57 protein-coding genes (2 of these 57 only partly in view) are annotated in these 57,671 nt (G+C 41.5%); 34 read left to right on the top strand and 23 right to left on the bottom strand.

Going from position 1 to position 57,671, the window contains the following annotated elements; translation table 11 throughout:
- The 7 genes from AOC35_RS07785 to AOC35_RS07755 all read right to left on the bottom strand — a co-directional run.
- Positions 1-907: the 5' portion of a bifunctional UDP-4-keto-pentose/UDP-xylose synthase gene (locus tag AOC35_RS07785; protein WP_170107035.1), read on the bottom strand. The gene continues 140 nt to the left of window position 1, outside the view; the window shows 907 of its 1,047 coding nt (coding positions 1-907); it begins with the start codon at positions 905-907; its stop codon lies beyond the left edge, outside the window.
- A gap of 58 nt (positions 908-965) precedes the next feature.
- Positions 966-1,898 carry a formyltransferase gene (locus AOC35_RS07780; protein ID WP_245898456.1) on the bottom strand — a complete coding sequence of 311 codons (933 nt, stop codon included), beginning with the start codon at positions 1,896-1,898 and terminating at the stop codon, positions 966-968.
- The gene (locus AOC35_RS07775) at positions 1,882-2,889 is read right to left on the bottom strand and encodes a glycosyltransferase (RefSeq protein ID WP_108648762.1); all 1,008 of its coding nucleotides are present in this window, start codon (positions 2,887-2,889) and stop codon (positions 1,882-1,884) included. Before AOC35_RS07775 ends, AOC35_RS07780 begins: the two co-directional genes overlap by 17 nt.
- 106 nt (positions 2,890-2,995) lie before the next feature.
- Complete coding sequence (locus AOC35_RS07770; protein ID WP_108646547.1) at positions 2,996-4,168, bottom strand: DegT/DnrJ/EryC1/StrS family aminotransferase; 1,173 nt, start codon at positions 4,166-4,168, stop codon at positions 2,996-2,998.
- A gap of 23 nt (positions 4,169-4,191) precedes the next feature.
- Positions 4,192-4,563, bottom strand: a complete 372-nt coding sequence (locus AOC35_RS07765) for an EamA family transporter (protein ID WP_108646546.1) — start codon at positions 4,561-4,563, stop codon at positions 4,192-4,194.
- Positions 4,564-4,604: 41 nt separating this feature from the next.
- Positions 4,605-6,317 carry a glycosyltransferase family 39 protein gene (locus tag AOC35_RS07760; RefSeq protein WP_108646545.1) on the bottom strand — a complete coding sequence of 571 codons (1,713 nt, stop codon included), beginning with the start codon at positions 6,315-6,317 and terminating at the stop codon, positions 4,605-4,607.
- A gap of 9 nt (positions 6,318-6,326) precedes the next feature.
- Positions 6,327-6,737, bottom strand: a complete 411-nt coding sequence (locus AOC35_RS07755; RefSeq protein ID WP_108646544.1) for an Mth938-like domain-containing protein — start codon at positions 6,735-6,737, stop codon at positions 6,327-6,329.
- Positions 6,738-6,810: 73 nt separating this feature from the next.
- Between AOC35_RS07755 and AOC35_RS07750 the strand changes: the two genes are divergently transcribed.
- The 6 genes from AOC35_RS07750 to moaE all read left to right on the top strand — a co-directional run bounded on the left by AOC35_RS07750 (position 6,811) and on the right by moaE (position 12,906).
- On the top strand, positions 6,811-8,049 hold the full coding sequence (locus AOC35_RS07750) for a pyridoxal phosphate-dependent aminotransferase (protein WP_108646543.1): 1,239 nt from the start codon (positions 6,811-6,813) through the stop codon (positions 8,047-8,049).
- Positions 8,050-8,125: 76 nt separating this feature from the next.
- A complete protein-coding gene (locus AOC35_RS07745) occupies positions 8,126-9,436 on the top strand; it encodes a homoserine dehydrogenase (RefSeq protein WP_108646542.1) in 1,311 nt (436 codons plus the stop codon).
- A 14-nt stretch (positions 9,437-9,450) separates the two neighbouring features.
- On the top strand, positions 9,451-10,905 hold the full coding sequence (gene thrC / locus AOC35_RS07740; protein WP_108646541.1) for a threonine synthase: 1,455 nt from the start codon (positions 9,451-9,453) through the stop codon (positions 10,903-10,905).
- Positions 10,902-12,158 (top strand): molybdopterin molybdotransferase MoeA, encoded by a 1,257-nt coding sequence (locus AOC35_RS07735; protein WP_108646540.1) that lies wholly within the window; start codon positions 10,902-10,904, stop codon positions 12,156-12,158. The genes thrC and AOC35_RS07735 overlap by 4 nt, the downstream gene beginning before the upstream one ends.
- Positions 12,159-12,165: 7 nt before the next feature.
- The gene (gene moaD / locus AOC35_RS07730; protein ID WP_108646539.1) at positions 12,166-12,423 is read left to right on the top strand and encodes a molybdopterin converting factor subunit 1; all 258 of its coding nucleotides are present in this window, start codon (positions 12,166-12,168) and stop codon (positions 12,421-12,423) included.
- Positions 12,424-12,447: 24 nt separating this feature from the next.
- Positions 12,448-12,906, top strand: coding sequence for a molybdopterin synthase catalytic subunit MoaE (gene moaE / locus AOC35_RS07725; RefSeq protein WP_108646538.1), 459 nt, complete (start codon positions 12,448-12,450; stop codon positions 12,904-12,906).
- 152 nt (positions 12,907-13,058) lie between these two features.
- Here moaE and AOC35_RS07720 read toward each other — a convergent pair whose 3' ends face one another.
- The 3 genes from AOC35_RS07720 to AOC35_RS07710 form a co-directional block, all read right to left on the bottom strand.
- Positions 13,059-13,829, bottom strand: a complete 771-nt coding sequence (locus AOC35_RS07720; protein WP_108646537.1) for a Fic/DOC family protein — start codon at positions 13,827-13,829, stop codon at positions 13,059-13,061.
- A complete protein-coding gene (locus tag AOC35_RS07715) occupies positions 13,810-14,487 on the bottom strand; it encodes a hypothetical protein (RefSeq protein WP_108646536.1) in 678 nt (225 codons plus the stop codon). The genes AOC35_RS07720 and AOC35_RS07715 overlap by 20 nt, the downstream gene beginning before the upstream one ends.
- Before the next feature lie 258 nt (positions 14,488-14,745).
- Complete coding sequence (locus AOC35_RS07710; RefSeq protein ID WP_108646535.1) at positions 14,746-15,027, bottom strand: GIY-YIG nuclease family protein; 282 nt, start codon at positions 15,025-15,027, stop codon at positions 14,746-14,748.
- Between the two features lie 90 nt (positions 15,028-15,117).
- Between AOC35_RS07710 and clpB the strand changes: the two genes are divergently transcribed.
- The 6 genes from clpB (at position 15,118) to AOC35_RS07680 (ending at position 22,259) form a co-directional block, all read left to right on the top strand.
- Positions 15,118-17,706: an ATP-dependent chaperone ClpB gene (gene clpB / locus AOC35_RS07705; RefSeq protein WP_108646534.1), complete on the top strand. Its 2,589-nt coding sequence runs from the start codon at positions 15,118-15,120 to the stop codon at positions 17,704-17,706.
- Between the two features lie 17 nt (positions 17,707-17,723).
- Positions 17,724-18,947 carry an MFS transporter gene (locus tag AOC35_RS07700; RefSeq protein ID WP_108646533.1) on the top strand — a complete coding sequence of 408 codons (1,224 nt, stop codon included), beginning with the start codon at positions 17,724-17,726 and terminating at the stop codon, positions 18,945-18,947.
- 362 nt (positions 18,948-19,309) lie between these two features.
- The gene (aceA, locus tag AOC35_RS07695; protein WP_108646532.1) at positions 19,310-20,608 is read left to right on the top strand and encodes an isocitrate lyase; all 1,299 of its coding nucleotides are present in this window, start codon (positions 19,310-19,312) and stop codon (positions 20,606-20,608) included.
- A gap of 93 nt (positions 20,609-20,701) precedes the next feature.
- Positions 20,702-21,145, top strand: a complete 444-nt coding sequence (locus tag AOC35_RS07690; protein WP_108646531.1) for an HIT family protein — start codon at positions 20,702-20,704, stop codon at positions 21,143-21,145.
- Between the two features lie 22 nt (positions 21,146-21,167).
- Positions 21,168-21,809: an endonuclease III gene (gene nth / locus AOC35_RS07685; RefSeq protein WP_108648761.1), complete on the top strand. Its 642-nt coding sequence runs from the start codon at positions 21,168-21,170 to the stop codon at positions 21,807-21,809.
- Between the two features lie 18 nt (positions 21,810-21,827).
- Positions 21,828-22,259 carry a DUF1841 family protein gene (locus tag AOC35_RS07680; RefSeq protein ID WP_108646530.1) on the top strand — a complete coding sequence of 144 codons (432 nt, stop codon included), beginning with the start codon at positions 21,828-21,830 and terminating at the stop codon, positions 22,257-22,259.
- 8 nt (positions 22,260-22,267) lie between these two features.
- On the opposite strand, the gene rsxB is transcribed toward AOC35_RS07680, so the two are convergent.
- The 4 genes from rsxB to AOC35_RS07660 form a co-directional block, all read right to left on the bottom strand.
- Positions 22,268-22,918: an electron transport complex subunit RsxB gene (gene rsxB, locus AOC35_RS07675; RefSeq protein WP_425440640.1), complete on the bottom strand. Its 651-nt coding sequence runs from the start codon at positions 22,916-22,918 to the stop codon at positions 22,268-22,270.
- 170 nt (positions 22,919-23,088) lie between these two features.
- Positions 23,089-23,724: an NAD(P)H-dependent oxidoreductase gene (locus AOC35_RS07670; protein ID WP_108646528.1), complete on the bottom strand. Its 636-nt coding sequence runs from the start codon at positions 23,722-23,724 to the stop codon at positions 23,089-23,091.
- A gap of 121 nt (positions 23,725-23,845) precedes the next feature.
- Positions 23,846-25,375, bottom strand: a complete 1,530-nt coding sequence (locus AOC35_RS07665; protein ID WP_108646527.1) for a polyhydroxyalkanoate depolymerase — start codon at positions 25,373-25,375, stop codon at positions 23,846-23,848.
- Positions 25,376-25,625: 250 nt separating this feature from the next.
- A complete protein-coding gene (locus AOC35_RS07660; protein WP_108646526.1) occupies positions 25,626-26,822 on the bottom strand; it encodes an amino acid aminotransferase in 1,197 nt (398 codons plus the stop codon).
- 129 nt (positions 26,823-26,951) lie between these two features.
- Here AOC35_RS07660 and uvrB point away from each other — a divergent pair, with 129 nt between their 5' ends.
- The 7 genes from uvrB (at position 26,952) to AOC35_RS07625 (ending at position 33,618) form a co-directional block, all read left to right on the top strand.
- A complete protein-coding gene (gene uvrB / locus AOC35_RS07655; protein WP_108646525.1) occupies positions 26,952-29,075 on the top strand; it encodes an excinuclease ABC subunit UvrB in 2,124 nt (707 codons plus the stop codon).
- A 56-nt stretch (positions 29,076-29,131) separates the two neighbouring features.
- On the top strand, positions 29,132-29,578 hold the full coding sequence (gene soxY, locus AOC35_RS07650) for a thiosulfate oxidation carrier protein SoxY (RefSeq protein ID WP_108646524.1): 447 nt from the start codon (positions 29,132-29,134) through the stop codon (positions 29,576-29,578).
- A 30-nt stretch (positions 29,579-29,608) separates the two neighbouring features.
- Positions 29,609-29,920 carry a thiosulfate oxidation carrier complex protein SoxZ gene (soxZ, locus tag AOC35_RS07645; RefSeq protein ID WP_108646523.1) on the top strand — a complete coding sequence of 104 codons (312 nt, stop codon included), beginning with the start codon at positions 29,609-29,611 and terminating at the stop codon, positions 29,918-29,920.
- A gap of 75 nt (positions 29,921-29,995) precedes the next feature.
- A complete protein-coding gene (gene soxA / locus AOC35_RS07640) occupies positions 29,996-30,769 on the top strand; it encodes a sulfur oxidation c-type cytochrome SoxA (protein WP_245898454.1) in 774 nt (257 codons plus the stop codon).
- A gap of 14 nt (positions 30,770-30,783) precedes the next feature.
- Positions 30,784-31,413, top strand: a complete 630-nt coding sequence (gene soxX / locus AOC35_RS07635; RefSeq protein WP_108646522.1) for a sulfur oxidation c-type cytochrome SoxX — start codon at positions 30,784-30,786, stop codon at positions 31,411-31,413.
- A gap of 12 nt (positions 31,414-31,425) precedes the next feature.
- Positions 31,426-33,156, top strand: coding sequence for a thiosulfohydrolase SoxB (soxB, locus tag AOC35_RS07630; RefSeq protein WP_108646521.1), 1,731 nt, complete (start codon positions 31,426-31,428; stop codon positions 33,154-33,156).
- 36 nt (positions 33,157-33,192) lie between these two features.
- Positions 33,193-33,618 carry a DsrE family protein gene (locus AOC35_RS07625; protein ID WP_108646520.1) on the top strand — a complete coding sequence of 142 codons (426 nt, stop codon included), beginning with the start codon at positions 33,193-33,195 and terminating at the stop codon, positions 33,616-33,618.
- Between the two features lie 14 nt (positions 33,619-33,632).
- On the opposite strand, the gene AOC35_RS07620 is transcribed toward AOC35_RS07625, so the two are convergent.
- Positions 33,633-34,469 (bottom strand): sulfite exporter TauE/SafE family protein, encoded by an 837-nt coding sequence (locus AOC35_RS07620; protein ID WP_108646519.1) that lies wholly within the window; start codon positions 34,467-34,469, stop codon positions 33,633-33,635.
- 91 nt (positions 34,470-34,560) lie between these two features.
- On the opposite strand from AOC35_RS07620, the gene AOC35_RS07615 reads away from it, so the two are divergent.
- The 11 genes from AOC35_RS07615 (at position 34,561) to fdx (ending at position 42,285) form a co-directional block, all read left to right on the top strand.
- Positions 34,561-35,436 carry an MBL fold metallo-hydrolase gene (locus AOC35_RS07615; protein ID WP_108646518.1) on the top strand — a complete coding sequence of 292 codons (876 nt, stop codon included), beginning with the start codon at positions 34,561-34,563 and terminating at the stop codon, positions 35,434-35,436.
- A 17-nt stretch (positions 35,437-35,453) separates the two neighbouring features.
- A complete protein-coding gene (locus tag AOC35_RS07610) occupies positions 35,454-35,897 on the top strand; it encodes a YeeE/YedE family protein (protein WP_108646517.1) in 444 nt (147 codons plus the stop codon).
- Complete coding sequence (locus AOC35_RS07605) at positions 35,894-36,313, top strand: YeeE/YedE family protein (RefSeq protein WP_108646516.1); 420 nt, start codon at positions 35,894-35,896, stop codon at positions 36,311-36,313. The genes AOC35_RS07610 and AOC35_RS07605 overlap by 4 nt, the downstream gene beginning before the upstream one ends.
- A gap of 55 nt (positions 36,314-36,368) precedes the next feature.
- Positions 36,369-36,557 carry a YgaP family membrane protein gene (locus AOC35_RS07600; protein WP_108646515.1) on the top strand — a complete coding sequence of 63 codons (189 nt, stop codon included), beginning with the start codon at positions 36,369-36,371 and terminating at the stop codon, positions 36,555-36,557.
- Between the two features lie 254 nt (positions 36,558-36,811).
- The gene (locus AOC35_RS07595) at positions 36,812-37,393 is read left to right on the top strand and encodes an Rrf2 family transcriptional regulator (protein WP_108646514.1); all 582 of its coding nucleotides are present in this window, start codon (positions 36,812-36,814) and stop codon (positions 37,391-37,393) included.
- Positions 37,394-37,452: 59 nt separating this feature from the next.
- The gene (locus tag AOC35_RS07590) at positions 37,453-38,673 is read left to right on the top strand and encodes an IscS subfamily cysteine desulfurase (RefSeq protein ID WP_108646513.1); all 1,221 of its coding nucleotides are present in this window, start codon (positions 37,453-37,455) and stop codon (positions 38,671-38,673) included.
- Between the two features lie 26 nt (positions 38,674-38,699).
- The gene (iscU, locus tag AOC35_RS07585; protein WP_108646512.1) at positions 38,700-39,089 is read left to right on the top strand and encodes a Fe-S cluster assembly scaffold IscU; all 390 of its coding nucleotides are present in this window, start codon (positions 38,700-38,702) and stop codon (positions 39,087-39,089) included.
- 65 nt (positions 39,090-39,154) lie between these two features.
- Entirely contained in the window at positions 39,155-39,478 is a 324-nt protein-coding gene (gene iscA, locus AOC35_RS07580; protein WP_108646511.1) for an iron-sulfur cluster assembly protein IscA, read from the top strand.
- Positions 39,444-40,001 (top strand): Fe-S protein assembly co-chaperone HscB, encoded by a 558-nt coding sequence (gene hscB, locus AOC35_RS07575; RefSeq protein WP_108646510.1) that lies wholly within the window; start codon positions 39,444-39,446, stop codon positions 39,999-40,001. The genes iscA and hscB overlap by 35 nt, the downstream gene beginning before the upstream one ends.
- Before the next feature lie 14 nt (positions 40,002-40,015).
- Entirely contained in the window at positions 40,016-41,881 is a 1,866-nt protein-coding gene (gene hscA, locus AOC35_RS07570) for a Fe-S protein assembly chaperone HscA (protein ID WP_108646509.1), read from the top strand.
- 65 nt (positions 41,882-41,946) lie between these two features.
- Positions 41,947-42,285, top strand: a complete 339-nt coding sequence (gene fdx, locus AOC35_RS07565) for an ISC system 2Fe-2S type ferredoxin (protein WP_108646508.1) — start codon at positions 41,947-41,949, stop codon at positions 42,283-42,285.
- Positions 42,286-42,356: 71 nt separating this feature from the next.
- Here the strand turns inward: fdx and lysS are convergent, their stop codons facing one another.
- The 4 genes from lysS to AOC35_RS07545 form a co-directional block, all read right to left on the bottom strand.
- Entirely contained in the window at positions 42,357-43,904 is a 1,548-nt protein-coding gene (lysS, locus tag AOC35_RS07560; RefSeq protein ID WP_108646507.1) for a lysine--tRNA ligase, read from the bottom strand.
- A gap of 11 nt (positions 43,905-43,915) precedes the next feature.
- A protein-coding gene (gene prfB, locus AOC35_RS07555; protein ID WP_108646506.1) for a peptide chain release factor 2 occupies positions 43,916-45,020 on the bottom strand; the annotation gives its coding sequence in 2 pieces (ribosomal slippage) (positions 43,916-44,938 and positions 44,940-45,020; 1,104 coding nt in all).
- 31 nt (positions 45,021-45,051) lie between these two features.
- Entirely contained in the window at positions 45,052-46,806 is a 1,755-nt protein-coding gene (gene recJ / locus AOC35_RS07550) for a single-stranded-DNA-specific exonuclease RecJ (protein WP_108648759.1), read from the bottom strand.
- Between the two features lie 26 nt (positions 46,807-46,832).
- Positions 46,833-47,840: a hypothetical protein gene (locus tag AOC35_RS07545; RefSeq protein WP_108646505.1), complete on the bottom strand. Its 1,008-nt coding sequence runs from the start codon at positions 47,838-47,840 to the stop codon at positions 46,833-46,835.
- A gap of 44 nt (positions 47,841-47,884) precedes the next feature.
- On the opposite strand from AOC35_RS07545, the gene AOC35_RS07540 reads away from it, so the two are divergent.
- The 4 genes from AOC35_RS07540 to AOC35_RS07525 all read left to right on the top strand — a co-directional run bounded on the left by AOC35_RS07540 (position 47,885) and on the right by AOC35_RS07525 (position 53,290).
- Positions 47,885-49,177, top strand: a complete 1,293-nt coding sequence (locus tag AOC35_RS07540) for a lipoprotein-releasing ABC transporter permease subunit (protein ID WP_108646504.1) — start codon at positions 47,885-47,887, stop codon at positions 49,175-49,177.
- The gene (locus AOC35_RS07535; RefSeq protein ID WP_108646503.1) at positions 49,170-49,880 is read left to right on the top strand and encodes an ABC transporter ATP-binding protein; all 711 of its coding nucleotides are present in this window, start codon (positions 49,170-49,172) and stop codon (positions 49,878-49,880) included. Before AOC35_RS07540 ends, AOC35_RS07535 begins: the two co-directional genes overlap by 8 nt.
- 4 nt (positions 49,881-49,884) lie before the next feature.
- Positions 49,885-50,703, top strand: coding sequence for a TatD family hydrolase (locus AOC35_RS07530; RefSeq protein ID WP_108646502.1), 819 nt, complete (start codon positions 49,885-49,887; stop codon positions 50,701-50,703).
- A gap of 76 nt (positions 50,704-50,779) precedes the next feature.
- Positions 50,780-53,290: a DNA internalization-related competence protein ComEC/Rec2 gene (locus AOC35_RS07525; protein ID WP_159077520.1), complete on the top strand. Its 2,511-nt coding sequence runs from the start codon at positions 50,780-50,782 to the stop codon at positions 53,288-53,290.
- Between the two features lie 11 nt (positions 53,291-53,301).
- On the opposite strand, the gene AOC35_RS07520 is transcribed toward AOC35_RS07525, so the two are convergent.
- The 4 genes from AOC35_RS07520 to AOC35_RS07505 all read right to left on the bottom strand — a co-directional run.
- On the bottom strand, positions 53,302-55,575 hold the full coding sequence (locus AOC35_RS07520) for a sensor domain-containing protein (RefSeq protein ID WP_108646500.1): 2,274 nt from the start codon (positions 55,573-55,575) through the stop codon (positions 53,302-53,304).
- A complete protein-coding gene (locus tag AOC35_RS07515; protein ID WP_281259306.1) occupies positions 55,568-56,416 on the bottom strand; it encodes an FIST signal transduction protein in 849 nt (282 codons plus the stop codon). The genes AOC35_RS07520 and AOC35_RS07515 overlap by 8 nt, the downstream gene beginning before the upstream one ends.
- A gap of 47 nt (positions 56,417-56,463) precedes the next feature.
- Positions 56,464-56,691 carry an FIST N-terminal domain-containing protein gene (locus tag AOC35_RS07510; protein WP_108646498.1) on the bottom strand — a complete coding sequence of 76 codons (228 nt, stop codon included), beginning with the start codon at positions 56,689-56,691 and terminating at the stop codon, positions 56,464-56,466.
- 156 nt (positions 56,692-56,847) lie between these two features.
- On the bottom strand, positions 56,848-57,671 hold the 3' portion of the coding sequence (locus AOC35_RS07505; protein ID WP_108646497.1) for an LLM class flavin-dependent oxidoreductase. Its footprint extends 304 nt past the window's final position; the window shows 824 of its 1,128 coding nt (coding positions 305-1,128); the start codon falls outside the window, past its right edge; it ends in the stop codon at positions 56,848-56,850.

Here is a 57,671-nt window from a genome sequence, read left to right as displayed (position 1 = left end):
GTACGTCTTGATAACCTGTTCCGTAGTAGGCATTCGCCGTTGTTTCTTGTACGTTAACCAATTTAGCTGAGGCTTGATACTCGGGGATCCGATTCGCAATGGCTAACATCATATTGGCCAATTCTTTGACAGAGTGATTATTAGTTGGGTTACCGATGTTATAAATCTTGCCATTGGCAATATCATTTTTATTTTCTAATATCAACGCCAAGGCATCAATGCCATCATCAATATAGGTAAATGCTCTTTTTTGCAAACCACCATCGACCAAGTTGATCGGTTCACCACGGACAATATGACCTAAAAATTGAGTTACTACGCGCGAGGATCCTTCTTTAGCGGTATAAATGCTATCTAAACCAGGCCCAATCCAGTTAAATGGTCTGAAAAGGGTAAAGCGTAAGCCCTCCATCCCATAACCCCAGATGACGCGATCCATTAATTGTTTTGCGCAAGCATAAATCCATCTTGGTTTGTTAATTGGGCCATAAATCAGTGGGGAAGACTCTGGATCAAATTCAGCGTCGGTACTCATACCGTAAACTTCTGAGGTTGACGGAAAGACGAGATGTTTGCCATATTTGTGGGCGGAGCGAACAATCGGTAAATTCGCTTCAAAATCAAGCTCAAATACTTTGAGTGGTTGCTGGACATAGGTCGCTGGGGTTGCAATCGCGACCAAAGGTAGGATTACATCGCATTTACGCACATGATATTCAACCCACTCTTTGTTGATCGTAATATCGCCTTCGAAAAAATGCATCCTTTGATGATTCACGATGTCACCGAGTCGATCATTTTGCATATCCATACCGTAGACTTCCCAATCCGTAGTCTCTAAGATACGCTTTGATAGGTGGTGACCGATAAAACCATTGACACCTAGGATTAAGATTTTTTTAGCCATAATGAGTCGTTTACCTCGGAATTAGAAATAGAAAATACTGCATGCAATAGACAGTATTCTAAGCGTTTGTGAAAGTATTCAGTAATTTTTGTAAGTCTTGGGGGCTAATCAGGGATTCATGATGTCGAAGTTCTTCGATCCATAGCCCACCCCGATCCGGACAACAACCTACGATTTTACCGTCAAATAGACCAAGACCTAGAGCCTGATTGATGGGTAGAGAGTTAGGAAGTATTTTCTGAGCCTTTGCAACTACTAGTTGGTGTACGCCTAGCATGGTAAATGCACCAGGGTAGGGAGGAGCGACAGCTCGGTAAAGATTATATACATCATGGCAACTTGCCTGCCAGTTAATCAGCCCATCTTGCGGTTTACGCCCGCCAAAATAACTTCCCATTGAAAGATCATTTTTGGTTCTAGGGATTTGACCTTGAAGCAGTTGTGGCAATACTTTTTCTAGCGCAATCACCGCTGCTTGACTGACTTCATTAAAGACTTCATAAGCAGTTTGATCAGGACCAATTGGCACCACTTCTTGACTAACGATATCGCCCGCGTCGGGCTTTACTTCCATGATGTGCAAAGTAGCGCCAGTTTCTGCTTCGCCGTGTAAGACGGCCCAGTTGATGGGGACCCGCCCACGGTATTTAGGGAGTAAGGAACCGTGCATATTGAGCGCTGCTAATTTAGCAAGCTGCAAAATTTGCGTCGGAATCATCTGCCTAAAATAAAATGAAAACAAATAATCTGGGTGAATTTGTGCAATACGATCTTGTAACTGGGAATCATTCAAGTCAGGGTCTAAGAGGATTGGAATGTGATGGGCCTGACACAGATCTGCGACCGACTCAAACCAAATATTCTCACTAGGGTTATCCGCATGGGTAATGACGAGTGGAATCTCAAAGCCACCTTCAATTAAGGTTCGAAGACACTTTACGCCAACAGTATGATAGGCGAATACAACTGCAGTGTTATTGCGAAGCGTCAATCGCATCACCTTGAGCTACATCATCCTGTTCTAAAACACCCATCACAATATACCTAGGCCTTTTACGAACTTGTTCGTAGATGCGGCCAGTATATTCGCCTAGTAAACCTACCCCAAAAAGTAAAACACCCATCAGGAAAAAGTTAAGTGCAAATAAAGTAAAGACCCCTTCTACTTCGGCGCCAAGAATGAAGCGACGCACCAACAGTAGGATAAATAGAAAGCCTGACGCAATCGCTAGCAAGATTCCAATTAAAGAAAAAGCTTGCAGAGGCATCACGGAAAAGCCAGTAACTAAATCAAAATTTAATCGAATTAATTGGTAGAGAGAGTATTTCGACTCGCCTGCAAAACGTTCCTCATGTTTGATCTCAATTTCAATGCGTTTACTTGCGTAAGTGAAGCCCAGTGCTGGAATAAAAGTATTGAGTTCTTTACTTTTCTTCATTAAATTGACCACTCGCCGATCATAGCCACGCATCATACAGCCTTGGTCAGTCATGGTAATACGAGTGATACGATCCCTCAGCTGATTCATGGCTTTAGAGGCATAACGTCGGAAATGTGAATCTTTTCTAGCGACTCGAATCGTACCGACATAATCAAAGCCTTCAAGAAGCAACTGAGCAATCCGATGGATTTCTTCTGGTGGGTTTTGTAAATCAGCATCTAGGGTGATAATAAAGTCACCGTTCGCATAAGAAAACCCAGCCATGATGGCCATATGTTGACCAAAATTACCGTTAAATAAAACTACCCTTGTCGTGTCAGGACGTTTATCAAACTGCCTAGCTAATAGTTGTGCCGATTGATCGCGACTACCATCATTCACAAACACCACTTCATAACGAACATTTAAATTTTTTACCATCAAATCCAAAGCAGGATAAAGACGGTCAAATAATGCTTGTAGACCGTCCTCTTCGTTGTACACCGGAATCACAATCGAAATCAGCGGAAAAGCAGGCTTGACCGGAAGAAAACGTTCCATCGAAGTGCTATGAATGATATTTTTTGACATTAAGTAATTCTAAAGGTTTTTTATTTAGGAATAAAAAATGGTGTTTCCTACCATTGAAACTCTCGCAGTTGGCTTTTTATTTTAAGGCGGACAGAAGCGCATTTTCTAAACTTACCACTACACGCTCAACATCAGCATTTGTCATTTGGGCAAATAAAGGCAGCGTTAAAATGGCTTTACCAACACGCTTTGCATGTGGTGTGCTTGCTGGGTCATAACCCAGTTCGCGATACAGGGTAAATTGAGTGATGATGGGATAGTGGAGGCCACAACCAATTTGTTGGTCTTTCATCTTTTGCATGATGTCAGCACGGTTGCTACCTTTATTTTCAAGGGACTCGATGGGAAGAACAACCTGAAACATATGCCAGTTGGAGTTTGCGAAATCGGCAACAGGTAATTGAAGTCCTAACGCTACGAGCGAGGTTTTAGCAAAACTTGCAAAGTAATGTTTTGCTAATTCATGACGAATGGCTGTAACTTCTACAATTTTCGCAAATTGATGAAGACCAATTACCGCATTAACGTCAGTAAGGTTATGCTTACCGCCGAGCACATCTACCTCCATCCCATCTAGCCCTGTGCGCGTGACTCCTTGCAAGCGATACTTACTAGCAAGGATTGCTTCCTCCTCCGTATTCATGACGAGACATCCACCTTCAATACTCGTGATATTTTTATTCGCCTGAAAACTAAAACTGACCAAATCAGAGCGCAACGGACTAGCAGCGCCAATCCTATTTCCCTGCCAGGAGCTACCTAAAGCTTGGGCTGCATCCTCAATCACACGTAGGTGATACTTGTCGGCAATCCTGTATAAGTACCCCATATCAACGGGTAAGCCGGCAAGATAGACGGGCATGATAGCTTTAGTTGCCGGTGTAATTGCTTGTTCAATTAGATTCAAATCGATATTGCGAGTCACTGGATCAATATCTACAAAGACCGGTTTTGCCCCAACTGTAAGAATGACATTTGAAGTCGAAACCCATGAAATCGGACTCGTAATAACTTCATCGCCAGGACCGATACCCGCAATCCTAAGGGCAATTTCCATTGTGGCTGTACCATTGGCAAAACAACGTACAGGTCTACCACCAAAATAATCCGATAAAGTTTTCTCTAGCTGCGCATTTTTGGGGCCCGTCGTAATCCAACCAGAACGTAACACTTCACCAACGGCCGCAATGGTTGCTTCATCGATTGTGGGTTTAGTAAAGGGTAGAAAAGGAATTTGTGAATTACTCATAGCAATGCCTGATTGAAAACGGTTTAAGATCTTGCCAAAATATAGACGCCAACTAAGATAATACCAATCGCTAGCATTCGCTGTGTCGATAAAACCTCGCCAAATAAATAATAAGCGGCGATGGCATTCACCACATAACCTAATGATAAAAGCGGATAAGCAATCGATACGTCAACTCTGGATAAGCCAGCGATCCAAGTTATAACTGATAATCCATATAAAGCCAAGCCACCGAGGATGGGTAAATTGGAACCTATTTGCATTAAGGTTGGCATCAGGGTCGCTGGGGCGAGTGTGATCTCACCTAGGCGATTAGTGCCCGCTTTGAGTAAGAGTTGAGCACAGGCATTGAGTAAGATGCCCGCGAATAAATAAGAAAAACTAGATATATTCATTAAATTAAAACCTATTGGTTACTGAAATGCGCAATCAAGCTTTATGGCAATGGCTTACGCACAATTACTCTTAAGGCATCTCGTGCTACTAATTCCATTGGAAAATTCTGCTTTGTAAGTTCATCATACTTATGGTTAGTTAAAATCGCAAAAGCATCCTCTGATGGATTAGATTGCCATAACTGCATCCAATCACTCGTTTTGCTAATCCACTTATTAGGTTCTTGTTCAATCCCAAAGGCTAACTCATCTTCAAAATTAACCATAATACTTGGGTGTTCTAAATAAAAGGGGATTGTGTGCTCAAGCAACTCCACAGAATATAACTTGGTATCCGGTTTGAGTAAGGGTTTTACTTGCTCTGCTAGATCGACACCGGATAATAGCCTTCCAACGTGCTCATGTGACAAACCAGCAGTTAATGTCACGGCTAAAAAAGTTGCAGAGTAAAGACACAAACTGAGCATTCTTCGCTTGCAATAATATAAGGACGAAAGACAGCCAACAATTCCAAGAATCAGAGCAATACGAATATCTTTGGCATAAGCAAGATAGCTTTGTGCCTCATAGGTTTCACCTGTTTTTTCGATCACAGAAATTTGGGTCAAACCAATGATAAAAAGAACTAGAAAAAAACTGACTTGCCATAACCATGGAGCGGTAAAGATACTGGCTTTAGTTAAAGATAAATTAAGACCATGATCAATCGAAATCGCAATGATGATAGCCAAGGCGGGTATCACTGGAATGATATAACCTGGTAGTTTAGAGTGCGATGAACTGAAGAAAATCAGAATAACTAAAAACCATACAAAGCATAACCAAAGCGATTTAAATTGTGGAGACTGAAGCGGTAGTTTGAGCCGTAATTTAAAAACTTGTACATTCGCCCTGACTAATTGCACTAACCAAGGAATGAGTCCAACGCAGAGTAGTGTAATAAAAAAGTGCCAGGGAGCTACACGGGCATGTTCATTCGTCGTGAAGCGCTCAAAGTGTTCACGAATAAAAAAGAAATGTAAAAAAGAGGGATGTTCAATTGATATCAGAATAAACCAAGGGGCACAAATCAGAAAGAAGAGACTTAACCCTTTTACCCAAAGCATTTGAGTCCAGCATTTCCAGTCGCCACTGGTAAAGGTATACAACACGATGACCATACCAGGTAACACCACCCCAATTAATCCTTTACTGAGTACTGCCAATGCCATTGAGGCCCAGCACATTAGCATCCAATTTTGTTGAGTTTTAGAGCCCAGAGTTGAACTCCAAGATAAGATCAAACAACAAAGAGTAGCGCCCATAAAAAATGCCATCCCCATATCGAGCGAATTAAAATGGCCCCCTAAAATCCATAATGGACTAGATGCCAAAATCATCGCGACTAGATGACCAACCCTTGGACCCCAAATCTCATTCGCCGTGTAAGCGAAGAAGAAAATTCCCCCTAAGCTCGATAGTCCACTCCAAAGTCTAGCTTGCCACTCACCCAAGCCAAACAATTTAAAAGCGAGAGCGGTCATCCATAGATGTAAGGGGGGTTTTTCGAAATATAAATAATCGTTATATTTTGGGACCAACCAATTACCACTCACCAACATCTCACGGGCAATTTCAGCATAGCGCCCTTCATCTGAAGGAATTAAATGACGAAAGCCAAGCGTACTTAACCAAACAAAGGCAAGAAGAAGATAGAGCAACCAACTCGGATTATGGAGAACTTGCTGTGACAGGGAGAGGTATCTTTTCAACATTTCTTGTAGTTACTTCCCCGCTAACGCTGCGGGAGTCGTTAACGGCGTTGATTCGATTAAAAAGGCGCCAAGTACTAGTCTGCCTTCACCCATCAAGATGTTGTAAGTTCTACACGCGGCCTGAGTTGTCATGACCTCAAAGCCGATTTTCGCTTTATATAAGTCTTGAATGAGACTAGGCGTTACAAAACGATGTTTTAAGCCACTCCCCAGAATAACTAATTCGGGACGAAGTTGGGCAATGGTCTCAAAATGGGAACGTTCAAACTGACCAAAGTTTGAAATATTCCAAGGATTTATCGCGCCTTCGGGCATCACTAAAATGGAAGATTCAAATCGAATTTCGTTAATCTCGATATAAGAATCCTCGTATCTGGTGACGGTATTGAGTGCTGAATGGGGATCAGGTTGGAGTTTCAAGGCTTTCCTCTGTCATAATATGGTTATTATAACTAGCGTTTGTCCGCTAAAAGTTTGAGAGATCTATTTTATTGTGAAAACTTTTTTAAAATCCGCAAAACTAAATAATGTTTGTTACGACATTCGTGGTCCTGTCTTGGAACTTGCCACGCGAATGGAAGAAGAAGGACAAAAAATTATCAAATTAAACATTGGTAATGTAGGGGTATTTGGTTTTGATCCTCCTGAAGAAATCCAATTAGATATGATTCGTAATTTGCAACATGCCGCTGCTTATTCCGACTCGAAGGGTATTTTTACAGCCCGTAAAGCCATCATGCACTATTGCCAACAAAAGAATATTCAGGGTGTTGACATTGACGATATTTATACCGGTAATGGCGTTTCTGAACTAATCGTTTTAGCCATGAATGCGCTACTCAATGATGGTGACGAGATTTTGGTACCAACGCCTGATTATCCACTTTGGACAGCTGCTGTCAGCCTATCAAGCGGGAAGCCAGTCCATTATTTGTGTGACGAAAGTAAGGACTGGGCCCCAGATTTAGCTGATATCAAAGCAAAGATCAGTGATAAAACCAAGGGTATTGTCATCATTAATCCCAATAATCCGACTGGTGCGATTTATTCCGATGATGTCTTGAAACAAATTGTGCAACTCGCTCGTGAGCATGACTTAATTATTTTTGCCGACGAGATCTACGACAAAACTTTATACGATGGCCATACGCACACTTCGATTGCATCGCTTGCAACTGATGTCTTGATGATTACTTTTAATGGTTTGTCAAAAAATTATCGGTCATGTGGTTATCGTGCTGGCTGGATGATTGTCTCAGGCGATAAAAGTGGTGCAAAAGACTATATTGAGGGTTTAAATATGCTCTCATCTATGCGCTTATGCGCCAACGTGCCGGGTCAATGGGCGATTCAGACAGCACTAGGTGGTTATCAAAGCATTAACGAACTCGTGGGAGAGGGTGGGCGACTGCGTCGTCAACGTGATTTGGCTTATGATTTAATCACTAAAATCCCAGGTGTTAGTTGCGTAAAACCTGCTGCTGCACTTTATTTATTTCCGAAATTAGATCCAAAAATGTATCCGATTAAGGACGATCAGGAATTTATTGCTGATTTATTGCGTGAAGAAAAAGTCCTTCTAGTTCAAGGCAGTGGTTTTAATTGGCCACATCCTGATCACTTTAGGGTTGTTTTCTTACCCAATGAGGATGTCTTACGAGACGCTATCAAGCGGTTAGCCCGTTTTTTAGCAAAATACAGAAAAAGAATGGGAACTGAGTCTCTCGTTTAAGTTGCGACTAAAATAGTACTTTTAGTAGGACTTCGAATTTGCTCGAAGTCTTCCGATCATTTATGAAGATTTGAACATGAAACCAATACAAGTAGGATTATTAGGCGCTGGAACAGTGGGCGGCGGTGTATTTACTGTGCTGCAGCGTAACCATGAAGAGATTGAAAGACGGGCTGGGCGTGGGATTGAGATTGCGGTTGTTGCTGATCTTGATCAAAAGCGTGCTGAGCAGATTGTACAAAATCGAGCTAGGATTGTGAACGATGCCTATCAAGTCATTAATGACCCAGAGATTGAAGTAGTTATTGAATTAATCGGTGGCTACGGCATTGCTAAAACTTTAGTTTTGGCAGCCATTGCAGCAGGTAAGCACGTCGTTACAGCTAATAAAGCCTTAATTGCGGTGCATGGTAACGAAATTTTTGCTGCTGCTAGGGAGCGTGGCGTGATTGTTGCTTTTGAAGCGGCTGTTGCTGGCGGTATTCCTATTATTAAGGCATTAAGAGAAGGTTTAACAGCAAATCGAATCGAGTGGATTGCTGGCATTATTAACGGTACGACTAACTTTATCTTGAGCGAAATGCGTGATAAAGGCTTAGATTTTGATGTGGTGCTAAAAGAGGCGCAGCGCTTAGGCTATGCCGAAGCGGACCCTACCTTTGATATTGAAGGGATTGACGCAGCGCATAAAGCCTCAATCATGAGCGCAATCGCTTTTGGTGTGCCGGTTCAATTCGATAAAGCGCATATCGAAGGTATTACTAATTTAGCAGCAATCGATATTAAGTATGCAGAAGAGCTTGGTTATCGAATCAAACTATTAGGGATTACCAAACGTACCCCTGACGGTATAGAACTAAGAGTTCATCCGACCTTGATTCCTAATGATCGCCTGATTGCCAATGTTGAAGGTGCTATGAATGCAGTCCAAGTGTTTGGTGATGCCGTCGGCACTACTTTGTATTACGGTAAAGGCGCTGGATCAGAGCCAACCGCTTCAGCCGTGATTGCCGATTTAGTTGACGTGGTTCGCTATCAATCTGTGCCTGCAGACAAGCGCGTTCCTTACTTAGCGTTCCAAGAAGATAAAGTAATTAATACAGTGGTCATGCCAATTGGAGAGATCACTACTAGTTATTACTTACGCCTGAAAGTGGCAGATGAAACGGGTGTTCTAGCCAATATTACGAAAATCCTTGCAGATCAAGATATTTCGATAGACGCTTTATTACAAAAAGAAGCTTTGGCTGGTCAAAGTCAAACAGATTTGATTATTTTGACCCATACAACCCAAGAAAAGCGGATGTTATCGGCAATTGAACAAATGACGACATTACCTACAGTACTCGGTGGGGTTATTAAAATTCGTTTGGAAGAACTTAGTTAATTAAGGCTGTTTTTATGCGTTATATATCCACTAGAGGTAGTCAACAAAACCTCTCTTTTTTACAAATCCTGTTAGCGGGTTTAGCTCCTGATGGTGGCTTATATTTGCCAGAGACTTATCCACAGATTAGTAAGCAAACTTTAGATAGTTGGCGTGGTTTGTCTTATGCACAGTTAGCGTTTGAGATATTGAGTTTATTCGCTGACGACATCCCTGCTGCGGATTTAAAAGTAATTTGTGAAAAAACATACACCAGCAAGGTCTATTGCCACACTCGTGAGCAGGATGATGCGACTGATATTACGCCAGTTCATTGGTTGGGTGATGTGGCTGTTGGTCAGGGACAAACTTCTATTGGTTTACTGAGCTTATCCAATGGCCCGACTCTTGCATTCAAAGACATGGCGATGCAGCTCTTAGGTAATTTGTTTGAATATGTTTTGGCACGTGAAAATAAAGAACTCAATATTCTCGGGGCCACGTCAGGTGACACGGGTAGTGCCGCTGAGTACGCCATGCGTGGTAAAAAAGGGATTAAGGTATTTATGCTTTCGCCCAAAGGGAAAATGAGTCCGTTTCAGTGTGCTCAGATGTATTCCTTGAAGGATGAAAATATTTTTAATATTGCTATTGAAGGGGTATTTGATGATGCCCAAGATATCGTTAAAGCGGTCAGTAATGACCTAGCTTTCAAGGCTCAGCATCAGATTGGTACGGTAAACTCGATCAATTGGGCCCGCGTTGTCGCTCAAGTCGTTTACTATTTTGCCGGTTATTTAAGAGCAACCGACAGTAGTTCAGAAAAAGTTTCTTTTTGTGTGCCGAGTGGTAACTTTGGTAATGTCTGCGCTGGTCATATTGCGAGGATGATGGGCTTGCCAATTGAAAAATTAATTGTTGCAACCAATGAAAATGATGTCTTGGATGAGTTTTTTAAAACGGGTGTTTACCGTGCCAGAAAAGCAGCAGAAACCTTACATACTTCGAGTCCCTCCATGGATATTTCGAAGGCAAGTAACTTTGAGCGTTTTGTATTCGATTGGCTTGGACGAGACGGGGCGGAAGTAGCAAAGCTATTTAAGCAAGTGGACACCAGTGGTGGTTTTGATTTTTCTAATACAACCCAGTTTGGTCAAATTGCACAATATGGTTTTGTCTCCGGTAGAAGTACCCACGAAGACCGGATTCGGACGATTCAGCAAGTCGCCAATACTTATCATGTCGTGATTGATACCCATACTGCTGACGGTATGAAGGTGGCGCTGGAACATCTAACAGCTGGCGTGAAGATGCTTGTGTTAGAAACAGCCTTACCAATTAAATTTGCTAGTACGATTGAGGAAGCTTTAGGTCATCCGCCTGGCCGCCCAAGTGCCTTTGAAGGGATTGAGCAGTTGCCCCAGCAGGTCATCGAAATGCCGCCAAATGTACAAGCCGTTAAACAATTTATTGTTGAACATACCAAATGAGTGAACAGATTAAACAACCTTTAAAGACTGCTTCCCAAGCGTTAGAGATTCTTCTAGCCAAAGCGCAAAACGTAAAAGAGACTGAACTTGTGACCGTGCAGGATGCTTTATATCGGGTGCTCGCCGTTGATCAAGTGAGTCATGTCAGTGTTCCTCCAGCGGATAACACTCAAATGGACGGCTATGTGATGCGCGCAGCAGATGTTAAAGAAATTGGGGCTGTCTTGCCAGTTTCGCAGCGGATTCCAGCCGGTAGTGTTGGGGTGACTTTAAAGCCTGGGACGATGGCACGAATTTTTACGGGAGCCAATATTCCTGATGGTGCCGATGCTGTTGTGATGCAAGAGGATTGTGAAGTGCTTACGCAGCCAAATATGGAAGGTCTTGATTACACAGTACGTGTTAATCAAATCCCGAATAGTGGTCAATGGGTTCGACGTAGCGGTGAAGATATTCAGGCAGGACATGTTGTGCTCTCGAAGGGGACTTTTCTACGTCCACAAGAGTTAGGCGTTGCTGCCTCTGCAGGTATTACTCACCTCGAAGTATTTAGACGTGTGAAGGTCGCCTTATTTTTTACGGGAGATGAATTAACCCTGCCAGGTCAGCCTTTGAAGCCGGGTGGTATTTATAACTCTAACCGCGACACTTTACTGGCTTGTATTAAATCGCTAGGTTGTGAAGCCACAGATTTTGGGATTGTGCCCGATACATTAGAGTCTACCCGTCAAACACTGCGTCAAGCAGCGATTGGGCATGATCTGATTGTGACTTCGGGGGGCGTCTCAGTTGGTGAAGAAGATCATATCAAGCCGGCAGTCAGTGCAGAAGGCAGCTTAGATATGTGGCAAATTGCAATTAAGCCAGGTAAGCCTTTGGCTTTTGGTCAGATTCCCAAAGGAAGTTCAGATCAAACGTGGTTTATGGGATTGCCGGGTAACCCAGTATCGAGCTTTGTTACTTTTTTATTATTTGTACAGCCTTTTATTTTGGCTCTACAAGGTAGAAAAAATCGACCACTGCAGCGTTTTCCACTCAAAGCAAATTTTGTATGGACAAAACCCGATCGTCGGAACGAATTCTTAAGAGTTCGGATTAATGATGCCGGTACGGTAGACTTATTCGCAAATCAAAGTTCTGGCGTATTAACCAGTGCAGCTTGGGGTGATGGCTTGATTGACGTGCCAGCAGGAACCAAGATTGCAGAGGGTGATACGGTACACTTTATGCCTTTTTCTCAATTCTTTAATTAGGTTCGTCGTGAAAATTAAACTGCGCTTTTTTGCATCGATTCGAGAAAGTTTAGATTTAAGTGAGATGGATTTATCCGTGCCACCTGATGTGAAAACGATCGCGCAACTCCGAGCTTATTTAATTAATATTGATGCCTTATGGGCTGATACACTTGCGCTTAAAAGACCTATCCGAGTTGCGCAACATCAGACGATGGTTGAGCCTGACACCTTGATTGAAGACGGTGCAGAAGTGGCATTTTTCCCGCCCGTAACAGGCGGTTAAACTCAATTTGATATTGAACCGATCATGAAAATTTCAATTCAAACGGAAGACTTTGATGTCTCGCAAGAATTAAAAATCTTAAGCGCGAATCATTCGCAAATTGGTGGTATCAATATTTTTGTAGGAACGGTTCGTGACAATCATCAAGGTGACGCAATTTCCGCAATGAGTCTTGAGCACTATCCTGGGATGACAGAAAAATCCTTAGAGGATATTCTTGAGCAAGCCAAGAAACGCTGGGATGTTTTGAATGCTACCGTCATTCACCGCGTTGGCGACCTTAAGGTCGGCGATCAAATTGTCCTCGTTGCAATTGCTAGTACTCATCGTGGTGACGCTTTTGCTGCCTGTGAGTTTGTGATGGATTATCTAAAAACCTCGGCTCCATTTTGGAAAAAAGAACATACTGCAGATGGGGCGCGTTGGGTTGATGCTAGAACTTCAGATGATGAACGTTTGAAAAAGTGGCAAGTTAAGGATTAGTCACCTTTGGTAACTTCATCTTACTGAAGTGAATTCACCTTATGAGCTAGATTGAAAATATCTGACGAAAATGTTCATCAAAGTTAATCAAAGAACATCATTTGAAATGGTTCCTTTTGCCATTCCCAGTAAACCTCAGTTTTTTTAGGTTGCTAGCTGCTGCCAGTTGAGTTTTTATCGCTAAATTTCACCAAAGTTGATTTCAAGGTCCGCTGTAACTTGACTTCTTCATATCGAGCGATCGCATTAAGATCATCTTCTGCGTAGTCCAAATTCACTTCATCATCATCGCCGGATAAGCCAGGCATTGTTTTAAAGTATTCGACCCAATCTGCTCGAGGACGCATGTCGACAATAAAATTTCTCAAATACGCATCTAGGACACGATCTCTTGGATGCGCAAGTTCATGCGTGAGTGCATCGAGATAGTCACTCTTTTTCGAGGCAATCCAATCGATGGCGAAGCCGGCCCGGTAGCACAACTCGGTATGCACGAGAAGCATGCTACGACCGTTCCCATCCAGAAATGGATGCCCCCAAGCAAATGCTCCCATTACCTCACCAGGCCACTTTCGCATGTGCTCAGTGTTGTTACCCATGTTCAGGCCCCACTCCACTGCATGTTGGGATAATTCTGATACTTCGAACTGAACCTTCGATCCCTTGGAAACAAGTCGACCGACTCCCAGCGAAAGGCGATCTTGACCAGACCACGGATAGACGTCTTGGAATAGGGTTCCATGAACCTTAAGATAGTCACCATATGTGAGCGGACCATCGATGCGCCTCAACTGGTCAAGAGCTTCTTCGAGCCGAACTTTGAAGGAGTTGTGCTCAATCCGGCTTATCTTTAACGGGTCTTTGATAGCTTCAAAATTGCGAAGATAGCCGGCAGTTTGGAAGTCATTGAACGGATCGAACACTTTCCTCCTCTTTCATATGATTAGTTAACAAGCGCACCATCTGACGGCCGCTGATTATATTTTTTTTGGTCAAGGCAACCAACAATTCATCTGTGGGGTCTTGCTTTACGTCATCGCCAGCAAGTCGGGTAACAGCGTCTGCCCAATCATCCATTCTTGTGCGCCGTGCGATCACACCATGCTGAATCGCAAGGCGACGAACAAAATCACTTACTCCCTTTATAGGGAGCATCTCCAACTGAGTCGTCAGATCAATTTTCAGATAGTTTTTGAACCCGTTATGCTTTCGCGAATAGACCACTTGTACATTATTGAACTTGAGGTTGCGCGACATGCGTCGTTTGGAGGTATCCAGAAAATAAATGGTTTCACCTGATTCTGCATTAACCTCAACGAAATCCACTTCCACGCCGAGGCGTTCGAAAAGCTCTTTTGCTACTTGCTGGTCATTGGCGACAAGGAGCACTTCACCATCTGTAACCTTGTGGGCCTTGGCATAAATTCCAGCCCCCAGCTTGATAAGCTTCCCTTCTTGAGTCAGAGTGCGTAGCACTTCGCTCAGTTGTGTGTCACTACCGAGATTTGCGATGTCAGATCGCAAGATTACGTTTCCGCTTCGCTTAGCGATGGAAATTTGAACTCGATTTTTAAGCAACATTTTCTTAACCTTGTTTTATGGCTGAAATATTAATTTTACCATATAAAACAATAGTCTGTACATACAAAAGATAACGGCTTACCGTTATCTTTTGTAAACACCAGAACAGTTTTTACCCTTCAATGAGTGTTATATAGATAATGCTGTTTGAATTCAAATAAAAACAATTAAATTGCTAAATTAGCCTGATTAAGAGGCTATAAAGATGACTCGTACAAAGGGTTAAAAACTCAGAGCTAAAGCCCTAAGTCTACTGACTTAAATGATTGGAATGAAGAAATTCCTTTTATCTTTTTTTGCTAACTTTTTTAATTGAATTTCTGCCTTAAGCGCTGTCGAGTGATTCTCACAAATCATTGAATTCAATAATTTGACTGGCCTGCGTCCTCTCGTATATTTTGCACCTTTGCCCGCATTATGAGTGGCGATACGATCATCGAGAGAATTGGTGATGCCGGTATAAAAAGTTCCGTCACTACACTCTAAAAGGTATAGATACCATTTCTTATCCGTCGTCGGTATACTCAAGTTAACTGTCATGAACAATATTTTAGGATAGCTCTTGAAATTTTGTAAAACGTACTCATGTAAGGAATATACATATTTTCTTATTTCTTAATAGAGGACCTCATGAGAATCGAAAAACTAACTACCAAATTTCAAGAAGCGCTAGCCGAAGGCCAAAGCCTTGCGGTCACAAACGATAACCAATTTATTGAGCCAGAACACGTTTTAATCGCAATGTTACAAGACCGCGATGGAGCTGGCAAAAGCCTTCTCACTCGCTCAGGTGTGCGAGTGGATGCCTTAATCAATGACCTTCAACTGCGCTTGAAAAAGCTTCCACAAGTTCAAGGAAGTGGCGAAGTACAAGTTGGCAGAAGCTTATCTGCCTGGTTAAACCTGACTGAAAAAGAAGCCAATAAAAAAGGTGATCAATTTATTGCTGTAGAGCTCATGTTCTTGGTCTTAGCAGACGACAAGGGTGAACTAGGTAAAGCGGCACGGGCGGCTGGTTTATCGCGTCAAAGTTTGGAAGCAACGATTGAGCAAGTTCGTGGTGGTCAAACGGTGAATAGTAATGATGCAGAATCGCAGCGTGAAGCATTAAAAAAATACACGGTGGATTTAACTGAACGTGCCCGTTTAGGCAAGTTGGATCCTGTGATTGGACGGGATGATGAAATCCGTCGCGCAATCCAAATTTTACAAAGACGGACTAAAAATAATCCTGTCTTAATTGGTGAGCCTGGAGTTGGTAAAACAGCCATTGTTGAGGGACTCGCGCAGCGTATTGTGAATGGTGAAGTGCCAGAGTCTTTAAAAAATAAACGTGTCTTAGTACTAGATATGGCATTACTATTAGCCGGTGCAAAATTTCGTGGTGAATTTGAAGAGCGTCTCAAAGCAGTACTCTCTGATATTGCTAAAGATGAAGGTCAAACCATCATCTTTATTGATGAGATCCATACGATGGTGGGTGCTGGTAAAACAGAAGGTTCGATGGATGCAGGCAATATGCTCAAGCCAGCATTGGCGAGGGGTGAGTTACATTGTATTGGCGCAACCACTTTAGATGAATACCGTAAATATATAGAAAAAGACTCAGCGCTAGAGCGCCGTTTCCAAAAGGTGTTAGTCGATGAGCCGAGTGTTGAGGCAACGATTGCTATATTGCGTGGTTTGCAGGAAAAATATGAGTTACACCATGGGGTAGAAATTACTGATCCAGCAATCGTGGCGGCCGCTGAGTTATCTCACCGTTACATTACGGATCGTTTTTTACCGGATAAAGCAATTGATTTAATCGATGAAGCAGCTTCGAAAATTAAGATGGAAATCGACTCGAAACCTGAAGTCATGGACAAACTCGATCGTCGGATTATTCAGTTAAAAATTGAACGAGAAGCGGTCAAAAAAGAAAAAGATGAGTCCTCTAAAAAACGCTTTTCCTTAATCGAGGAAGAAATTACGAAGTTGAGTAAAGAATACGCTGACCTAGAGGAAATTTGGATGGCTGAGAAGGGCGCTGCGCAGGGAACTGCCCATATCAAAGAAGAAATTGATCAGGTGAAGATGGAAATTGTACGTTTTCAGCGCGAAGGTAAATTAGATAAAGTAGCTGAATTGCAATACGGTAAATTACCTGAACTGGAAGGTAAATTAAAGTCTGCAACAACTGCAGAAGCTAAAGGTGGCGCAAAGCCGAATAAGTTATTGCGAACCCATGTAGGGGCTGAAGAAATTGCTGAAGTTGTGTCCCGAGCAACTGGTATTCCTGTTTCAAAAATGATGCAAGGTGAGCGCGATAAGTTATTAAAAATGGAATCCTACTTACATCAGCGAGTCGTTGGCCAAGAAGATGCGATTGTGGCGGTTTCTAATGCCATTCGTCGCTCACGTGCTGGTTTGTCAGATGAAGGCCGCCCTTACGGGTCATTCTTGTTCCTAGGGCCTACTGGAGTTGGTAAAACAGAATTATGTAAGGCTTTGGCGAGTTTTCTATTCGATAGCGAAGACCATTTAATTCGGATTGATATGAGTGAGTTTATGGAAAAGCACAGCGTCTCTAGATTAATTGGTGCTCCTCCAGGTTATGTCGGCTATGAAGAGGGTGGCTATTTAACTGAACTGGTTCGTCGCAAACCCTATAGTGTGATTTTGTTAGATGAGGTTGAAAAAGCCCATCCTGATGTGTTTAACGTACTTCTTCAAGTTCTAGATGATGGACGGATGACCGATGGTCAGGGTAGAACGGTGGATTTTAAAAATACCGTAATTGTGATGACCAGCAATTTAGGTTCTCACCTGATTCAGTCCATGGTTGGTAAACCACAAGAAGATATCAAAGATGCTGTGTGGGAAGAAGTGAAGGATCATTTCCGGCCGGAATTCTTAAACCGGATTGATGAAGTAGTAGTGTTTCATGCTCTAGATCAGCGTCAAATTAGTTCAATTGCGAAGATTCAGTTGCAACGTTTAACAGATCGTTTAGCGAAGATGGATATGCAACTTGATGTCAGCGATGAGGCTTTGTTAAAGATTGCAGAGGCTGGTTTTGATCCGTTATTCGGCGCTAGACCACTCAAGCGGGCAATTCAACAATATATCGAGAACCCGATTGCACTGCGTATTTTGGAAGGGAAATATGGTCCAAAAGATATTATTCCGGTGAATGTGGAAAATAATGAATTTGTTTTTGAGAGGAAAGTTCATTAATTCGCTAAAATGGGAGAATGAGACAAAATAATAATGATGTTGAGTTAATTACTTTAATTGGAATTGCTCACAGCATCTCCCACTTTTTTCATTTACTGATTGCCCCTTTATTCCCATGGATTAAAGAGGAGTTTGGCTTGAGTTATTCTGAACTCGGCTTGCTCATGACCGTGTTTTATGTCTCTTCCTTTATCACCCAATCGATTAGTGGTATTTGGGTTGACCGGCATGGTGCTCGCCCCATTCTTTACATCGGTATCTCTTTGCTAATTGCCGGTGCAATGTTAGTTGGAGTTTCCCAATATTATTGGATGCTACTCCTCGGAATGGCTATCACGGGGATTGGGAACGGGGTATTCCATCCTGTGAACTACACTTTAATCAATCATCTGGTTAAACCTAAAAACCTTCCCCATGCATATTCGGTACACGGTGTAACTGGATACTTGGGCTGGGCTGCCGCTCCTCTTTTTTTATTGTCTATTACCGCCTTAGTTGGCAATTGGCGCGTTGCAGTGTTTGGCGCAGGTCTTTTAGCTGCTGCGGTTTTATTGCTTTTAATCTTACGTAAAGATCTTTTAAATGATGTACCAGTTGTTCACGAGCAAACCGAACTTCAGAGTATGCCCTTATTCAGTAAGCACACCGTCGAGTTTTTAAAATTACCTAATATTTGGCTAAGTTGGTTGTTCTTCTATCTAACAGCCTTTAGTTTTGTTGGAATTCAAAGCTTTTCTTCGACAGCTCTAGTCGATATTTATCATATCGACATTACCCAAACGACGGCTTCCTATACCCTATACATGATAAGTAGTGCGGTTGGTTTGATTGCTGGGGGTTTTGTGGCGACCAAGATTGAACAGCCTGATAGAGTGATTACTGGGGCATTTTTAGCTTCCGGAGTCGCCACTATTTTTGCTGGATTTGGTTTTTTTGCTCCTTGGAGTATTCCATTACTCTTTGCTATCATGGGCTTTGGATCTGGTATGGCATCTCCTTCTCGTGATTTAATGGTTCGGGCAGCCACACCGAAAGGCTCTTCCGGTAAGGTGTTTGGCCTAGTCTATTCAGGGATTGACTGCGGAAGTGCTACGGGCCCGATTCTTTTTGGATTATTTATGGATTGGAAGAGTCCTGAAATTATCTTTTACGGTATCGCTTTTTTCCAAATCATCGCTATATTTGTGGCTTCTCAACTCAATTCTCACAATCTTGCCAGGTTGTCTGAGCAACATAATTAATCACCTTTAAGTCTAAAGAGCTCTCGTAAAAGATCTTGTTACGAGAGTTTTGTTGCATTGCACCTTTAAAATTTCACATTGTGAAATGCCATTCTCATTGGTAAAAACCCTAAACAAAACCAATTCAAAAAATATATTAAATGATGATTATGCATTCCATATCGTGGAATAATTTACTTAAGTTACTGTTTTTAAATGAATAAATAATTTAAAAATTATTGAAAAATGGTGTTGTTAGAGTGGCCGAATTTCCATATAGTTTTTATAAGGGCTGGAATTCAAGAAGTACTTAAAAACTAGCCCCAAAAATTGAAGATTGGAATCAGATATCAACCAGTAACTCTAAATAAGGAAAAATTAGCATGACATCACGTAAAGAAGCCGCTGCAGCATTACAAAAAGATTGGGATACTAACCCGCGTTGGGCAGGAATTTCTCGTAATTACACCGCGGACGATGTCATTCGTTTGCGTGGCTCTTTACAGATTGAACATACCTTAGCAAAACGTGGTGCTGAGAAATTATGGAACCTCGTCCAAAATGAAGCCTATATTAATACCCTCGGTGCATTAACTGGTGGTCAAGCGATGCAACAAGTTAAAGCAGGTATCAAGGCAATTTATTTGTCGGGTTGGCAAGTTGCTGCCGATGCGAATAGTGGCATGGAGATGTATCCTGACCAGTCTTTATATCCAGTTGACTCCGTTCCCAAGGTAGTTGAGCGAATCAATAAGACTTTCAAACGCGCTGATGAGATTCAGTGGTCAAAAGGTCTCAACCCTGGTGATAGGGGATATATCGATTACTTTGCGCCAATCGTGGCAGATGCTGAAGCAGGTTTTGGCGGCGTTTTGAATGGTTTTGAACTGATGAAGGCCATGATTAACGCCGGAGCTGCAGGGGTTCACTTTGAAGATCAATTAGCTTCTGTTAAAAAATGCGGTCATATGGGCGGTAAAGTATTAGTACCGACTCAAGAGGCAATTCAGAAATTGAATTCAGCACGTTTAGCAGCTGATGTATTGGGCGTACCAACGGTGATCTTGGCTCGTACTGATGCGGAAGCAGCAGATTTAATCACGAGTGATTATGATGCAAACGATCGGCCTTTTGTAACTGGTGAGCGTACCTCTGAGGGCTTCTTTAAAACACGTAAAGGAATTGATCAAGCGATTTCCCGAGGTTTAGCTTACGCTCAATATGCTGATATGGTTTGGTGCGAAACGGGTACACCGGATTTAGATTTTGCTCGTAAGTTTGCGGAAGCACTACGCTCGAAGTTCCCAGGTAAGTTACTTGCTTATAACTGCTCCCCATCCTTTAACTGGCGTAAAAACCTTGATGATGCAACGATTGCAAAATTCCAACGTGAACTTGGCGCAATGGGTTATAAGTATCAATTTATTACCTTGGCTGGTATCCACTCCATGTGGTACAACATGTATGACTTGGCGCAAGATTACGCCAAACGCGGTATGTCAGCCTATGTTGAAAAAGTTCAAGAACCAGAATTTGCGGCGCGTGATCGTGGCTACACATTCGTATCGCATCAACAAGAAGTTGGTACAGGCTATTTTGATGATGTAACGACAGTGATTCAAGGTGGTAAATCATCTGTCACAGCATTGACAGGTTCGACTGAAGAAGAGCAGTTCCACTAGAAGTTTTCGATCTCGACTATCCGTCTAGGTCTGAAGCCCAGCGACAAAATCGCTGGGTTTTTTATTTATCTTAAAACTTGTTAAACTAGGCTCATGAATTTAAATGATTGTCCTCTTTGTTTAACTGACGGCGGTCACTGCCTTTATCGCGGTGATCATCTACGCATCATTGCGCCGCAAGAAGTGGAGTTTCCAGGGTTGATCCGAGTTGTCTGGCATCAGCACCTTGCTGAAATGACCGATTTGATACCTACGCAACGTAGTCATTTAATGATGACGGTTTGTATTGTGGAAGATATCATCCGTAAAGTTATGCAACCCGATAAAATCAATTTAGCAGCCTTTGGTAATGTGGTACCTCACCTCCATTGGCATGTCATTCCACGTTGGCATAATGATCCATATTTCCCAAACCCTATTTGGGGGGCAAAACAACGTGAGGTCATTGAGGTACAACAGGAGTGGCGTAAAAATCAAGAAAAACAATTGATGAGCGCAATTGAAGAATATTTTGTATCTCATCCTCAAGTAAGTTAAGTTAATGGCAACGACAAAGCTCATGACCCTTGCACAGCGAGAGGCCTTTTTCTCTACATTACAGAAATCCAACCCTCATCCTGAAACTGAACTTGCTTATGTCTCTCCCTTTGAGTTATTGACTGCAGTACTTTTATCTGCACAAGCAACTGATATTTCCGTAAATAAGGCGACCCGTAAACTATTTTTAGTTGCTAATACTCCTCAAAAAATATTGAACTTAGGTGAGGCTGGGTTATTACCCTATATTGCTTCAATTGGTTTATACCGAATGAAAGGCAAGCACCTACTACAAACTTGCCAATTACTCTTGGATTTGCATGGTGGTCGTGTACCTAGAGATCGTGAGTCTCTCGAAGCTTTACCTGGAGTAGGTCGTAAAACGGCTAATGTATTACTCAATACCTTATTCGGCGAAATTGCGATGGCGGTTGATACCCATATTTTCAGAGTATCGAATCGTACTGGTCTGGCTCCCGGAAAAGATGTATTAGTGGTTGAGCAACAGTTACTTAAACGCGTCCCTAAACCCTATTTACTCCATGCACATCACTGGTTAATTTTGTTGGGAAGGTATGTCTGTCAAGCAAGGTCACCACAGTGCTCACTGTGTACGGTTGAGCCAGTGTGCCAATCTAAAGAAAAGAATTTCAAATCTCGTTAAGAGAATAGTTACTTCTATATGAGTTTATTTAATCCAACGAAAGATCAGGTCCGGGAGTTTTTTTGCATGACCTGGCACAAGCAAGTTTCGAACGGGATCCTAACTCCCCTAGAATCAATAGCTGCAAGGTGGATGGTGGAGCATCCCGAATACCATGAATTATTAAGTGAATTAGAAGTCGCAAAAGACAAAGAGTTTTCGGTAGAAAATGGTCAAACCAATCCCTTTTTACATTTGTCGATGCATCTGAGCCTGACCGAAATGGTTCAAGTGGATCAACCCAAGGGGATCAATGCCATTAGTAAAGAGTTAACCATCAAACTAGACTCTGAGCATACTGCCCAACATCAAATGATGGAGTGTTTGGGGCAGATTTTGTGGGAGTCGCAACGCAATGGTACGCAACCAGATATGCAGGAGTATTTAATGCTCTTACAACGATTGTTGTAACCAGTCTCTTAAAACTCGCTTAACTTTTGCTTGGCGCGAGCCATCGCCGCTTCAATAATGGCCTTTTTACGGGCTTTTTCAGCGGCGTCATTTTCTGAAGGTAAAGCTGCTAATTTGGCAGCTGCTTTATTGCTCTGCCTGATCAACAAATCTCTTTCTTCTCTTGCTTGACGAGACTTGTGGGCTTCATAATGATGTTTTGCAAAGTTGGCTTGTTCACTCGACCAAGCTTGCCATCCAGTTTGATTCTCTGTGACAGGCACCATCTCAATACAATCGACCGGGCAGGGAGCAACACATAGATCACAACCAGTACAGCGATCATTGATGACGAAGTGTAACTTTTTGGGTGCGCCAATAATGGCATCTACAGGGCAGGCTTTAATGCATAAAGTGCAACCAATACACTCTTTTTCGTCAATCACTGCGAGCGGCCTAGGACGCTCTAAGCCGTGAGTTTCATCGAGAGGTAAGATGGGCTGCTTTAATATTTTGGCTAGTCTTACGATGCCCTCAACCCCTCCGGGAGGGCAGCGGTTATACAAAGCCTCATCCTTGCTCATTGCTTTAGCATAGGCATGGCAATCAGGGTAACCACACTTGGTACATTGGGTTTGAGGTAGGGCACTATCCAACTCAGTGAGCAGGGAGTTTTTAATAGGATGATTACTTGTATTCAAGTTTTCATTTTACCAAGATTTGATCTTGGTTTTTTGTAATGCATTAGGCCAAACAAAAAGCCCCTTGGAAGATTTAGCATCTCATCAAGGGGCCAACAATCTTAATCTTTTATCTACCTTCTAAGATCAAGGCAGTTCACTAAAAAGATTTACTCAATCCAATGTAAAAATTCTTCTTTAGGTTTTCTAACTTTAGGTACTTTTGAAAGCCAATCTTCATCTGCTTTTCTAAATCCCAAAGGTAGAATTACAGTACTACGAAGACCTTTTTCTCTAAGGTTCAACAGAATGTCTAATTCAGCGGGGTTGAAACCTTCCATTGGTGTTGCGTCAATTTCTTCTTCAGCAGCTGCGATTAAGGCAGTACCGAGACCAATATAGGATTGTTTTGCTGCGTGATTGAAGTTTACTTCTGGATCTCTTGTTGTAAAGTTCTTAATTACACCTGCACGATATGCAATAGTCGCTTCGCTTCTATTATTACGAATCTCTTCTGCTCTATCAAATGCGTGGTTGACGCGGTCTTCAGTGTAAGTATCCCATGCTGCAAAAACAACAAGGTATGAACAATCCGTAATTTGAGATTGATTATTTGCAACGGCTTTAATTTTTTCACGAAGATCTTTGTTCGAGATAACGAATAACTCGTATGGTTGTAAACCGAAAGAGCTAGCTGAAAGTCTAACTGCTTCTAAAATACGTTCTACTGTTTCTTTTGGCACGGACTTGGTGGAATCCATTTTTTTAGTAGCATAACGCCACTTTAATTTCTCGATAAGACTCATTTACATTCCTTTTGATTCGATTAATAAAATATTAATTTTCATTTTACTCAATTTTTGTTAATTGACTAATGCATTCAAAGCAAAGTGTGTTTTCACACTTTGCTTTGGCAACGATATCAATTTAAATAGACTTTTTAACCGTAGGCTTCTTTACTGCAGTCGTTTTCTTGGAAACTACTTTTTTAGCAGCTAGAACTGGTGTTTCAAGGGACTCCACCATTTTAGAGATGGCTGCAGAAGACTTCGGTGGGCTCTTTTGAACTGGTTTGGTAATTAATTTGGAAACCAACTTCGTCACTACCTTTGGTTTGTTTTCAGCCTGGACAGTAATAGTTGCTTCTTGTTTTGCTGCAGTTTTAGAAGTTGCTGCAACTGGCTTTGCTGCTACAGGTTTAATTGCCTTAGTTGATCCTTGATGAGCACGAATAAACTCAGAAATCACCGGATGAACTTTGTCACGCCAACGTCGACCTGAGAAGATACCGTAGTGTCCTGCACCTTGAACTTCATAAAACGATTTATTAGCAGTACTAATCCCTTTACACAAATCGATCGCAGCCTTGGTTTGTCCACTTCCCGAGATATCATCTAGCTCGCCTTCAATAGCCAGGAGTGCAGTAGTTTTAATGTCCTGCGGTCTTACTAACTGACCATTAATTTTCCAAGTACCTAGTGGCAGCGCAAATTCCTGAAAAACAGACTTAATCGTTTCTAAATAATATTTAGCGTCCATATCAAGTACCGCATTGTATTCGTCATAGAACCGACGATGGGCCTGCGCATCTTGCGCATCGCCTTTAATCAGATCTTGAAAGAAATCCCAATGTGATTTCATGTGTCGATCAGGATTCATTGCGACAAAGCCAGCGTGTTGTAAAAATCCTGGATAAACTCGACGACCAGCACCTGGGTGATTGGCTGGAACGTTATAAATGACGTTATGTTCAAACCACTCATACGACTTCGTCATTGCTAAGGAATTCACTGCAGTCGGGGATTTACGGGCGTCAATTGGACCACCCATCATGGTCATCGTGAGAGGGGTTTTTTCACCATTTGTCGCCATTAACGAAATCGCGGCTAAGACTGGTACTGTTGGTTGACAGACAGAAATGACATGTAACTTTTCAGCGCCGATAAACCGAATAAATTCTTGGATATAAGCGACATAATCATCTAAGCCAAATTCACCCTCTGAAATGGGAACTAATCTTGCATCAGTCCAATCGGTCAGATAAACCTTGTGATTTTGCAATAAGGTTTTTACTGAATCACGCAATAAAGAAGCGTGGTGACCCGATAAGGGCGCAACTAAAAGCACTACAGGATCTTCTTTTAAATGCTGAATCGTTGCCACATCATCTGAAAAACGTTTGAATCGAAGTAAACGACAAAAAGGTTTATGAATAGCTTCAATTTCAGCAATCGCGACGGTCTTACCGTGGGCTTGCACACTCTTGATATTGAATTCTGGTTTTTCGTATTCTTTACCTAAGCGATGCAATAACTCATAGCCAGCAGCAACGCGCTGAGAGACGGGAGTCTGCGCGATCGGGTTAACTGGGTTAGTGAAAATTTTGGCAGTTGTTTTCGCCCATGAACTGAGGGGTTCAAGCATTGCTCTTTGAAACTCTTGTAGTTGATACAACATGGCATCAATCCTTCACAATTAAATTAAGACGCAAATACATAGATAAATTTAATTATATTGCGTTGCAACAAGAATATAGTACAAAATTTGAAAAAACAACTAATTTATTTAAATAATTGTTTAAAAAAATAATTATACGGTTCTGATACGCATTAATTTCACAAAGTGAAAATGATTAGATCAAAGGCCTGTAACATTTGTTTAGACTTTGGAAGTCGATAAAAGCTACAGGCAGTCATTCTCCCTTGAGTTAAAGAACCGCTGCAATCCCTTGGGCTACTGTTTTAATGTTCTTGGTGTTTAATGAAGCAACGCAAATTCTACCTGTTCCCACCGCATAAACACTGTGTTCATTGATTAAACGATCAACTTGTTCTTTCGAAAGTCCTGTGTAGGAGAACATGCCACGTTGCACTTTAATGAATTCGAAATCTTTATTCGCACCTGCTGCTTGGAGTTCTTTGACGAGAAGTTCTCTCATCGCTTTAATCCGGTCACGCATCTCCATTAATTCCTGTTCCCACATATTGCGCAGTGTTGCATCATTTAAAACAGTTGCAACGATTGTTGCGCCGTGCGTGGGTGGATTGGAATAGTTGGTCCGAATGACGCGTTTAATTTGCGACACAACTTTGGAGGTTTCTTCTTTGGATTGGGTAACAATTGTTAAAGCGCCGACACGTTCACCGTATAGGGAGAATGATTTAGAAAATGAACTGGCAATGAAGAATGACAAGCCAGACTGTGTAAAGAGACGAACAGCTAAACCATCTTCATAAATGCCATCAGCAAAACCTTGATAGGCTAAATCCAGAAATGGAATTAATTGGCTTTTCTGACAAATCGTGACGATTTCTTCCCATTGCGCTGGGCTTAAATCAGCACCAGTAGGGTTGTGGCAGCAAGCGTGTAAAACAATGATGCTATCGACCGGCATGGCAGTTAAATACGCTTTCATCGCTTCAAAATTAACACCACGAGTAGTTGGGTCATAGTAGGGGTAGTTCACAACCTCAAAACCAGCGCCTTCAAATAGGGCACGATGGTTTTCCCAACTCGGGTCACTAATCGCTACTTTTGCATGTGGTTTGAGTCGTTTTAAGAAGTCAGCGCCTACTTTTAATGCGCCAGTTCCACCTAGGGTCTCAAAACTAGCTGAGCGGCCAGCACCTGTCATTTCCGTTTCAGAGCTAAATAACAGTTGTTGAACACCATTGTTGTAGGCAGCTATTCCTTCAATCGGTAAATAACCGCGGGCTTTAGGATTTTCCAAAATCATTTTCTCAGCCACTTGAACAGCGCGAAGTAAAGGAATCTTCCCTTCTTCAGTAAAGTAAACGCCAACGCCTAAGTTGACTTTATTTGGATTGGTGTCGGCATTAAAAGTTTCATAAAGGCCAAGTATGGGATCACGGGGTGCTAATTCAACAGATGAAAATAGGGTCATTTAGTCTTAGAGTTTCTAAAAGTAGTAAAAAGGTTAAAAAATGAATTGAATCTGTCAATAATTAAAAAAAACTGCATAATTGACTGCTTAAGTTATTAAAACTTGCAATGTTATTTTACCTAAACTCTAATGGCTACACGACAATCCAAGTCAAAAACACAAGGTAGCAAAGAAAAATCAGGCGTATCGCCTGCGCCAAGCCTTGATGAATCAAAGTTTGTGCACTTTGAAAACTCCCCCTATGAGCTCTATCAACCCTTTCTACCAGCGGGTGATCAGCCGACTGCTATTGCTGGATTAGTCGAAGGGATTGAAGATGGTTTATCTTATCAAACACTTTTAGGTGTAACTGGTTCCGGTAAGACTTACACCATGGCGAATGTGATTGCTCGGATGGGGCGTCCAGCCATTATTTTTGCTCCAAATAAGACTTTAGCGGCCCAGTTATATAGTGAGTTTAGAGAGTTTTTCCCACGTAATGCGGTTGAATATTTTGTTAGTTACTACGATTATTACCAACCAGAAGCCTATGTTCCTCAGCGGGACTTGTTTATTGAGAAAGACTCCTCTATCAACGAGCACATCGAGCAAATGCGCTTATCGGCTACAAAGAGTTTATTAGAACGCCGTGACGTGATTATCGTTGCCAGCGTTTCTGCCATTTATGGTATCGGTAATCCAAGTGATTATCACAAAATGGTACTAGTCCTTCGTCAAGGCGATAAATTATCTCAATCTGATATCGTTAAACGTCTAGTTGCCATGCAATATGAACGTAACGATATTGATTTTCACCGAGGAACTTTTCGGGTTCGTGGGGATACGATCGACATTTTTCCAGCAGAACATAACGAACTAGCTGTCCGCGTCGAGTTGTTCGATGATCAACTCGATTCTTTACAATTCTTTGACCCCCTAACCGGCAAAATCAAACAACGCGTCGCAAGGTTCACCGTCTATCCAGGATCGCATTATGTAACCCCTCGAGAGACAGTCATGCTGGCCATAGAGCAAATTAAAGAGGAGTTGCGAGATCGCCTGGCAGAGTTTTATAAAGATAATAAATTGGTGGAAGCGCAACGACTAGAACAACGGACCAGGTTTGATCTTGAAATGTTGGCAGAGTTAGGGTTTTGTAAAGGTATTGAAAATTATTCAAGACATATGTCTGGGGGCAAACCAGGCGAGGCACCGCCAACCTTGATTGACTATTTACCCTCAGATGCTTTGATGTTCCTAGATGAGTCGCATGTACTGATTGGTCAATTTAACGGTATGTATAACGGTGACCGAGCACGTAAGGTGGCCCTAGTAGACTTTGGCTTTCGCTTGCCCTCTGCACTCGATAACCGGCCACTAAAGTTTCCTGAGTTTGAATCTAAAATGCGCCAAACCGTATTTGTGAGTGCTACGCCAGCGGACTATGAAAACAACAAAACAAGCAATACGGTGGAACAAGTGGTCCGCCCTACGGGTCTGGTTGACCCCTTGATTGAAGTACTCCCAGCGATTACCCAAGTTGATGATCTTTTAGGTCAAATTAAAGAACGAACTGTACAAAATGAACGGGTGCTAGTTACCGTTTTAACTAAGCGGATGGCTGAACAATTAACGGACTTTTTGTCGGATCATGGCGTCAAAGTGCGCTACGTCCACTCCGATATTGATACGGTAGAGCGGGTCGAAATTATTCGCGATTTACGTTTGGGTATGTTTGATGTCTTGGTTGGAATTAACTTATTACGAGAGGGTTTGGATATTCCTGAAGTGTCACTCGTTGCCATTTTAGACGCAGATAAAGAAGGGTTTTTACGCTCAGAGCGCAGCTTAATTCAAACAATTGGTCGGGCTGCTAGGCACGTGAATGGTAAAGCTATTTTGTATGCTGATCGCATTACCAATTCGATGAAAAAGGCGATGGATGAAACTGAGCGTCGTCGAACCAAACAGACTAGCTTTAATTTAGAGCATGGCATCACCCCGAAAGGTGTATCGAAGCGCATTAAAGATATTATTGATGGTGTTTATGATGTGGATGATGAGAAAGCGCTCTGGCAAAATGCCAGGGAAAAGGCGAAGTTTGAGGAAATGAGCGAGAAGGATCTTGCTAAAGAAATCAAGCGCCTTGAAAAAGAAATGGTGGAGTTTGCTCGTAACCTTGAATTTGAAAAGGCAGCCCAAGCCAGAGATCGCTTAGCTAAAATACGGTCAATGGCTTTTGGTGCATTGCCGACAGATCATCCGCTCGTCTAAATAGGTTTAAAATTGAGCCATCGAAATGATTACAAAGTTGACTAAAGGAATATTGCATGAACCGTCGTGAAATCTTGAAAATGACGACCATCATTGGCTTAATGGCTGCAAATGGTCTCATTACTTCCGCTCAAGCAAATGAGTGGGAAAAGCAAGCATTTGAGGGTAAATCCCTCGATGACGTGATTAAAGCATTGGGTGGAGGTGGTACTGAAAAATCTACTGCTATCAACTTTACTGCGCCTGATATTGCTGAAAATGGTGCAGTAGTGCCTCTCACAATTGCTACTACATTAAAAGCCAACCAAATGGCAATCATTGTTGAGAAAAATCCAACCGCCTTGTCTGGCATTTTTTACTTTCCAGAAGGGGCCGAACCATTCGTTTCTACTCGCGTAAAAATGGCCCAAACTTCCAATGTTTTTGCGCTGGTGAAAGCTGAGCAAAAATGGTACTTTGCTTCTAAAGAAGTCAAAGTAACTCTTGGTGGTTGTGGTGGTTAATCGATCAGATCTAGAATAAAAGGAACGAATATGGCAGATCCAATGCGCGTTAGAGCAGCCGAAGTAAATGGCTTAGTGGATGTTAAAGTATTAATGAGACACGATATGGAAACGGGTCAGCGTAAAGACGCTGCAGGTAAAGTAATACCAGCTTGGTTTATCACTAACTTAGTTGCCAAAGTCGGAGCTAAAGAGGTATTTAAAGCACAATTTGGGACAGCTATCTCAAAAGATCCGTTTTTGAACTTTAAAGTTAAAGGACCTAAAAAGGGTGATGAAATTACTATTACTTGGTTTGACTCCAGAGGCGAGACAAGAACCGATCGTGCTCTGATTGCTTAATGTAACATCTCTAAAGTGACATCGATTCAAATTACTCTGTAAGGTTTTAAAGTGAAGATAAAGTCCTCCGTAATATTGTTGACCCTTAGTTTGCTTACTCAAGGAGTGTTTGCCCAGAATATCTCTGATGAAATTGCCAAGTACCGCGAGATGATTGCGGATGGCAATCCAGCTGAGTTGTACGCTGCAGCGGGCGAGGAACTTTGGGTAAAACCCAGTGGACCTAAACAGGCTACCTTGCAACAGTGTGACTTAGGTAAAGGCCCAGGGGTAGTGAAAGGTGCCTTTGCTGAACTACCAAGATATTTTAAAGATACGAACCGAGTGCAAGATCTAGAATCGCGCTTAATGACTTGTATGGAAAACCTCCAAGGCATTACAGCTAGCGACGTGATTAAAGATCCTTTTGGTAAAGGCTTGCGCAAAGACATTGAAGCAGTAGTGGCTTATGTAGTAACAGAATCAAAAGATCTACCGATTAAGGTGGTTCCAAATCATCCTAAAGAAAAGGAAATGGCTCAAATTGGTGAGAAGATCTTCTTCTATCAAGCAGGACCGATGGACTTTGCCTGTGCTACATGCCACTCTCAAAATAACAAGCGCATTCGCTTACAGGACTTACCAAACATCACCACAGCAAAAGGCGCTGCTGAGGGATGGGGATCGTGGCCTGCGTACCGCGTTTCTAGTGGTGAGTTTTGGACAATGCAAAGACGATTAAATGACTGCTTTAGACAACAACGTCTGCCGATGCCGATTTATGGATCGGATGCGACCATCGCACTTTCCATGTATATGGCCTCTAAAGGCAATGGCGGTATGATTCAAACTCCTGGTTTGAAACGCTAGAAATGAGATTTTATATGAAACTATTTTTTCAAACTGTACTCACTTTGTTGACCTTGTTTAGTGGTTTTAATCAAGTCAGTTTGGCCGCTGAGCCCAAAGTCGATCCGAAAGTCCAGCAAATGATGCAAAACAGCTTTGTGGCAGCTGGGGTAGCTGATTTGGGACGTTTGACGCAAGATTCTATTCAACTATTATGCTCAGATGCTAGCTATCAAAATACTAAAGCGGGTAAGGCGAAGATAGAGCTCTTACAAAAAGAGGCTTTAGCCAAGATTCCTAAACCCGAAGGTGGTGTCTATTTAGGTGATTGGAAAAAAGGTGAGTTGATTGCTCAAAGTGGCCGAGGTGCTACCTTTACCGATGCTCCCAATACTGTGAACGGTGGGGGCTGTTATAACTGTCATCAAATTGATCCGAAAGAGATTTCACATGGCACGATGGGGCCATCTTTGACAGCTTATGGAAAGACGAGAGGAAATACTGGACCTATCTTGGAATACACCTGGAACCGGATTTATAACTCTAAGGCTTATAACGCTTGCAGTAATATGCCAAGGTTTGGTCACTTCAACCTGTTAACACAAGATCAGATGAAGGATTTGATGGCTTTATTGTTGGATCCAAGTTCACCCGTTAATCAATAAACTCAGCACTTTATGAGTCTTGATCGTCGAGAGTTTTTAAAAATCCTATCTCTTGCCTCAAGTGTTGGAATGGGGCTATCGAGCGAAATAGCAAGTGCTGAAACTTTAGCCAAGAATTTTTACGATGTACCGAAATTCGGTAATCTGCATTTTTTGCATTTTACAGATTGCCATGCTCAGTTAAATCCCATTTATTTTAGGGAGCCTCAGTACAACATTGGCATTGGTTCACAGCTGAATCACGCACCCCATCTAGTTGGGCAAGAATATTTAAAAGCTTTCAAGATTTCGCCAGCGTCTAGGGATGCGCATGCTTTTACGCATCTCAATTTTACTAGTGCAGCCCAGTCTTACGGTAAGGTTGGAGGTTTTGCGCATCTAACTACTTTAGTCAAACAATTAAGATCCTCAAGACCGAATGCCTTGCTTTTGGATGGCGGCGATACTTGGCAAGGCTCAGCGACGGCGCTTTGGACTAAGGGCCAAGATATGGTTGATGCTGCTCTATTGCTTGGGGTCGATATCATGACGGCCCATTGGGAAATGACTCTTGGAGCTGATCGCGTAAAACATATTGTGGAACATGATTTTAAAGATAAGGTCGCATTCCTTGCTCAAAATATTCAGACGAGTGATTTTGGCGATCCAGTTTTTGAGCCTTACGTCCTAAAAGAAATGAACGGTGTATTGGTTGCGATTATTGGTCAAGCTTTTCCATACACCCCAATTGCGAATCCGAGATATTTCACGCCCGATTGGACCTTTGGTATTCAGGAAGAAAATCTGCAAAAAAATGTGACTGAAGTCCGCAATAAAGGGGCTAAGGTAGTCATATTGTTGTCGCACAACGGAATGGACACCGACTTGAAGTTAGCCAGTCGTGTAAGGGGGATTGATGCCATTTTAGGTGGGCATACCCATGATGGGATTGCACAGGCTATTCATGTAAAAAATCCTGGAGGCGTTACGCTCGTGACCAACGCGGGCTCGAATGGGAAATTTTTAGGTGTGCTTGATTTTGACTATAAGCAAGGACGCGTTACGGATTTTCGTTACCAATTACTCCCCGTTTTCGCTAATTTAATTACCCCCGATCTGGCAATGCAGTCCTTGATTCGTGAGGTGAGACGTCCTTACGAAAAACAACTCAATCGTGTTTTAGCGAAGACCGATACCCTGTTATATCGTCGGGGTAATTTCAATGGTACTTTTGATCAACTCATTGTCGATGGTTTGATGAAAGTCCAAGATGCGCCCATTGCTTTTTCTCCAGGTTTTAGATGGGGTACCACTCTTTTGCCTGGCCAAGATATCACCATGGAGCATTTAATGGATCAAACGGCGATTACTTATCCACAAGCAACGGTTTCGATGCTCAAAGGCGAGGAAATTAAAAATATTCTAGAAGACGTGGCCGATAATCTTTTCAACCCAGATCCTTACTATCAACAAGGCGGGGATATGGTTCGAACAGGTGGTCTGAAATATACGATTGATCCATTCGCTCAGATGGGTAAAAGAATCTCTGATATGCGACTAAATGGTCAATTACTAGACGCGGGTACCGTTTATAAAGTGGCTGGTTGGGCTTCTGTCAATCCCGATTTGCAAGGCTCTTCGGCTCCTGCCGTGTGGGATATCTTGACGCAGTATTTAACGGATATAAAAGTAGTGTCAAAGCTTTCACCGAATATTCCGCAGATTAAAAATATCCTAGGTAATAAAGGCCTAAGCAATGTTTAATTTGTACTTTTAATGATTTTTTACCAGGGTAATTTGATGAAAAAAATAGTAATGTCTTTGATTATTCTTCTGTCCTCTTTCGGTTTGTATGCCACCGCAGCAACCCCTGATCAAGTGGTCTACCATATTGATGATGCCCAAGCACAAGGATTAAAAGGTCTGCGGAATTTACGCAATCATTTAGATGTATCGCCAGATACGAAAATAGTAGTGGTTACCCACGCGATGGGAGTGGATCTCTTAATGGAAGGGGCGAAGGATGCTAAAAGTAACATGGAATATGCTCCTTTAGTAGCTGCTTTAAAGTCAAGAGGCGTGCGCTTTGAGGTTTGTGAGATTACCCTTAAAAATAGAGATTTAAAGAAAGACCAATTTATTTTGGATGCAGACTTTACGCCATCCGGTGTAGTACGTATCACTGAGCTGCAATTTCGAAATCATTATGCCTACATCAAACCCTAATGAGGTTCACCTGATTACAAAATGGCTTTGAATCCCATCATGATGGCAACACCAAAAGAAAATACGGCAAAGATGATTTGAATTGTTGGCCCAGATAATTTTTTAGCTGTGGCCCGGCCGAGCATCAACCCCAGTAGAGAACCCGTTGCGAAAGGGATGGCAATCGTCCAGATCATCAAGCCCGCAACTGTGGCATTTATCACGCCGCCGAAAGAAACGATTGTTAAAACACCTAAGGATGTCGCCACGATTGAGAGAGCTGGCAGATCAGTTACTTTTTTTAAACTAGGCACAATAATAAAACCACCTCCCACACCTAGGAGTCCAGAAAAAAAGCCAGCCATTGACCCAGCTAGGGCTAATGATCTGGCACAAGGAACAGTCCAAATTAATTTACCAATGGATTTATTTAAATGGCATGGAACCACCTTAGAGTGACTCTGTACAATCCCTTTTGCTTCACAGTAGGATTGGTACATCATTCGACTCGAGGTGTAAAACAAGACGATTGAGAAGATAGTCAATAAGGGTTGATTTGGTAGTTGATGGGCTAACCATAAACCAATTGGAGATAAGATTAAACCAAAACTAGCCATCAATCCTGCTGCTTTGTAACGTAAGATTTTTTCTTTTAATCCTAAGATGGAGCCGATGCCAGCTGATATGCTAACCGCTAGGAGCCCAATGGGGCCTGCTTGGTTCACAGTCAAGCCCATGCCAAAGACAAGTAAGGGCACAGACAAAATTGCTCCACCTGCACCAGTGAGGGAGAGGATAAAACCTACCACAAAGCCTAAAGCAACCGGCAACCCTTGGGGGGTAAATTGGTTTAGGTGTGATAAATCTATCATTATTGCCATCTTTATATGTTAATAAACATAAGTATATAATATAAAGTAATATAAGGCATCTCTTCTAGTCATTTTTAAATCTTGGAGCTTTATGCTTAATCTCAACAGTCAGCCAAAAGTGAAGACATTTTTTGATCTGGGAACCTGGACGTTTACTCACATTGTTTATGAGGATTCCGGCACGCCTTGCATCATTATCGATTCGGTGCTGAACTATGATCACAAGTCAGGCAGAACCGCTACTCACTCTGCCTATGAAGTTGTTGAATTTATTCAGCAAGAAAACTTGCAGTGCCATTGGATTTTAGAGACCCATGCGCACGCCGACCACTTAACTGCTGCGCCTTATTTACAATCTAAACTGGGTGGCAAAATTGCGATTGGTTCTCAAATTACCACGATTCAAGATGTCTTTAGTAAGGTCTTTCATCTCGAACCATCCTTTAAGCGAGATGGGTCACAATTTGATTATTTAATCCCGCCAGATGGGATTTTGACTTTTGGCAATTTAAGTTGTCTAGCAATCGATGTTCCTGGGCATACTCCCGCTTGTCTTGCTTATCAGATTGGCGATGCTATCTTTGTGGGTGATACCTTATTTATGCCCGATGTGGGCACCGCACGGTGTGATTTTCCTGGTGGCAATGCAGTCAATCTTTACGAGTCCATTCAAAAATTGTTGCTTTATCCTGAAGACACGCGTTTATTTATGTGTCATGACTATCCACCCAATAATCGCCCTATTAGTCATATTAGTTCGGTAAAAGAGCAGAAAGAAAATAATATTCATATTCATGACGGCGTGACGAAAGAAGAGTTTGTTGACATACGCACGAAAAGGGATAAGACTCTAGAAATGCCAGTCTTAATTTTGCCGTCGATTCAGGTAAATATTAGGGCTGGGCATTTTCCGCCAGTAGAAGAAAATGGGGTTGCCTATTTGAAGATTCCTTTAAATATGCTTTAAATCAAAGAGAGAAGAAGATGACCATTAATTGGCTAGAATTTACCCCGCAAAGTGCCCTAGCTGGGGGCGCCTTGATTGGAATTGCGGCAGCAATCTTAGCTCTGTTCAACGGCCGAATCATGGGTGTGTCAGGAATTGTTTCGCAACTGTTTACAGGTGGTACTCCGCCTAAAGAGCATTATCGTTGGCGTTTGTTATTTATCTTTGGGATGCTGTTGTCTCCCATGTTTTACCGCGCTATCGCCTATATTCCAAAAGTAGAAGACCACGCTAGTATTACCCAACTCATGATTGCTGGACTGCTAGTGGGAGTGGGCACCCGTTTAGGCTCCGGTTGTACTAGTGGTCATGGTGTTTGTGGCTTAGGTCGTTTGTCTTTACGCTCACTAATAGCCACATTGTGCTTTATGGCTGCTGGCTTTCTTGCTTGTTATTATTTTTTGCACGGGGTGAAAGCATGAATCAATTAACAGCGCTAATTAGTGGTTTAGTGTTTGGTTTTGGATTAATTTTGTCAGGCATGACCAACCCAGCTAAAGTGATTGGTTTTTTAGATCTATTTGGCAATTGGGATCCTTCACTCGCTTTAGTGATGATGGGGGCCATTGCTGTAACTCTCGTAGCATTTTTATATTTGGGACGAAGCCAAAAAACATTACTTGGAGAAACCTTACATTTTCCAGGGACTTCTCATATTGATGCTCGACTTGTATTAGGGAGCTTTTTGTTTGGGGTGGGATGGGCCTACGCAGGATATTGTCCCGGTCCCGCAATTGTTGCATTGGGAGACGGACGTTATGAATTGTTATATTTCATTATTCCGATGATCATGGGAATGAAAGTGATTGATTTGGCATCGCATTATTTGAAAAAATGAGAAAGTGGGATTGATTTTGTAGTTAGCAGGTAGGTAAATTAAAAAGGATTTAAAAATGAACAATATCGGCTTAAATGATCGCATTTTAAGAGTAGTTGTAGGCTCAGTTCTAGTTTTCCTAACATTTCTGGGCGTCATTGGTGTGTGGGGCTGGCTGGGTTTGATTCTAATTGTGACCGGTCTGATGAGGTTTTGTCCTGCCTATCGACTCATTGGCTTTAAAACCACACCTAAGGACCTATAAGTTCTTAAACATTAATTTGTTGTAACTACAAAGCTATGTAAACAGCTTCTCTTTGCTTTGCGAATTCACGCCTAAATTTTCCCCTTTTTTTCCTTAGCTTTAGTGAGCAAGGCTGGATTATTTCTATTCCCGAGCATTTCAGTCGGGTATTTGTTATACTAGGAATAATTTGAAGGGTTTACCAAATCCTCAAAGGTATTTAAGGCGCCGGAAACCAATCCGGCTGTTGACTAAATGAAGAAAGTTGGAGAAATATGAGATTGACAACTAAAGGTAGGTTTGCAGTAACAGCAATGATCGATTTGGCAATGCGGCAACATAACGGTCCTGTAACATTATCAGAGATCAGTTCTAGACAGGATATTTCTTTATCTTACCTAGAGCAGTTGTTTGGGAAGTTGCGTCGTGTCAATATCGTTCAAAGTACCCGTGGCCCAGGGGGCGGTTATTCCTTGTCTAGGGAAGATAAATTAATCTCAATCGCTGAGATTATTACAGCGGTCGATGAACCAATTGATGCAACTCAATGTGGTAACAAAGGAAATTGTCAGAGTAAACGTGGACATTTAGGTGAGTGCATGACCCATGAATTATGGTCGAACCTCAACAAAAAAATGGTAGATTATTTACAATCTGTAACGTTGAATGATGTGGTCAAAGCCCAAAAGGACAAAGACTCGCATGTGCCAATGTTTGTCAAGACTAATCCAAGGGTGAGCCCGGATGAAATTGAGAAGCGTCAAGAAGTAATAGATAACAAAAGAAAAAAAATAGCGGAAGCTGAAAACAAACCGTTTATAGCTAACTCTGTTTTTAATTTTGCCCAACAAACTTAGTATATTGAATCGATTAGAAAATGAGCCAGCATAATACTCCCGTATTGAACCCACTTCCGATGTTTAGTGCTAGACACTTTCCAGTGTATATGGACTATTCATCCACAACCCCTATCGACCCACGAGTCGTAGACAAAATGCTCCCTTACCTAAGAGAGCAATTTGGTAATCCAGCATCACGTAGTCATGCTTTTGGATGGGAAGCTGAGGAGGCTGTGGAGGAAGCGCGCGCTCAAGTTGCTAGTTTAGTTGGCGCCGATCCAAGAGAAATCGTTTGGACAAGCGGTGCAACGGAAAGTATTAATCTAGCGATTAAAGGTGCGGCTCATTTCTATAAAGATAAGGGTAAGCACATTATTACCCCTAAAACAGAACATAAAGCAACCCTTGACACTGTTAGAGAACTCGAGCGCCAAGGCTTTGAGGCTACCTATTTAGATGTTTTACCAAACGGCTTAATTGATTATGATCAATTAATCGCTGCCATTAGACCTGATACGATTTTAATCTCAGTCATGTACGTGAACAATGAGATTGGCGTTGTGCAAGATATTGAAAAAATTGGTGAAATGTGCCGTGAAAAAGGAATTGTATTTCATGTGGATTCTGCGCAGGCAACTGGCAAAATTGACATTAACTTAGCGAACTTAAAAGTCGACTTGATGAGCTTTTCAGCCCACAAGACCTATGGGCCAAAAGGCATCGGTGCTTTATTTGTGCGTCGTAAACCAAGGATTCGCATTGAAGCTCAAATGCATGGTGGTGGTCATGAAAGAGGCATGCGTTCCGGCACTTTACCAACCCATCAAATTGTTGGGATGGGTGAAGCGTTCCGTTTGGCCAGAGAAGAAATGGTTACGGAAAGTACCAGAATCAGAATGTTGCGTGATCGTTTATGGACTGGATTGTCGACCCTTGAAGAAGTGTATCTGAATGGCGATATGAATAGTCGAGTGCCACATAATTTAAATATCAGTTTTAATTATGTTGAGGGTGAGTCGATGTTGATGGCGTTGAAAGATGTAGCCATTTCATCAGGATCTGCTTGTACTTCCGCTTCACTAGAGCCTTCATTCGTGCTTCGCGCACTAGGTCGTAACGATGAGTTGGCCCATAGCTCGATTCGTTTTAGTGTTGGTCGCTTTACTACGATTGAAGAAGTAGATTTTACGATTGAACTAGTAAAAGAAAAAATTTCTAAGTTAAGAGAATTATCTCCACTTTGGGAGATGTTTAAAGATGGTATCGATTTAGATACGATCCAGTGGGCAGCACATTAAATCTATTGAATAATTAAGGAAAAATCATGGCATATAGCGACAAAGTAATTGATCATTATGAGAATCCACGTAATGTTGGATCCTTTGAAAAAGGGGATGAGGCTGTTGGCACAGGTATGGTTGGGGCGCCAGCTTGCGGAGATGTGATGAAGCTGCAGATTCGTGTAAATGATCAAGGTGTAATCGAAGATGCAAAGTTTAAAACTTATGGATGTGGATCTGCTATTGCTTCTTCTTCTTTGGTAACTGAATGGGTCAAAGGTAAAACTTTAGATCAGGCCTTAGAAATTAAAAATGCACAAATTGCTGAAGAGTTAGCATTGCCGCCAGTAAAAATCCATTGCTCTATTTTGGCTGAAGATGCAATTAAAGCTGCTGTTGCTGACTATCGTGAGAAGCACACTGCAGCGCAGTAATTTGCTCAAGGTTGTATAAAGTATATTGATCATAGAATGAAAAAAAGAGGTGAGGAAAAAGTACCATGTCGATTAGTCTGACGGAAAAAGCTGCTAAGCATGTGAATCGGAATCTGAGTAAAAGAGGTCACGGGATTGGTTTGCGACTTGGGGTAAGAACGACTGGCTGTTCAGGACTTGCCTACGAATTAGAGTACGTTGACCAAGCCTTGCCGGATGATCAAATGTTTGAATCTCAAGGAATCAAAGTTTTTGTTGATCCAAAAAGTATGCCTTACTTGGACGGCACTCAGTTGGATTTTGCTAGAGAAGGATTGAACGAAGGATTTAAGTTTCAAAACCCTAATGTTAAAGATGAGTGCGGGTGTGGTGAATCTTTCCGAGTCTAATCCACGAAACGCTTTTAAAGATTATTTTGATTTCTTTCAATTGCCACGGCAATTTAAAATTGATCGTACTAAACTTGATCAAGCCTATCTAAAAATTCAACAAGAAGTTCACCCGGATCGACATGCCCAAGGAAGTGATGCTCAAAAGCGTCAATCCTTGCAGTTGGCGACCTTTGCCAATACGGCACATCAGACTTTAAAACAAGCGATTCCACGTGGCTTTTATTTATGTGAGTTAGCAGGGTTGGATGCGCAGTTAGAAACAAATACAGCAATGCCTAGAGCTTTTCTGATGCAACAAATGGAGTGGCGTGAAGCCATGGACGAAGCTCGTAATCAGTTAGAATCACTCAACTTGTTGCAAGATGAGGTGAATGAAGCTCTGAAGGAGTTAACTGATCAAGTTGCGGTACAAATAGATCAGGAACAAAACTTAGAAAAGGCGCTTGAAAGTTTGAGAGCCTGTTTATTTTTAGAGCGATTTTTAGAAGAAATAGATCATCGTATTTCAGCACTTATTTAATTCAAAAACACTATATGGCTTTATTGCAAATTTCAGAACCTGGTCAATCAAGAAATCCCCATGAACGTCGTATCGCTATTGGGATTGATTTAGGTACCACGAATTCTTTGGTGGCAAGCATGAAAAATGCGCTACCTGAGGTCTTGCACAGTGACTCAGGGCAAAGAATCCTACCTTCAATCATCAGATATTTACCAGATGGTAGAACACAGGCAGGTTATGAGGCCTTAGCCCATGCCGTAGAAGACCCACAAAATACGGTTATTTCAGTCAAACGCTTGATGGGCAGAGGTTTGCAGGATATTAAAAACCTTCAAAATCTTCCCTACGAATTTATTGATTCCCCAGGGATGCTGAAAATCCAGACGGTTGCAGGTCCTAAAAGTCCGGTCGAGGTTTCGGCAGAAATTTTAGCAAGACTTAGGCAAATCGCTGAGGATTCGTTTGATGACGAAATTGAAGGTGCCGTAATCACTGTCCCTGCTTACTTCGATGATGCTCAGCGCCAAGCGACTAAAGATGCTGCAGAATTGGCTGGGATTAAAGTGCTACGTCTTCTCAACGAGCCGACTGCTGCCGCGCTTGCCTATGGTCTTGATAATGCCTCTGAAGGTATTTACGCCATATATGACCTCGGTGGTGGAACCTTTGATATTTCGATTTTACGTCTTTCTAAAGGTGTATTTGAAGTTCTTTCTACAGGTGGCGATTCTGCATTAGGTGGCGATGACTTTGATCATATATTAATGCAAGCAGTGATTGAGCATGCAGGTATAACTAATTTATCTGCAGAAGATCGTCGTGCTGTTTTACTTAAATGTAAAAGTGCTAAAGAAACCTTAAGCTCACACCCTGTTGTTCTAATTGAACACACCTTTGATTCTTCCATTGCTGTGCAATATTCAATTTCTCAAACAGAGTTTGATCATTTGACGAAGCCCCTAATTATTCGCACCATGCAAGCGGTTAAAAAAGCGCTCAAGGATGCTGCCATCGATCAAGATGAAGTTCAAGGCGTAGTGATGGTAGGTGGCTCAACACGTAATCCAGCAGTCCAATTAGCTGTGAAGAATTTATTCCAAAAAGAGCCTTTAAATGATTTAAATCCAGACGAGGTAGTTGCCTTGGGTGCTGCGAGGCAGGCTGATTTGCTGGTGGGTAATAAAAACAAAAATGATGAGTGGTTGTTGTTAGATGTCATTCCACTCTCATTGGGTGTTGAAATGATGGGTGGTTTAGTAGAAAAAATTATTCCACGTAACACACCGATTCCGGTTGCCAAGGCGCAAGACTTTACTACCTTCAAAGATGGTCAAACAGCCATGGCAATTCATGTGGTGCAGGGTGAACGTGAGTTAGCGCCAGATTGTAGATCGTTGGCACGCTTTGAGTTACGCAATATCCCGCCAATGGTAGCAGGAGCTGCCAGGATTCGTGTGACATACCAAGTCGACGCAGACGGATTGTTATCGGTGAGTGCTAAAGAACAAATTTCTGGAGTGGAGGCATCGATCCATGTTAAACCGAGTTACGGTTTAGCCGACGGCGATATTGCGCGCATGTTGACAGAGGGTTTTCAAAGTGCAGCAGAAGATATGAAACTGCGTGCAATCCGTGAAGAGCAAGTAGAAGCTCAGCGATTACTAGAAGCGGTATTCAATTCTATCGCCCAAGATGGTGACTTATTATCGACTCAGGAAAAACTTGATATCGAAAGTAAGATCCGTGTTCTAGAACAGTTAAAAGAGCATAGTCAAGACTCTGAAGAGATTCATGCTGCCATTACAGCCCTATCAGATGCAACGGAAGAATTTGCAGCAAACAGAATGAATGCAAATATCCGGCGTGCTTTAACAGGAAAAAATCTTAGCGAAATTTAATCAGGGGGGTGTTTAACCCCACAAGTCTTTCACATCCAATCACTCAACATATCACATCCAACCCTATGACACAAATAGTCGTTTTACCTCACGAAGAATATTGTCCAGATGGTGCAGTTATTGAGGCTACTCCGGGCACCTCCATTTGCGAAGCATTACTTGAAAATGATATTCCGATTGAACATGCTTGTGAAATGTCTGCTGCATGCACGACTTGTCATGTAATAGTAAGAGAGGGATTTAAAACATTAAATCCTAGTGATGAAGTGGAAGATGATTTATTAGATCGTGCTTGGGGCTTAACTCATTTGTCACGCCTGTCTTGTCAAGCTTTTGTTGGTCAAGAGGAAATTGTGATAGAAATTCCAAAGTACTCTATCAATCACGCTAAAGAAAATCATTAATCAGCCGTAAATTTGCTGATTAACCAGCCATGTAATTTGGCTGGCTTTACATCACTATCTCAGTAAAGCTTTTAGATTTCTTCGCGTCTTAAGTGCGGGAATAAAATGACGTCTCTAATATTTGGAGAATCAGTAATCAACATCATCAAACGATCAATTCCAATACCACAACCACCGGTTGGTGGAAGGCCATACTCTAGGGCACGGATGAAGTCATGATCGTAAAACATTGCTTCCTCATCGCCTGCTTCTTTTTGAGCAACTTGTTTTTGAAAACGTGCAGCTTGATCTTCGGCATCATTGAGCTCAGAAAAACCATTGGCTATTTCGCGACCAGTAATAAACAATTCGAAGCGCTCAGTAATACCAGGTCGGTTATCGGATTCACGTGCGAGCGGACTGACTTCGATTGGATAATCAATAATATAGGTAGGGTGCCACAAATGCTCTTCGGCACAGGCTTCAAATAAAGCTAATTGCAGCGCCCCTAAGCCCGCATTTTTGAGAGTCGGGCTTTCAATATGTTCACCAGCCGCTTTGAGTTCTTGTCTGATGAATTCTCTATCAGCTAATTGTGCATCAGAATAGTTTTTGCCAGACTGAGGACCGTACTTTTGAATTGCTTCGCAAATGGTGAGTCGGTCAAATGGCTCTGATAAATTCAGTTCACGGCCCTGATAAGTGAGGGCTGCAGTACCATGCGCTTTAATCGCAACAGCACGAATCAACTCTTCAGTAAAAGTCATTAACCATTGATAGTTGGTATAAGCTGCGTAAAATTCCATCATGGTAAATTCTGGATTATGGCGCGGGCTAACACCTTCATTTCTGAAGTTACGATTGATTTCAAAAACACGATCGAAGCCACCAACCACTAAGCGTTTTAAATAAAGCTCAGGCGCAATTCTTAAATACATCTCCATATCGAGCGCGTTATGATGCGTGATGAAAGGCTTCGCCGCAGCACCCCCTGGAATCACATGCAACATTGGCGTTTCAACTTCCATAAAGCCCGCATCCTGCATATGATGACGCAGAGCTGTCATGGCTTTACTACGTGTAATAAAGGTTTGACGAGTTTCAGCAGAAACAATTAAATCGACATATCTTTGACGATATTTCGTTTCATGATCCTGCAAGCCATGGAACTTGTCAGGTAAAGGACGAATCGATTTACTGAGCATCCGTAAAGTTTTAACTTGGACTGATAACTCACCACGGTTCGTTTTAAATAGAGTACCTTCACCGGCAATAATATCGCCCATATCCCAATGTTTAAAGTCACTATGAGACTCAACACCTGTTGCATCATCGTTAATATAGAACTGAATCTGACCTGTAGTATCTTGAATCGTGGCGAAACTAGCTTTACCCATAATCCGCTTGAGCATCATCCGTCCAGCCATTTTGACTTGGATATTTTTTTGTCCTAACTCTTCTTTCGAGAGAGAGTTGTAATGCGTATGAAGATCAAGTGCGAAGTGTTCTGGCACAAAATCATTCGGGAAAGCAACACCTTTAGCGCGTAGCTGAGCCACTTTTTCACGGCGCTCAGCCATGATGTGGTTTTCATCAAGATGTTCTGTTGCTTGGATTGGATTGTTATTTTCTGCTGTCATTTATAACTCGTTTAAATGTTCATTTTGAGGCTGGCCTCAATAAAAGGATCTAAATCGCCGTCTAATACTTTTTGCGTGTTTGATGCTTCTACGCCAGTTCGTAAATCTTTAATTCTGCTTTGATCTAGTACATAAGAACGAATTTGATGACCCCAACCTACGTCGGTTTTAGTGGCTTCTAATTTATCGGCTTCTGCTTGACGTTTACGTAACTCATGTTCATATAACCTTGACTTAAGCATGGTCATCGCTTCTGCACGGTTACGATGCTGGCTTCGGTCATTTTGACACTGCACCACAATACCTGTTGGCATATGGGTTAAACGCACTGCAGAGTCGGTTTTATTAATGTGCTGCCCACCCGCGCCAGAAGCACGGTAGGTATCAGTCCGAATATCGGCTGGATTGATTTCAATTTCAATCGAATCATCAATTTCGGGATATACGTAGATACTGGCAAAAGAAGTATGTCTGCCACCAGAAGAGTCAAAAGGTGATTTACGAACTAAACGGTGTACGCCCGTTTCCGTTCTTAAAAACCCAAAGGCATATTCACCATCAATCTTTAATGTGGCACTTTTAATACCTGCTACGTCACCGTCCGATTCTTCCAAAACTTCAACTTTGAAACCTTTACGCTCACAGTATCTTAAATATTGTCTTTGCAAGATACTAGCCCAATCACAAGCTTCGGTTCCACCAGCACCAGCTTGAATATCTAAAAAGCAATTACATGAGTCCATAGGGTTGGAGAACATCCTTCTAAACTCTAAATCAGCAACAATGACTTCTATCTGCTTCTCATCTGCTTCAATCGCTTCAATAGTCTCTTCGTCACCTTCAGCTGCCGCTAGATCAAAAAGGTCTATCGCACCGCTTAGATCAGTTTGCAACTTTTCAATATTAGTGACCACACCATCGAGAATTTTTTTCTCTTTACCTAATGCTTGAGCGTGTTTGGGATCGTCCCAGACCTTGGAGTCTTCCAACTCCATATTCACTTCAATTAGGCGTTGTTTTTTGGTATCGTAGTCAAAGGTACCCCCGGAGATCTGCAACGCGGGTGCGTAATGAGGATAAATTTGTTTGTAGTGTGTTTATGCGTTCGGCTTCCATCCGACTATTATAAAGCCTCGCTTAAAATTCGTTAAATTTCTGTTGACTGTGCTTCGATTAATAACTGAACACGTGGATAAGATAAGTAGTTATCGACTTGTAAGCGGTAAGCCAAGCTAGATTCAGGGGTAATAAATTCATGATGATGAAACCAAATACCAGCAAAAATAGTCCCTGTTTTATCATTTAAATTACCATCATCTAGGGCTTGTAATTCCACCTTTAAGTGTTTATTTTTTAAGATTGTTTGTTTAAGAACTTTAAACTTGCCTGTGAAGATGGGTTCTGGAAAACCTTGCCCCCATACTTGATCTGATAAAGCTTGGGCAAGGGCTGGAGCGATCATTTCAGAGGGTAACTCACCGTCATGTAATAGTTTCCGATTGAGCGTATCCTCGTCTAATATTTCTTGTGCAACCGTTTCGAAAGCAAGAGAAAAGGGTTCAAGCATTGCATGACTGATCGATAAACCTGCGGCAGCAGCGTGTCCCCCAAACTTTAAAATCATGTTAGGAAATTTTTTCGAAATAATATCTAGTGCATCGCGCAGATGAAAGCCATTAATTGATCTACCAGAACCTTTTAAAATAGCCGTACCGTCTGGCATCGTTTCTTCTGCCGGTGCAAAAATAATTACTGGTCGATGGTATTTTTCTTTGAGCCTTGAAGCTAATATCCCAATTACCCCTTGATGCCAAGAGGCGTCAAACAGTGTTAGAGCATTTTGATTATCGACCTCTATTTCAGCCATTGAATCGAGAGCTGTTTCTTTCATTTCAGCTTCAATATGGCGTCGATCGCGATTCATACGATCTAATTCAGCCGCAAGTGAAAGGGCCTCTGTATTTGAGCTAGAAATTAAGCAACGAATCCCCAAAGTCATATCGGCAAGACGACCCGCAGCGTTTAATCTTGGCCCTAAACCAAATCCTAAATCAAAGGTACTGGCGATTTCTGGTTTACGGTCTGCAATTGTAAATAGGGCAGCAATCCCAGGGTGCATTCTTTGAGCCCGCATTCTTTTTAAACCTGCAGTAACTAAGATTCGATTATTACGATCTAGACTAGCGACATCAGCTACTGTTCCGAGTGCAACAAAATCTAATAAGTCCTCAATTTTTGGTTGTGAATCTGATGAAAAGATGCCTTGTTCTCGCATTAGTTTGCGAAGTGTTAATAAGACATAAAACATGACTCCGACACCGGCTAGTGCTTTACTTGGAAATTGGCAACCCCGCTGATTGGGATTGACGATATAGGGTGTATCAGGCGTCTCATCAGCAGGTAAATGATGATCTGTGACTATTACCTCCATCCCAATTGCCCTAGCATGGGCAACACCAGCAAGACTAGCAATACCATTATCTACAGTAATTAAGATATCGGGTTTAGGATTACGTTTAGCAGCCATATCAACGACTTCGGGGGTTAATCCATAGCCCATTGTGAAGCGATTAGGTACTAAAAAATCAACCGATATATTGAAGGGTAGTCCAAGTTGGCGCAGACCAAGGAGACCCACAGCACAAGCTGTCGCCCCATCACAGTCATAATCAGCCACAATTAGTAAATTTTTATGTGCTTGAATCGATTGCAAGAGATACTTGGCTGCCTCGAGACAGCCTTTTAGTTCAGTTGGTGGGATTAAAAACTTGGTTTCAAGAATAAGCTCCTCTGGGCTAATTACGCCACGTGATGTCCACAGCCTTGCCATAATCGGGTCAACTCCCGATTCAATCAATTGATTGATTAGTGTTGGATTGGTTTCACGTTGTAATAATTGCATCTTTTCTGATCGATCCTCGCAGATCATTACTCCGGTTGCCAATGGATATTTGATTCAAAACTTTCCCAACTCGGAAATTTTTGTTTGATTGAACGTTGTTTAAAAAAATAGGTATTCAAAAAACTAGGTTTAAAATTAAAGTCAGATACTTGAACTTTACTAGTGTGGGTTTTACCAAAAACCTCTGTAGTCAATTGAATATGGGAAATTTTTTCCTGATGGAGTAACTTTAAACAGGCTTGCCAAATTGACTCCCACATCTCATTCGAGAGATTGTTACGTCCATCGATGAAGTGGACTCCTTGCTCTAATTCGGAAATTTCTTTTGCATTTAAACGATGAAATGGTTTATTTAAGAACTGAGCGACATTTGCAAGTGTTAAGGAATTACCATGTAACTCTTTAGAGAACTTGATCAGAGAATGCGGATGGATTTGCGAGAGTGATCCTACCCCTTGAAGCCATACAGAATTAATTGGCAATTCTCCCCTTTCAGATCGCGCAAGATTAACTGGGTGGTTATGCCAAATCATTTGAATCTCATTTTGCATTTGACGCCATTTTCTTGCTACACCAGTTTTTCCTATATCTTTTGGCATCCATACATCGATATTTCTACCATTGGTAAGTTCTACTGAACTTGTATGTAGATTACTGAACTCATTAGTACAAAATAACCAAGAAGTTCCGGTGGGTATTACCTGGTTTAATAAAAATGTATCCAAGACTTCTTGCACACTCTTTCTCAATAATTTTTCTTCCTCTGCAGTAATGACGAGAATTTTAGGGTCAAGAAGAATAATATGATCACGGGTAGCATGCAAATGAACCAATACGAGGGATGCCCAGTCATCCATTGGGTTAACTGCCTGATATTGCAGCGTTTCGATAGCTGCGAGAGGGACTTGCTGTCCCAGCATAAAAATCTCATCCCAAGTACCATTTTGCTCGAATTCATCGGCGGACTGTGCTTTTTCTGGGTTTTTTAATAGGGAGTGTGGAGATGGGGTATTAAGGTTAATTTGCAAATTCATCTGGTTATTTTAAGGCTTAATTAATTACGAATTAAACTAGAGAGATGAATTCTTTAAAAAATCCCCTTAAAACTTTTTTTGAGTTACCAATTTACGTAGAAATTGGTTTGCGCTATGTCCGAGCTAAAAAGAAAAGTGTCGGTGATAAAAAAGACGGTTTTTTGTCATTTATCGCAACTTTGTCTATGGTTGGTATCGCCCTTGGAGTTGCCGCTTTAATTGTGGTTTTATCTGTCATGAATGGTTTTCAAAAAGAAGTACGGGATAAAATGCTTTCAGTCTTGTCTCATATTGAAATTCGTTCGCAAGATGGTATTGACGATGTTGCAGCTTTTACTCAGATAATTAGGCAAAACCCTCATGTCAAAGGTGTTGCGCCTCTTTTGCAAACGCAAGGTCTTTTGATTCATGCCGGAGTAATGCGCGGCGTTGAATTAAGAGGGATTGATCCCCGTGCAGAAAGTAATGTCTCCGATTTGCCCACACAGTTTAGTAATGGCCGTATCCAAGATTTACGACCAGGCGAATTTGGTATTGCACTAGGCAGTCAACTCGCTTTAAATTTAGGTGTGCAGATGGGCGATAAAGTCTCTGTAATGGTTCCTGACGGAGACATAACACCTGCCGGTGTAATGCCAAGGCAACGTGTATGCCAAGTTGTTGGGATCATTGATAGTGGTCATTATGAGTACGACAATTCCCTTGTTTTGATGCATTGGCGGGATGCTGGTGCAATGATTCGGTCTTCCAAGCCGACTGGTTTGCGTGTGCGGTTAGATGATATGAATATAGCCCCATTAGTTTCTTATGAAATCAATCGTCGTCTTCCACGTAATTTTTTTGCTTCTGACTGGTCGCAACAAAATCGTAATTGGTTTGCTGCAGTTCAAACCGAAAAACGGATGATGTTCATTATTTTGGCTTTGATCATAGGGGTTGCCGCTTTTAATTTAGTTTCAACTTTGGTGATGACAGTGACCAATAAACAGGCCGACATTGCAATTTTGCGGACGATGGGTGCTTCCTCTCAGATGATTCAAAAAATATTCTTTATCCAAGGTTTAGCGATTGGTTTTTTAGGCTCTATTTTTGGCGTTCTTTTTGGCTTATTAATCGCAGCTAATATTGACGTGATTGTACCTGCTATTGAGTCAATTTTTAGAGTCCAATTTTTACCAAAAGATATTTATTTTATTAGTGAGTTGCCCTCTGACATCCATACTGAGGATGTTCTAAAAGTCAGTCTAATGGCATTTTTACTGAGTTTGTTAGCAACTCTTTACCCAAGTTGGCGAGCTGCAAAAATTAATCCAGCGGAGGCCCTACGTTATGAATAAGTTTGCATCTTCTCCCGTATTAGTTGCCAAAGGCGTGCGGAAAATATTCAATAGCAATAATCAAAGCTTAGAAGTTTTAAATGGGGTTGATTTAATGGTAGAGGCTGGAGAAAAGATTGCGATTGTGGGTGCTTCTGGCTCTGGTAAAAGTACTTTATTGCATATTTTAGGGGGATTAGATACTGCTACAGAAGGAACTGTCAGTTTATCTGGATTAGATTTTTCATCTCTTAATGAATTAGAGAGAAACCGAGTTCGTAACGAAAAACTCGGTTTTATTTATCAGTTTCATCATTTGTTACCAGAGTTTACAGCGTTAGAAAACGTGGCGATGCCACTGCGTATTCGAGGTCTTTCTAAGAAAGTAGCTTTTGCACAGTCCCTTGTTATGTTGACCAAGGTTGGTTTACAGGATCGACTAGAGCACACGCCTGGAATGCTTTCTGGAGGGGAGCGTCAACGTGTTGCCGTGGCCCGTGCTTTAGTCGGTAAACCTTCTTGCGTGCTAGCAGATGAACCTACTGGAAACTTAGATGCGCAGACAGCGGATCAAGTATTTAATTTGATGATGGAAGTTGCAAGTCAAATAGGTACTGCGTTTGTGATTGTGACGCATGATCCATTGCGAGCAAAGCGCTGTGATCGAATTTTAAAGTTGACTACCGGAGGGTTGGTCAATCCTATTTCCTCAGGAACAGAGTGAGTCTATGTGGTTTGATTCGCATTGCCATTTAGACGCTAAAGAGTTTTCACAGGATTTACCACTTGTTATTGCTCGAGCAGCAAAGCAGGGTGTTACCGGCATATTGGTGCCAACGGTTGATATCCAATCGATCGATCAAGTCATTGACATTGTTGAAAAATGGCTACCTGTCATCCCATATCTTTGTTTTACTCTAGGGATTCATCCGCTTTATACGCCAAGTGCTAATGAATCAGACATAGTCGTTTTACGGCATTACATAGAAAAATATATTCATCATCCGCATTTTGTTGGAATGGGTGAAATCGGCCTTGACTATTTTGTAACGAATCTAGACGCAGACAAACAAGAGTGGTTTTTTGAGGAACAATTGAAACTAGCGAAAGAGTTTGATTTGCCAGTAATTCTTCATGTCAGAAAATCGCAAGATCAAATTTTAAAACGTCTTCGAAAAACAGTGCTATCCGGCGGTATTGCCCATGCCTTTAATGGCAGTCACGTGCAAGCCAATGAGTTTCTAAAATTGAATTTTAAATTAGGCTTTGGTGGTGCGCTTACCTATGATCGAGCTCTACAAATTCGTCGTTTAGCGATTGATCTCCCACTAGCGTCCTATGTGTTAGAGACCGATGCGCCCGACATACCACCGGCTTGGTTAAATAATTCTTCCGAGCACCTTCGACGTAATGAGCCTTTAGAAATTCCAGCCATTGCACAAATTTTTGGTAATATAAGAGAACTATCGCAGTTAGCTGTAGCACACATGAATTTAAACAATATTAGAGCAGTACTACCTCGCTTAGATCGACTAATGCAAGTGTAGTTCACCAGTAATTCTTCCACTCAGATCCATCTCTTAAAAGAACTCGAGGAGTAAAACTCCGCGGAGAGGAATTGTTGTGCGTATTGTGATTACTATGTTCATGCTTGGGCAATGGACTTGTTTGTATTTAAAGGGTTGGCCAGAATTTTTAGAGTTATTTCTGCCCTTTGGTATCTTGATTGCAGCGTATGTTGTCGCTCATTTTTATTTTTCGCATCCGATTGTTTGGCAGGAGTTTTTACAAATCAGGTTTCGTATATTGTGTATAGGAGCTATGGTTTTCTGGGTAGGATTTTTTCAAGTTAATTTCCTTTCATCAGAACGCACTGCACGTCAATTACCAACTGCATTAGATGGCCAATTAATACGTTTACAAGTGGTGGTGGATGATCTACCCAAAAAAACTAATCAGGGTGTGCAATTTAATGTGTCGATTTTATCTTGGGGTGATCTCGCACACATTAATTCACAATTTTCCATTCAACCGCTTCCCAAACGTCTATCCATTAACTGGAATCGACCTAATCCAAAATGGGATATTGAGACCTCACAAAAAAACATCGTCATTCCTGAAATCATCCCGGGACAAGTATGGTATTTGACGGTAAAGCTGAAGGCACCTCGGGGCCTCAAAAATCCCCACGGATTCGATTTAGAGCAGTGGATGATGACGCAATCTATCGATGGTAGTGGATTTATGACTCAAGCCTATGGGGAGCTGAGTGATCTTGAAGTTTGGAGTTTTCCAATTGTAGTTGCTAAGCTTCGATACCTCATTCGAGAAAAAGTCACTCACTCCTTGAGTCAAAAAGCTCCTTATGCTGGAGTTATTAGTGCTCTTGTGATGGGTGATCAACAAGCGATTTCTCAAGAAGATTGGACAGTTTTTAATGCAACGGGTATTGGGCACTTGATTTCGATTTCAGGACTCCATGTCACCATGTTTGCAGCAGTTGGTGCTTACTTAGCCAACCTAATTTGGCGAAGAACTCGATTCCCTTTATATTTTCCAGCTCAAAAATTCGCAGCTCTGATTGGTTTTATCAGTGCATTGCTTTATACCTTTTTAGCCGGTTTTCAAGTACCTGCACAACGAACCATGTTAATGGTTGGCGTGGTGGGGGTTTATTTATTTCTATGTCGTGTGCCTAAAGCTTTTGATATTTGGTGGTGGGCTTTAGGCATCGTATTGCTCTTGGATCCTTGGGCCATTTTTACTCCAGGCTTTTGTTTATCTTTTGGGGCTGTTGCTGCAATCTTATATGCAATGCCCCCAAAAGAAGATTCTAGCCACATAGATATTGATTTGATCTTTATAGATAAATTAAAGAACTCTCTCAAAGAAGCCTGTCGGGTTCAAGCTGTTGTGACAATTGCTTTAATTCCACTGACTTTGTGGTGGTTTTTTCAAATTTCATTAGCGTCCCCAGTTGCGAATGCCGTTGCGATTCCAATCGTTAGTTTTTTAGTCACTCCCTTTGCCATGCTGGGAGTATTACTACCTTGGTGGTTTGGTGATGCTTGTTTATGGTTAGCCCATTTCTTTTTTTCCATCTTGGCATGGTTTTTAAAATTCTTGGCGGCTTTTCCCTGGTCTATCATTTATGCAGCCAAACCCAATGGTTGGTTACTTGCGATAGGTATTGTAGGAGTTATCATCGCCATCCGTCCTGGTTCAATTATGGCTTTTTGGCAATCCAGATTATTCGGATTATTGCTGTGCCTTTTTCTACTTTTGCCCAAGCATTGGATCTTAGGCAATGGCGTATTGAAGGGAGAGTTTCGAATGTTGGTTTGGGACATAGGGCAGGGAAGTGCCATATTCATCGAAACCAAAAACCATACCCTGCTTTATGACACGGGTCCTGCGAGTGGTAATTTTGATCCAGGTAAAAGAATCATCTTGCCGTATTTACGAGCACGGGGGATTAGTGAAATTCATCAGCTAGCGATAAGCCACCAAGATGCTGACCATGTGGGTGGTTTAGCTTCTATCTTAGAAGGATTTCCGGTAAAAAAATCGATTGGCTCAATTCCTGAAAATCATCCGTTACATCAACATTATTTAAAAAGTGGTGTACAAATTTCGCCATGTCAAGCTGGAACTTCCTGGGTATGGGATGGGGTTGAGTTTTATGTTTGGCATCCCCATGAAAAAACCACTTTTGAGAAAAAATTTTATCTCGGCAAACCGAATGAAATGAGTTGTGTGATTGAGGTGAGAAATCAACATCATTCAGTCTGGTTAACTGGAGACGTTGAAAAAGGAGCTGAACAGGAGATTGTTGAGAGGTTAACTCAGCAAAAAGATGAACTTAGAAAAATTCTTCAAAAAAATATTGTTCTGATGGCACCTCACCATGGCAGTAAAACGTCCTCAAACCCTGAATTTATAAATTTGTTAGACCCTAATACGGCATTTTCGCAATCAGGATATAAAAATCGCTATAACCATCCCCATCCTTCCGTAGTTGCACGTTATGAATTACGAGGAATTACTTTGTTGGATACAAATATCACTGGGGCACAACGCTGGGAATCTCAAAAGGAACTTTTTAATAAAGAATACTTCAGGAAACAACAGTAATTTTACAAATCTTAATGTGCGTTTTCACTTGAAGAAAACTCATTAATAAAAGTGTTAAACGGATCAATTGCTGTAGGTTTTCCATATAAATAGCCTTGAAAGGTATCGCAACCTTCTTGGACTAAAAAATCACGCTGTTCAGGTAATTCAATTCCCTCAGCAGTTACATCCAAATTTAGGCTTTTTGCTAATGTTAAGATTGAACGAATAATTGCCCTGTCACCAGGATCATTCATTAAGTCTGTTACAAAACTTTTATCAATTTTAATTTCATCTAGCGGTAATCTTTTTAAATAGGTTAAAGAAGAGTATCCAGTCCCAAAATCATCAATCGAGAAGCGCACCCCAATGGCGCGCAAATCCAACATGATACTAATGACATGATCAAGGTCATTTAGTAAAAAACTCTCAGTCAGTTCTAGTGTCAGTAGACGTGGATTTGCGCCAGTTTCGAGCAATATTTGCTTTAACCGATTAGAAAAGTCGATTTGCCGAAATTGTTGTGCACTAATGTTGATCGATAAGCAGAGTTCTGCTGTTAAATGATTTTCCCGCCATGCAACTAATTGCTTGCAAACTTTCTCAATTGCCCAATATCCAATTGGAACAATCAAGCCATTTTCTTCTGCTAATGGAATAAAAGATAATGGTGGAATTAACTCATTGTCAGGAGTTCGCCATCTTAGTAGGGCCTCAGCTCCTTTTAATTTACCATTAAAATTCACTTGAGGTTGATAGTGAATTACAAACTCATCGTTTTTGACTGCGAACTTTAATCGATCCGAGAGACTTGCACGTTTTATAAATTTCTCGTGCATTTCGCTATTAAAAACTCTGACTGTATTTCGGCCTGAAGATTTTGCTTGATACAGGGCAATGTCCGCTTGTTTAAACAATAAACCAAGGTCTTTTTCGGAATTGGGAAAGGTGGCAACACCAATACTAACGGTAACGTTGTGTTTGACGCCATTAATTACTTTGTCTTGACTCAGTAAATGATTGAGCTTGTCTAAAACTACCTGAATCGATATTCTTGCAGCCTTTATGTCACTCCCTAACTCTGCGAGCAGAACAACAAACTCATCTCCACCCAATCTAGCTGCTGTATCTGACTCCCTCAAAGCACCGCGTAAACACTTGGAAACATCTATTAGAATTTCATCACCAACGTCATGACCGTAGATATCATTAATCGTTTTGAAATGATCTAAGTCAATCATCAAAACGGCACCGTACTTTCCTGAGCGAACCGATTGAAAATGTACTTGCTGAAGACGATCAATTAAAAGACGTCGATTAGGAAGGTCTGTCAGGGGGTCATAAAAGGCCAATTCCAAGATTTTTCTTTCAGCTTCTCTAGGGTCTCTAATATTTGAATAAATAGCTAGAAAATGATTGATTTCCCCCTTGGTGTTGCGAATTGCAGAGATAGAAAGCCAAATAGGGTAAATAGCACCGTCTTTGCGACGATTCCAAATATTCCCCTCCCTGCGACCTTCCGAAAGAATTGCTTCCCAAAGATTTCGATAGAAGGCTGGATCTTGGTGTTCCTCAGATTTAAAGAGGGATGGATTTTTACCGATTAACTCCTTTAATGAGTATCCAGTAGCCAATGAAAAAGCTTCATTAGCTTTCAATATTACCCCTTTAGCGTTAGTGACAAGCATAGGATCTCTAGATTGAAAAGCGACGGATGCGATGTGTAATTCTGCCTCCGCCATTTTTCTTTTAGTAATATTCTCCGAGAGGATGATAATCCCACCAATTTGACCTTTAGGGTTTTTCCAAGGGAGCATCTCCCAACGAACCCAAGCCTCAGTGCCGTCGGATAATACAATTAAATCCTCGTCACAACTTTCGGTCCCACCAGCCAAACAGCGAAGATGGGATTGTCTCCATTTTTCTGGCATGTCCGGAAAAATTCGATAATGATTTTTACCAATAACATCATAAGAATTAATTTTGCGATCATCTAACCAACGTTTGCTTGCAAACAAATAATTCATTTTGTTATCAAACATTGCAATCCCTGCTGGTGCATTATTAATAAATAATTGCAGCTTTGAATTTGCAGTAGTTAATTCATCAGCACTGGTATCCAATGCGTTTTCTAATAAACGTTTATCCCGATCTGCCGCTAAATAGGCTTCGTTTACTAAGCTTAATAGTGAGTGCCATTTGGTTTCAATTTCTATATCTTTCTCAGCAACTTGACGAAGTTGTCTTCGCAATAAACGATGCGTATTAGGTTTGAACTCAGTGAAAGATAAAAAGGGATCACTCATCTTCAGAAATCAGGGTGATGGTTGAAGTTTGATTGTGTAGTTGGCAACCTTGCAGTTTGCTTGAAGCAAACTCGCCATAAGAGTAAAAGCCAGAAATATTAAACCCACTTCCAAGCTCGGCAGCGAGCAACTCTAATTCTTCCTCGGAAATTTGATCTAAGACAAGTCTGCGACCAACACAACTTACAACGAGACATAAGCCTTTATTTTTTTTGTGTTGGTTCTTTAGTAGGCTAATTCTTTCTTGAGTTGATTCGAGTAAGGAGTCTATATTTGTTTTCATGAGACGTGCAAAACTAGCCTCCGGCATATCGCCAGCAAAGGTTAAACTATGATCATCTCGGTTAATACCCAAAAGAGTCCTAATGATAGGATAATCATCAGCTGTTTTGCGAATAGAAAGAGGGAATCGCAAACCACTACTAGGGAGTTCTTGTGCCTGTTCACCTAAATATCTTTCATAGATATCTAAAGCAGGTTCATGATCGAGTTCATACACGGTATTTTTGAAGGAGCGAGTAACGCGTCTTTCAGCCCCAAACTCCGTCCAACCAGTAGAAAATCCGCTTGTAATATGCAGGGCACCGTAAAAACCTACAATAACAATCTGATTTTTTTTGGTTTTACCATTAAACATGGTACCAGTTTTAGCAAAACGATTTGCATCGCCAGCCACCCCCCCTGTAATTGAGATTTCATTCACATGAAGGCTTAAGCTCTGTGCTAAATCAGTTGCATTCACATCAAATCCGTCACAAACAATAAAACAGTGTCTTAAATGTTCTTTGGGAAAATCTTTGAGCGCTTCTTGTATTTCATCTGCAATTTTTGCAGATGAAATATGGTCTATACCAATGGCCTTGATCCAACTCTTGTCAAATTGCAGCGCTAAACTGTGAGGTTGTCATCTGAAACTTTTGCATTTCTGATATTTCCCGATGAAGAGCAACTAATAATATCTGCCTTGGGATAAAAACTTGTTAATGCTTGATAGCACTCTTCTTGATAGAAGAAGTCAGTGTCAGCAAAGACGAACACAACATCTGAAGTGGATTGAAAGTTCGAAAGGGTATCCCAGCCATTTTTTTTATCCCAACTAATTTGCTGAATATTCATAGTGAGAACTAACTTTTCAAAGTTAAAGAGTTACTCTTATTAGAGCTTTTAAAACAGTATATATACTTTACATTGATTTCCCTAAGCTTGTTCCCATCTTTAGCTTAAATAGTTCTCTAAATTTTCTTAAAGGTTAAATATCGTTTAATAATAGATTTAAATTGCATCTGCATTGGTAACATAACCTAGGCCCATTGCTTCATTTACGCGAGGCATTACTTCATGGGCCATTAATTCCATTGATCTTCTACCCAATATCGGATCCACTAAATCCATACCGGCATAAACGATTTCACCGATGTTGCAACCGATACGTTCTTGCATGGATAAAATTTGATCTACAACTTCATTTACAGTGCCACAAATGACTAAATCATCCAAGATACCATCCAAACTAATGGTAGAATCATCCGCTTCTTGGGTTTTCTTGAAAATCACGTGACGGTTAGAGATTTTCATTTTCGTTAACATTTGCTTGTAGTAATAACGATATGGGCTGTTACTATTGGACTTGCCATATTCTTTGGCGATTTTAGAGTCATCTCCCACAAAAACAGTTCTGGCAACCCGCCAATCTTTTACTAGCGCTTGTTGACCAACGTTTTGCTTTCCTTGAGAAAAGTTATTCCAGTGGCTTGGTAGCCAATTCTCGAGTAGAAAATTGGCCGACATCGGATGGAAATCTCTTTGACCCATGGCAATTACCCCTTTTGAGAAAGGAGCAACAACGGTGCCCACAATTTCAGGATAGGGCTTTTGCATAGGTTTCATGATGTAACCTCTACCGATTTCTAACACTTGAGTATTTTGTACACTAACCTTAAAGCGATTGTTTGGTAAATCAATGTTATATGGAGGTTCACCTGACCAAATCGCTAAAATAACATCAATTGCTTCGGCAAAAATCTTACTACGATCTTCAGAAAGGATTCCAAGAGCCTCGGCATCAGATGCAAGAGCACCGGGACTAATACCAAAAA

It is taken from the genome of Polynucleobacter rarus, assembly GCF_003072505.1.
GTDB lineage: Bacteria > Pseudomonadota > Gammaproteobacteria > Burkholderiales > Burkholderiaceae > Polynucleobacter > Polynucleobacter rarus.
The sequence above is the reverse complement of the archived record's forward strand: the minus strand, read 5'-3'. Positions and strand labels throughout refer to the sequence as shown.

Bases quoted from the DNA above. Each gene is read 5' to 3' on its own strand.
- AOC35_RS07775 (WP_108648762.1), bottom strand. From the start codon at position 2,889: ATGGAACGTTTTCTTCCGGTCAAGCCTGCTTTTCCGCTGATTTCGATT.
- AOC35_RS07770 (WP_108646547.1), bottom strand. From the start codon at position 4,168: ATGAGTAATTCACAAATTCCTTTTCTACCCTTTACTAAACCCACAATC.
- AOC35_RS07765 (WP_108646546.1), bottom strand. From the start codon at position 4,563: ATGAATATATCTAGTTTTTCTTATTTATTCGCGGGCATCTTACTCAAT.
- AOC35_RS07760 (WP_108646545.1), bottom strand. From the start codon at position 6,317: ATGTTGAAAAGATACCTCTCCCTGTCACAGCAAGTTCTCCATAATCCG.
- AOC35_RS07745 (WP_108646542.1), top strand. From the start codon at position 8,126: ATGAAACCAATACAAGTAGGATTATTAGGCGCTGGAACAGTGGGCGGC.
- thrC (WP_108646541.1), top strand. From the start codon at position 9,451: ATGCGTTATATATCCACTAGAGGTAGTCAACAAAACCTCTCTTTTTTA.
- AOC35_RS07735 (WP_108646540.1), top strand. From the start codon at position 10,902: ATGAGTGAACAGATTAAACAACCTTTAAAGACTGCTTCCCAAGCGTTA.
- moaE (WP_108646538.1), top strand. From the start codon at position 12,448: ATGAAAATTTCAATTCAAACGGAAGACTTTGATGTCTCGCAAGAATTA.
- AOC35_RS07715 (WP_108646536.1), bottom strand. From the start codon at position 14,487: ATGTTGCTTAAAAATCGAGTTCAAATTTCCATCGCTAAGCGAAGCGGA.
- AOC35_RS07710 (WP_108646535.1), bottom strand. From the start codon at position 15,027: ATGACAGTTAACTTGAGTATACCGACGACGGATAAGAAATGGTATCTA.
- clpB (WP_108646534.1), top strand. From the start codon at position 15,118: ATGAGAATCGAAAAACTAACTACCAAATTTCAAGAAGCGCTAGCCGAA.
- AOC35_RS07700 (WP_108646533.1), top strand. From the start codon at position 17,724: ATGAGACAAAATAATAATGATGTTGAGTTAATTACTTTAATTGGAATT.
- aceA (WP_108646532.1), top strand. From the start codon at position 19,310: ATGACATCACGTAAAGAAGCCGCTGCAGCATTACAAAAAGATTGGGAT.
- AOC35_RS07690 (WP_108646531.1), top strand. From the start codon at position 20,702: ATGAATTTAAATGATTGTCCTCTTTGTTTAACTGACGGCGGTCACTGC.
- nth (WP_108648761.1), top strand. From the start codon at position 21,168: ATGACCCTTGCACAGCGAGAGGCCTTTTTCTCTACATTACAGAAATCC.
- AOC35_RS07680 (WP_108646530.1), top strand. From the start codon at position 21,828: ATGAGTTTATTTAATCCAACGAAAGATCAGGTCCGGGAGTTTTTTTGC.
- AOC35_RS07670 (WP_108646528.1), bottom strand. From the start codon at position 23,724: ATGAGTCTTATCGAGAAATTAAAGTGGCGTTATGCTACTAAAAAAATG.
- AOC35_RS07665 (WP_108646527.1), bottom strand. From the start codon at position 25,375: ATGTTGTATCAACTACAAGAGTTTCAAAGAGCAATGCTTGAACCCCTC.
- AOC35_RS07660 (WP_108646526.1), bottom strand. From the start codon at position 26,822: ATGACCCTATTTTCATCTGTTGAATTAGCACCCCGTGATCCCATACTT.
- uvrB (WP_108646525.1), top strand. From the start codon at position 26,952: ATGGCTACACGACAATCCAAGTCAAAAACACAAGGTAGCAAAGAAAAA.
- soxY (WP_108646524.1), top strand. From the start codon at position 29,132: ATGAACCGTCGTGAAATCTTGAAAATGACGACCATCATTGGCTTAATG.
- soxZ (WP_108646523.1), top strand. From the start codon at position 29,609: ATGGCAGATCCAATGCGCGTTAGAGCAGCCGAAGTAAATGGCTTAGTG.
- soxX (WP_108646522.1), top strand. From the start codon at position 30,784: ATGAAACTATTTTTTCAAACTGTACTCACTTTGTTGACCTTGTTTAGT.
- soxB (WP_108646521.1), top strand. From the start codon at position 31,426: ATGAGTCTTGATCGTCGAGAGTTTTTAAAAATCCTATCTCTTGCCTCA.
- AOC35_RS07625 (WP_108646520.1), top strand. From the start codon at position 33,193: ATGAAAAAAATAGTAATGTCTTTGATTATTCTTCTGTCCTCTTTCGGT.
- AOC35_RS07620 (WP_108646519.1), bottom strand. From the start codon at position 34,469: ATGATAGATTTATCACACCTAAACCAATTTACCCCCCAAGGGTTGCCG.
- AOC35_RS07615 (WP_108646518.1), top strand. From the start codon at position 34,561: ATGCTTAATCTCAACAGTCAGCCAAAAGTGAAGACATTTTTTGATCTG.
- AOC35_RS07610 (WP_108646517.1), top strand. From the start codon at position 35,454: ATGACCATTAATTGGCTAGAATTTACCCCGCAAAGTGCCCTAGCTGGG.
- AOC35_RS07605 (WP_108646516.1), top strand. From the start codon at position 35,894: ATGAATCAATTAACAGCGCTAATTAGTGGTTTAGTGTTTGGTTTTGGA.
- AOC35_RS07600 (WP_108646515.1), top strand. From the start codon at position 36,369: ATGAACAATATCGGCTTAAATGATCGCATTTTAAGAGTAGTTGTAGGC.
- AOC35_RS07595 (WP_108646514.1), top strand. From the start codon at position 36,812: ATGAGATTGACAACTAAAGGTAGGTTTGCAGTAACAGCAATGATCGAT.
- AOC35_RS07590 (WP_108646513.1), top strand. From the start codon at position 37,453: ATGTTTAGTGCTAGACACTTTCCAGTGTATATGGACTATTCATCCACA.
- iscU (WP_108646512.1), top strand. From the start codon at position 38,700: ATGGCATATAGCGACAAAGTAATTGATCATTATGAGAATCCACGTAAT.
- iscA (WP_108646511.1), top strand. From the start codon at position 39,155: ATGTCGATTAGTCTGACGGAAAAAGCTGCTAAGCATGTGAATCGGAAT.
- hscB (WP_108646510.1), top strand. From the start codon at position 39,444: ATGAGTGCGGGTGTGGTGAATCTTTCCGAGTCTAATCCACGAAACGCT.
- hscA (WP_108646509.1), top strand. From the start codon at position 40,016: ATGGCTTTATTGCAAATTTCAGAACCTGGTCAATCAAGAAATCCCCAT.
- fdx (WP_108646508.1), top strand. From the start codon at position 41,947: ATGACACAAATAGTCGTTTTACCTCACGAAGAATATTGTCCAGATGGT.
- lysS (WP_108646507.1), bottom strand. From the start codon at position 43,904: ATGACAGCAGAAAATAACAATCCAATCCAAGCAACAGAACATCTTGAT.
- recJ (WP_108648759.1), bottom strand. From the start codon at position 46,806: ATGCAATTATTACAACGTGAAACCAATCCAACACTAATCAATCAATTG.
- AOC35_RS07545 (WP_108646505.1), bottom strand. From the start codon at position 47,840: ATGAATTTGCAAATTAACCTTAATACCCCATCTCCACACTCCCTATTA.
- AOC35_RS07540 (WP_108646504.1), top strand. From the start codon at position 47,885: ATGAATTCTTTAAAAAATCCCCTTAAAACTTTTTTTGAGTTACCAATT.
- AOC35_RS07535 (WP_108646503.1), top strand. From the start codon at position 49,170: ATGAATAAGTTTGCATCTTCTCCCGTATTAGTTGCCAAAGGCGTGCGG.
- AOC35_RS07530 (WP_108646502.1), top strand. From the start codon at position 49,885: ATGTGGTTTGATTCGCATTGCCATTTAGACGCTAAAGAGTTTTCACAG.
- AOC35_RS07520 (WP_108646500.1), bottom strand. From the start codon at position 55,575: ATGAGTGATCCCTTTTTATCTTTCACTGAGTTCAAACCTAATACGCAT.
- AOC35_RS07510 (WP_108646498.1), bottom strand. From the start codon at position 56,691: ATGAATATTCAGCAAATTAGTTGGGATAAAAAAAATGGCTGGGATACC.